Here is a 57,671-nt window from a genome sequence, read left to right on the forward strand (position 1 = left end):
CTTTCCCTCTCTTCTTTCCTTTCTCCCCTTTTCTAAGGTGCATTCGCCTTACCTTTATCTCAGGCACGTTAATTCTACCATATCCCCCTCATGTTTTGCAAGAGGGGATTTAATAATTCTAAAATTAAATTGAGACATATCCAAAAACTCACTTTTCTGAATTATCAGATATGCTCTCCCTTTTTTGTTGTTGAAACATTTCAATAATTTCATCTACTGTTGTTGCTTGTTCAGGAGATTTATCTTCTCTTATAAATCCAATAACTCGAGGAAATCTTAATGCAAAACCTAACCTATCATCATCTTTGCCACAAGTATGAACAGGACTTTTTGTTATCTCATCCGCTTGAACTTCTATGACATATTTAGGATATACCCAAACGTCTGGAATTATTTGAGAATCCACATTAATAGGCTTATCATCTACTTTTATTTCATCTAATATTTCTCTAAATCTAAGCCACTCTTCTTCCGTAGGTCCAGTACCAATTTTTGCTATAGTCTCATATTTATCTTTCTTAGGATTGTAAACGCCCACCAATAAAGCACCTATACCAAACCTAGCTCTCTGACCTCTTCCTTTAAAATAACCTAATATTATACAATCCACAGTATCAGTAAGCTGACTTTGATAAGATCTTTTAAGCTTTATCCAGTTAAAATTTCTTACTCCTGCTTGATAAGGAGCCTCTAATCTCTTTGCTACAATACCTTCTAATCCTTCAGTTATAGATTCTTCAAAGAAAGCTTGAAGCTCCTTTGGAGAACTTGTAATAATATAATTTGTTACAACAATTGTTTCCCCTGGAAGAATAATTTTTTCTAATCTTTCTCTTCTTCTAAGATAAGGAAGAGGAGTTAAATCCTCTCCATCAACATAAAGAAGATCAAAAACAAATAATTTTAAAGGAAAAAGATTCATCATTTTATCTATATCATACTTTCTTTTTCTTTGAACTGTAATTTGAAAAGGATAGAATTCATGAGTCTCAGGATTAAAAGAAATAGCTTCTCCCTCCAGTATTACATTTTCTCTAGAAACTTGATTAACTATTCCCTGAACTAGATCTGGAAACATATGGGTATTATCCTCAAGATTTCTCGAAAAAATTTTTACCTCTTTTCCTTTCTTATGAACTTGACATCTAAATCCATCAAATTTAGGTTCTACAATACATTTCCCTAATTTTTTAATTATCTCCTCTGGTGTAGACAATCTTTCAGCAAGAGCCATTCTAATAGGTCTTCCCACTTCTACTTTAATTCTTTTTAACGCCTCTATTCCCCCTTCCCAGAAAATTTTAGCACAGTATCCTAAATCAGAAGTAATATTAAATGCTCTTTCTATATGTTCTCTTAAAGATTTATCTCCTTTTTTTACATATGATAAAGCATCCATTATACTTGGCTCACCTATCCCAAGTCGTAATTTTCCAAGAACAATTCTAATTACATATTTTGCCCCTAAAGAGGTTAAGGAATTTATTAAATATGAAAGCCTATTAACTTTTGCCTCAATACTTCCTTCTCCACTTAGTAATGCTATGTCATATAAATTTTTAAAAACTTCTGAGACTTCCAAATCTTTTTCTCCTCTTGAAAGATGGAATACAACTTCTCCTAAATCTCCTATTTCCTTATATAATCTTTCAATTTCTATTAGATCTTTCATAAAAGCTAGAGAAATAGATCTTAGAGCCAATCTTTCAGAGATTCCAAATTCTAACTTTTCATAAGGAGGAGCAACTCTCCCATTAAGTAGATAAATAATCTTGTCAATCTCTTCAACTCGAGCTTTCTGGAAAAGTTCTGCTAGAATAATCATCATTTCATTTCTTTTAGTGGTGGTTTCTAATCTTTGAAAAAATATTGAAAGCTCATTGAAAAACATGTTCAATCTCCTTTCTAAGGTTAAATCTCTAAACTTAATTTTAACATACTTTTTATATTCTAAGAATTTTAGTAAAATATGGATTTAAAAATCATATGTGAGGTGAAAAAATTATGAGCAAATTTATTAAAAGCCATGGACTTGGAAACGATTATATAGTCTTTAATGAAGAGGACATTGATTTTCCTCTAAATACAAAAAATATCAAAAAAATCTGTGATAGGAATTATGGAATTGGCTCTGATGGAATTCTTATATTCAAAAAGATTTCTGATAATCAATTTAAAGTGAAAATATTTAATCCTGATGGTAGTGAGGCAGAAAAAAGTGGAAATGGTATAAGGATATTAGCAAAATTTTTATTTGAACATAAGTTTACATATCTTAAAGAATTTTTTATAGAAACTCTGGGAGGTCAAGTCAGAGTAAATTTAGAAACAGATAATAATAGAGTTAAAAATATAGAGGTAGAAATGGGTAAAGTAGAATTCTTTAATATAGATGAAGAAATAGAAATATTAAACGATAAATTAAAGGTAGTCTCTCTAAGTATTGGTAACCCCCATTGTGTTTTTTTTGTAAAAGAAATAGATGAAGAATACATAAAAAAAGTAGGCCCTCTTATAGAAAATCATCCATCTTTTCCTCAAAGAACAAATGTTCAAATGGTCAAGATTATATCGCAAGACTCTATTGAGATTAGAATTTGGGAAAGAGGAGCAGGATATACACTAGCTTCTGGGAGTAGTTCCTGTGCTGCTGCATGTGCTTCATATAGAAAAGGATTTGTTGGTGAAAAAGTAAATGTAATTATGCCAGGAGGTAAACTAGAAGTTATAATTAAACCTTCCTGGGAAGTTATCTTGAAAGGTCCTGCTCAAGAAATATTCATTGGAGAATTAAGCAAAGAATTTTTAGAAGATCTTAGATCTTTGAATTAATAAAAATATCATAAGAATTCCATAGAGGGCCAAAATACAAAGATGGTTTAAAATTTTTAACATTATCCTTTGCTAAATAAATTAAAGAAGGATTTAAAATAATTATTAGGGGTAAATTTTTTGTCCAAATTCTTTGGATATTATAAAAAATAAGTTTTTTCTCAGATATGCTTTTTGCCCCAAGCAATTTGTTGAAAAGAGCATCTATTTCTCCTTCCCATGAATAAAAGGGCTTTCTTTGAAAAGGATACCAAAAGTGTTGAGCACCCCTTGACAAATAAATATCTCTATCTTTAATAGGATCAAAATTCCATTTATATTTTAACAACATGAATTCCCAATTAAAATTTTGAAATAATCTTAAGGAAATAGAATTTTTTCTAGTAATATTAAGTTTTATTCCTATTTTTTCAAAATCCTCTTTTAGAATTTCTGCAATCTTTCTACTCTCTTCATTATCCTCAACAAGAAGATTAATTTCTAAACTATTTTTAAAGACATCCTCAAGAAATCCATCTCCATCTCTATCTTTAAATCCAAGATTTTCTAATATTTTTTTAGATTTTTCTAAGTCATAATCATATTTAAAAATATGTGGAGTATAGTAAGGGCTGATAGGATTAACAGGACTAAAAATTGAAGAAGCAAATCCAAAATAAACCTCTTTACTTATCAACTCTCTATTTATAGCATGAGCAATTGCTCTTCTAAATCTTAAATCTTGAAACCATTTTATTTTATATTTAGGAATAGATGAAATTGGATTTTGATTTATTAATAAAATATCGCTTTCTAAGCTAGGACCTAAATTATAAACTTCATATTTCTTTTCAAGTTCTTTTATTTTCTCAAAATCTTTTGGCATCAATTCAATAATGTCAAATTTTTCAGTTATCAAAGGTTTGAGATTAATAACTAACTCATTCAGATATGGAAGTCTATTTCCCTTTAGATCTTTTTTCCAATAATAAGGATTTTTCTTAAAAAGTATTTCACCGTTAGAAGAATATTTTTCTAAAATAAAAGGGCCCGTTCCAAATACTATCTTTTTTTCAAGATACTTTTTAGAAAAATCTTTCGGAATTACCAAAGGAAGAGAATTATAGAGAGGATAAAAAGAATCTGGAAAAACTATCTTTATGGTTAGATCGTCAATTTTTTCTAATTGGAAATTACCTTTCTGATCAAAGGAGAAAAAAATATCCTCTATGGAAAGAAGTGTGCCATCTCCCCATTTTATATTATTCCTTAGATAAAAGATCCATTCTCTTCCATCCCTAGAAATTCTCCAGGCTTTTGCTAACTGGGGTTCTATTTTAAAAGTTACAGGATCTACATAAATTAGAGATTCAAAAAGAAGAGTATAGATTTCTTTTGGATAAGATTTAGGGTCTAAAAGATCAAAGGAAGGAATATTTAAACCAACATATATTCTCCCACCAAATTGAGGTGATTGATTTTCTGAAAAACTTATATTAAAAATGAAAAGAAATAAACTCAAGAATAAAATAAATTTCTTAATCATAAATCAGATTATAGACTCAGGAAAAACACATTGTCAAGAAAAAGCTTCTCTTAACGTAGTCAACTGAGAAAGATGAGATTTTTCTTGTTTTATTATCTCTCTTAACAAATTCTTATTATTAGACGAAACAAATTCAGAAATTTCGTAATAGAAAAGTATCGAATCTTTTTCTAAGGAAATAGCTAAATCTAGAGCAGATTTTTCATCAAAAAAGGTTTTTTCTTTTAATATTTTATCCCAATTAATAAAAATTTTTGAAGAAATCCATAAATGTAAGTATTTATTTGCCTCCTCATCGGGATAGGCAGACAAAAATTCTTCATTTTCTATACTTTTATATATTTCCTTAAAAGTCTCAGCGTGTCTTTTTTCTTCCATTGCTAAATAATTAAATACATTTTTAATACTTTCTTTAGAGGTTTTTTCAGAAAAAAGATTATAAAACTTTTCACCTTCTTCTTCCATATGAATAGCCATCTCTAAAATATCCTTTGAAGAAAAAATCATTACCATTTTTTCATCCTCCTAATTTTTGTTTATAATTATAACAAAAACTCGTATAAAAAGAAAAAAAGGAGAAAAGTTTATGATATGTGAAATCCTTAGTGTAGGAACAGAAATCTTACTGGGAGATATTCTAAATACTAACGCTCAATATCTGGCAAAAAAATTAGCAGAGTTAGGAATATTCGTTTACTATCAGACTGTGGTTGGTGATAACCCTATAAGATTAAAAAAAGCCTTTGAAATAGCCTTTGAAAGAAGTGATATGGTTATAGTCACAGGAGGTCTTGGACCTACCAAAGACGACATAACTAAAGAAGTTGCAAGTGAATTTTTTAAAGAAGAATTAATATTACATGAAGAAACTTTAAAAAAGCTCTATGAGTTTTTTAAAATTAGAAATCTTCCTTTAACAGAGGGAAATAAAAAGCAAGCTTATATTATAAAAGGAAGTACGATTATTCCTAATGATAACGGAACTGCTCCTGGTTTAATTTATGAGAAAAATAATAAAATTTTAATCTTACTTCCTGGCCCTCCTAAAGAAATGATCCCGATGTTTGAGAAATATGTATTGCAATATTTACAGAAGTTTAAAAATGAAATCTTAGTTTCAAAAATAATAAGACTATGTGGTATTGGAGAAAGTCATATGGAAGAAAAGATTTTAGACCTTATTGAAAATCAAAGTAATCCTACCATTGCTCCTTATACAAAAGAAGGCGAGATAATTATAAGAATAACTGCAAGGGCAAAGGATAAAAAAATTGCAGAAGATCTAATCTTTCCCATAGAAAATGAAATTAAGAAAAGGTTAGGAGAATACATTTATGGTGAAGGTGATACATCTTTAGAAGAGGTTGTAGGAAAATTGCTAATCGAAAGAAATCTCACAATATCTATAGCAGAGTCCTGTACAGGTGGATTGATAGTTTCTAAGCTAGTAAATTGTCCTGGAATATCAAAGGTATTATTGGAAGGAATAATAAGTTACAGCAATGATTCAAAAATTAAAAGATTAGGTGTTAAGCCTGAAACCATTAGAAATTTTGGAGCAGTAAGTAAAGAGTGTGCTATAGAAATGGCCATAGGAGTTGCATTAAACTCTGGAGCAAAAATTGGATTATCGGTTACAGGTATCGCAGGCCCAGAAGGAGAAACACCTGAAAAGCCTATAGGACTTGTGTATGTAGGATTATATCTAATGGGAGAAACAAAATTTAAAGAATTTAGGTTTTTTGGTAATAGAGAAAAAATTAGAAATTTAGCTACTATAAATGCATTAAATTGGTTAAGAAAAGAAATTCTCTATCAATAAAAGAAGGAAGGCAAAATGCCTTCCTTCTGAACTACATAGTAATTGCAGCTACAGGACAAGAGTCTATAGCATCCTGACAACATCCTGCAGATTCGCAATTCGCACCCTCAATTACTCTTGCTTTACCCTCATCATCAATCTCAAAAACATCAGGACAAAGTGAAGCACAAACTCCACATCCAATGCATAAATCCCTATCTATTTTTGGAATACTCATATTAAGCCTCCTTTTGCCCAAAATTTTTTTAAAATAATAAAGAATTTTAGACTAAAAGTCAATTATAGATTTAAAATATTATTTATAAATCATAAACCTTAACTTACTCCTTTTTCTATTTCTTAAATTTTATGTTAGTCTCACTAAGAAACTTTTGTGATATACTTATAAAAAATACTTTATTTAGGAGGTTAATGTATGGAAAGGGATATTAAAAAGCTAATCTCGCAGATGACCCTTGAAGAAAAAGCAAAACTTTGTTCTGGACTTGACGCATGGCATACAAAACCCATTGAAAGGCTTGGAATTCCATCTATAAGAATGTCCGATGGACCTCATGGATTAAGAAAGACAGAGGGATTATTTGCTGAAAGTATACCAGCTACTTGTTTTCCTACTGCTGTAACCCTTGCAGCATCTTGGGATAGGGAACTTATTGAAAAAGTTGGAAAAGCAATAGGAGAAGAATGTCAAGCAGAAAATGTACAGATTATTCTTGGACCTGGGGTAAATATTAAAAGATCACCTCTCTGTGGAAGAAATTTTGAATATTATTCAGAAGATCCTTTTTTATCCTCTGAGATGGCAAAACATTTTATAAAAGGAGTACAAAGTGAAGGAGTTGGAACATCAATAAAACATTTTGCTGCAAATAATCAGGAACATAGGAGACTTACAGTAGATGCAATTGTAGACGAGAGAACATTGAGAGAAATATATCTTGCAAGTTTTGAAAAAGCAATAAAAGAAGCACAACCTTGGACAGTTATGTGTTCATACAATAAAGTAAATGGGACTTATGCTTCCGAAAATGAGTTTCTTTTAACAAAAGTTTTAAGAGAAGACTGGGGATTTGAAGGATTTGTAGTATCGGACTGGGGAGCAGTAAATGATAGAGTACTTGGACTTTTAGCAGGTCTTGACCTACAAATGCCTTATGATGGAGGACATGGGGATAAGAAAATCATAGAAGCTGTAAGAAGTGGAAAACTCCCTGAGGAAGTTTTAGATAAAGCAGTAGAAAGGATATTAAGAATAGTATTTAAAGCTATTGAAAATAAGAAAGAAAATGCTACTTATGACAAAGAAGCCCATCATAAATTAGCAAGAGAAGTAGCAAGAGAATGCTTTGTATTACTTAAGAACGAAAACAACATCTTACCACTCAAAAAGGAAGGAACTATAGCCCTAATAGGAGCCTTCGCTAAAAATCCAAGATTTCAAGGAGGAGGAAGCTCTCATGTAAATCCAACAAAAGTAGATAACGCAGTGGAAGAAATCACAAAGATTGTAGAGGGAAAAGCAAATATTTTATATGCAGAAGGATATAAATTAGATACCGACGAGCCAGATGAAAAACTAATTGAAGAAGCAAAAGAGATAGCAAAAAAGGCAGAAGTTGTAATAGTTTTTGCAGGACTTCCCGAAAGGTATGAATCAGAAGGATACGACAGACCCCATATGAAAATGCCAGAAAGTCATAACAGATTAATCGAAGAAGTTGCAATGGTAAATCCCAATTTAGTAGTAGTTTTGAGCAATGGATCACCCGTGGAAATGCCATGGGTAGAAAAACCAAAAGCAATTCTTGAAAGCTACTTAGGAGGACAAGCATGGGGAGGAGCAGTAGCGGATGTACTCTTTGGAGTAGTAAGTCCTTCGGGAAAACTTGCAGAAACTTTTCCAAAGAAATTAAGTGACAACCCATCCTACTTGTTCTTTCCCGGAGAGGGAGACAGAGTAGAATACAGAGAGGGTATATTTGTAGGATATAGATATTACGATAAGAAAGAGATGGAAGTACTCTTTCCCTTTGGATATGGACTTTCATATACAACCTTTGAATATTCAGACTTAAGATTAGATAAGAAAGAGATTACTGATAAAGAGGTATTAAAAGTAAAAGTTAAAGTAAAAAATACAGGAAAAGTAAAAGGTAAAGAAATAGTACAACTCTACGTAAGAGATGTGAAAAGTAGTGTTATAAGACCAGACAAGGAGTTAAAAGGCTTTACCAAAGTAGAACTTGAACCAGGAGAAGAAAAAGAAGTAGAGTTTGAACTGGATAAAAGAGCCTTTGCATATTACAACGTAGATATTAAAGATTGGTATGTAGAAACAGGAGAATTTGAGATACTAATAGGAAAATCTTCAAGAGAAATAGTATTAAAAGATACAGTACTAGTAAAATCAACTGTTGAAATTAGAAAGAAATATCATAGAAATTCTACGATTGGAGATATTATAGAAGACCCTTATGCAGAAGAGATTTTTAAACCTATATTCCAACAATTTATAGAGAGAAGTTCTCTTAAAAATGCTCCAGGAGATTTATATCAGATGTTTATAAATATGATGAAATATATGCCTTTAAGAAATCTCATATCCTTTGGTGGAGGACAACTTAGTGAAGAAATGTTAGATGAGCTTATTAAGAAAGCAAATAGAGAATAAAAAAGGGGGGAAAATTCCCCCCTTTACCTTAACCTTTTTTCCATTGAAATCTTAGATATCCACGGAATAAGAGGTTGGTTTCTTAATCTTCTATTATAAGCATATACTCCAAAAATGATAAGAATCAAAGAAACTATCTGAGAGCCTGTTAAATATAAGACATTTCTTGGATTATCTCTAAATATTTCAACTATAAAAAAGGCAAGAGAATAATAAATAAAAAATTTTGTTGCTACTTCCCCTTCAAAGGATTTATGTTTTTTGATGTATAAAAGGTAGAGAAAAACTATAATAAAACCAAAGGTATAATAAAACTCTGTCGCATGTCTATATCCATAAATATTTGGAAACTTTACACCCCAAAGAAGAGGAGTCTCATATCCATAACAACAACCATTCAGAAAACAGCCAATTCGTCCAATAGCAGAACCTATTGTTAAAGCAGGAGCAGAAATATCTAAAAACTTCCAATATGGAATTTTATACTTTCTAAGGTAAAGAAGAATAACTCCTAACGCAGTTAAAAATCCTCCAAAAAATATTAATCCGCCATCCCAAAGATAAAGTATAGAAATAGGCTTGCTTTGATAACTACTCCAATATTTTATTACATATACTATTCTTGCTCCTATTATGGAACTTATAATACTCCAAACAGAAAGATTTAAAACATGATCTGGATCAATGTTTTCTCTTTTAGCCCATCTTATAGCCAATAAAATACCAATAAGAAATCCAAGAGCAACAAAAGTCCCCCAAGAGTAGATAGTTATAGGACCAATTTTATATTTTAATATGTTAAACTGAGGAATTGTAAGAAGTTTAGGATACATTTAACCTACCTCCTTCATTTTTTTAACAAACTTAGAATTAAGAGAAAGGTACCTAAGGAAATAAAAGAATCCGCCAGATTAAAAACAGGAAATCTTCCTATAGATATAAAATCAATAACATAACCATAAAATATTCTATCATACAAATTGCCTAATATACCTGCAAGAATAAAGACTATACTATATGGAAAAATTTTTCTTTTTAAAGAGCAAAAAACAAGAAAAAAAGCAATTGTTATATTTAAAAATATTAAAATAAAATAAGGAACTTCAATACTCAGAGCCGCACCATAATTATGTAAGAGGTGAAGAGAAAATAAGGAATTCTCAGGATAGGACCTATTTAAAATTAAAGTTCTTTCCACCACCTCCTTAGATATTCTATCCAACGCAAAAAGGAGAAGAATCAAAAAAATTTTATTTTTCATAAATAATATAACAAAGCCTCCTCTCCACAATCAGGAAATTTAGGACACTTTGTACAATCAGTCCAAACTTTATAAGGCAGACTCTTTTTATCAATTCTCTTAAATCCCAATTTTTCAAAATACTCAGGTATGTATGTCAAAGATAAAACTCTTTTTAGACCCAAAAATCTTGCTTCTTTCAGGCATACATTTACTAGCTTCTCTCCCCATCTTTGTCCTCTATAATTTTCTTTGACAATTAAAGACCTTATCTCCCCTAAGTCCTCCCAAATAATATGAAGAGCACAACATCCAACAATTATACCATTAATGTCCAGTATATAAAAATCTCGAAGGTTTTCGTATAAATCACTAAGAGATCGAGGAAGGAGAAATCCCTTATCTGCAAATTCATTTATTAATTTCTGAAGTTCTGGAACATCCCAAATTTTAGCTTTTCTAATCATTTCAATCTCCTATTAGAAAATTATTAATAAATTCTTCAGGATTAAAAACTTTTAAATCTTCTATAGATTCTCCTATGGTAACAAATTTTACAGGTAGAGAAAAATTTTTTACTAAATTAAATATTACTCCACCCTTTGCAGTACCATCTAATTTCGTCAATATAAACCCAGTCAATTTTAAAGCACTATTAAAAATTTCTACTTGTCTAATCACATTTTGGCCTAAGGTTGCATCTATAACCAATAGGTTTTCTCTTGGAGGGTACCCTAAGTTCTTTTCGACTATTCTTTCAATCTTTTTCAATTCTTCAATAAGATTTGTTTTTGTATGCATTCTTCCAGCAGTATCTATAAGAACAACATTTTTTCTTCTTGCCTTTGCAGATTCCAAAGTATTATAAACTACCGATGCAGGATCTGCTCCTTCTTTTTGAGCAATAACTTCTACCCCTGCTCTTTCCCCCCATATCTTTATCTGTTCTATAGCTCCTGCTCTAAAAGTATCACTTGCAGAAATTATAGGAAAATAACCTAAGCTCTTTAAATAAAAGGCCATTTTACCAATAGAACTTGTTTTACCCGTCCCGTTAACTCCTGAAAAAATAATAACATTTATAATCTCTAGATCTAAGTTAAGAGTATTATCAAGTCCCGAAAAAAAGGAAAGAAAATATTCTCTAAGGAAAATTTTTACTTCTGAAGGCTGGGAAAACTTTTTATTTTTTATCTCTTTAATTATTTCATTGGTAAGCTCTAATCCCAAATCTCCTTGAATTAGATGAGCTTCTAATTCCTCATAAAACTCTTCATCTAACCTTGAAATCCTAAATACTTGCTGTAATTTCCTTGCAAAATCTTGGAATTTCGTGAGACTTTTCCAAAAACTCATTTTAAACTTACCTCTTTTTCCAGTTTATAGGCTATAATTTGAGAAGAGCCTTTTTCATTCATGGTTACCCCATATAAGACCTCTGAAAATTCTATTAAAGCAGGATTATGGCTTATTATTATAAATTGAATTTTTTCACTTAGATCTTTAATTTTTTTTCCTAATATCTCAGCATTATGATTATCCAAAGCAGAATCAACCTCATCCCAGAAACAAAAATTAACAGGTGCAATTTCTAAACCTGCCAAAAGTAAAGAAAGTGCAGAAATACTCTTTTCTCCTCCAGACAACATCAATAAACTTTTAAAATTTTTTCTATCCGAGGTAAGTTTTATTGATACTTCACTATCAAGAGGATTATCTAAGTTACTTAAAGACAAATCAAATTCTCCAAAAGGAAAGAATAGCTTCCAATTTTTATTAGAAATATATCTTAGTTTTTCATATGTATCTAAAAACTTTCTTTCTGCTTCTTTTCTTGTGTCTTTTATAATTTTTCTTAAAGAGAAAATAGAACCCTGAATATCCTCTAATTCCTCTGATAATTCCTTATATTTTTTTTCCTCAATTGACAGTTTCTCTTTTGCTAAGAAATTTATAGGCCCTAAATCTTCTATTTCTTTTAAAATCTCTTTTTCTCTAATTTTTAATTTATTTTCGGGAAGATTAATCTTTAAACATGGCTCTTTTTCAAATTTTTCAAAATACTCTCTTTCTAACTCATTTTTTCTTTTTATTAATTGCTTTAAGACTGTCTCCTCTACGATAATTTCTTCTCTTAACTCTTGCCATTTTTTCCTAAGGTCTTCTGCTTTTTCTTTTATACTTTTAATATCTTTTTCTTTGTCATTAATATTCTTTTTATATCTCTCTTCCTCCTCTTCTTCTTGAGTTCTCTTTTTTTCCAATGAAATCTTATCTTCTTCTAAATTTTTCAAATCCTTTTTAAGATTTTCTTCTAATACGTAGAACTCCTTCAATTTTTTCTCTAATATCTCTTTCCTTTCTTGAAGAAAACTTCTCTTTTTATTTATAAAAACATATTCTCCCATAATTTCTTCAAATTTTTTCTTTTTTATTTTTAACTCCTCTTCTAAAACTGAAATTTCCTTCTCCAATTCATCTAAAACCTTTATAGATTCTTCTCCTTCTTTCAAAAAGCTCGTAATTTTCTCTATCTTCTGATTATATTCTTTTAAAAAATTCTGATTTTTCTCAACTTTCTCTTCGATTTTTCTTAAAAGAATACTTATCTTTTCTTTCTTTTTTGTTAACTCCTTTAAAGAACTCCTAAGAGCTACCAAATCCCCCTCTAAAAAGTTTATACTTTGATTCAACTGTTTTACTCTTTCCTCCTTCTCGAGTTTTAGTTTATTTATATGCAACATATCTTGAAGATTTAACCTTGTTCCACCACTTATAGCTCCATTTCCTGAAAAAACCTCTCCTTTTATAGTAACCAATCTCCATCCTTTCTTTAAAAGATTCCTTCTTTTCAATGCAGACTCAAAATCTTCAAAAATTAAAACATTTCCTAAGATATTATAAATTAGCCCCTCATATTGTGATGAAAACTTTATCACGTTAAGAGCCCATATACCCTCTGGAATATTTAATTCTCCAATCTCTTTATGATAGAAATTAAGAGGTCTAAAAGTAGCCCACCCTAAATTTCTTGTTTTTAGATAATCTATTAATCTTTTTGCTGAATATTCATCTTTAACAATAACATCAAAAAGAGAATTTCCCAGTACATTATAAATTGCATTTAAATATTCTTTCTCCACTTGAATAACATCCGCTATTACTCCAAAAACCTCATTATCTTTTAAAGCCAAAATTTCTCTTACTCCTTTGGGATAAATATCTAATTGGCTTTCTTCCAAATCCTTTAATATTCTTCTTTCTCTTTGAAATTCAAAAGTTATTTCCTCTAAATACCTTTCCTTTGACTTAATTAATAACTCTTTCTCTCTTGTTTCCTTGAAGACTCTCTCAAGGTAGTTTCTCAAAAGATCCTTTTTTCTTTTTAAACTTTCCAGAGTTTTGTTAATTTTATTAACAGTATCCTCAAAAAGTCTTAGCTCATTTTTTAATGCTTCTTCGCTCAAGAGAGAATATTCAGAAAAAGAAGATAATTTTTGTTCGTATTTTATTTTCAATATTTCCTTTTCTCTTAATTCCTTTTCTTTAGTTCTTATTTCTTTTTCCCAATTAGATATCTCTTCTTGAAAATTATCATTCTTTAGAATTTTTAACTCCATTTCTATGTCCTTTAATTCCTTTTCAATTTCTTTAATTTCTTTCTGAATTCTTTGTCTTTCGTCATTAATATTAATAATCTTTTGACTAACAATTTCAAACTTTATTTTAACTTCCATTAATGCAGACTTAATTCTTTCATATACTTTTTTGTTTTCTTCAATTTCTTTTTCCATATTTCTTATTCTATCTTCTACTTTTGATAGTTCATCATTGATGAAAGAGAAATTATTTTTCAATTCCTCCAATTTTTTTTCTTTTATAGATATTTCTTTATTATAATCTTCAAAACTTTTCTTAATTCTTTGCCAATGATAAAAGTTTAAAGACTCCTTTATATTCTCTAATTCCTCTGATAAAGAAAGATAACGTTCTGCATTTTCTGCTTCTTTCCTTAAAACATTAAGGTTCTCTAAAATAGTCAATCTCCTATCCTCTAACTCTCTCCACTTAGCTTCTAGTATTTCTAATTTTAATTGAGTTTCCTTAACTTTTTCTTGATATCCTGCTATTCCTGCAACATCTTCTATATATTTTTTAAGATCATCTCTATTTAATACAAACGATTCTAACTCTCCCTGTCCTATAAAAACAAAGTTATGTCTTCCCAAACCATAATTTGAAAGAAAAAGTTGGAGATCTTTTAATCTTAACGGTTTATCATTAAGAAAGTATTCACTCTCTCCGTCTCTTTCTAGTCTTCTTGAAATCACAACTTCTTGATAAAAATTCTCTCCATAAGGGATGGAAAATACTATAGATATTTGAGTATATTTAGATGGAGAAAGAAACTTATTTCCTCCAAAAATCACCTCTTCAGATTTCTCTGCCCTTAAAAGTTTTATGCGTTGCTCTCCTAAAACCCATCTTACTGCATCTAATATATTACTTTTTCCTGAACCATTAGGACCTGTAATAACGATAAAATTACTATTAAAAGGAATTTTTTGTTTTTCAGAAAAAGATTTAAAATTCTGAATTTCTAATGCTTTAAGATACATTTTCCTTTAATTTTTTAAAGGCTTTTTGAGCAGCTTGCATCTCTGCTTGTTTTTTGCTAGTTCCTTCTCCCTCAGATATTTTCTCATTATCTATCCATAATTCCACAAAAAATCGCTTTCTATGCTGTGGTCCCTCTTCTTTTACTAACTTATAGACAGGCTTTTTATCAATTAATAATAGCATTCTTCTTAAAAGAGTCTTCCAATCGACCTCATATTCAGCCTTATCTAGTTCCTCTTTATATATATTTGTCAAAAATTCTCTTACAAACTCAAATCCTTTATCTAAAAAAAGTGCACCTATATATGCCTCAAAAAGATCTGCTAAAATCGAATCTTTATCTCTTCCCTGCTGAAGTTCTTCTCCTTTTCCTAAAAGAATAAATTTGTTTAGACCTAATTTTCTTGCTTTTTCTGCCAAAGTTTCTTTCTTTACAAGATAATTTTTAATTTGAGATAAAACTCCCTCATTAGCATCTTTGTAGGTTTTATATAGTATTTCACTTATGACTAGACCAATCACACTATCCCCTAGAAATTCTAATCTTTGATTACTTGCCCCAATAGAAGGATTTTCGTGATAATAAGAAGGGTGAATTAAAGCCTCTAATAATAAATAAGGATTTGAAAAAACAATTCCCGTAGCTCTCTCTAAGTCTTTCAATATCTCTTCTATATTATTTTTATAGCTTTTCATTTGAATATTTTTTAAAGACTAAAGACGCGTTTTGTCCACCAAAGCCAAAGGAATTTTTCAAGGCATATTTTATTTCTTTAATCCTTGCCTTATTAGGAACATAGTCAAGATCACACTCAGGATCTCTTTCCTCATAATTTATTGTAGGAGGAATTATTCCTTCGTAAATAGATAAAACTGTAGCAATACATTCTACAGCACCCGCAGCTCCCAAAAGATGTCCAAAAATAGATTTATTAGAACTTATTGCCAATTTATAAGCGTGTTCTCCAAAAAGCTTTTTAATTGCCAAAGTTTCTATCTTATCATTTAACTTTGTAGAAGTTCCATGTGCATTAATATAGTCAATCATATCATAAGAAATTCCTGCATCTAGAATTGCTCTCTTCATAGAGAGCATGGCACCAAATCCCTCAGGATCAGGAGCAGTTATATGATATCCATCATCTGAAGCACCAAACCCAACAATTTCTGCATAAATTCTTGCACTTCTCTTTAAAGCATGCTCTAAACTTTCTAAAATTAAAATACCTGCACCTTCGGACATAACAAAACCATCTCTTCGTGCATCGAAAGGCTTACTTGCTTTCTCTGGAGGATCATTTTGAGTAGATAGGGCTTGTATTGCACAAAAACCTGCTAAACCCATGGGAGTTATACTGGCCTCTGCTCCCCCAACTATGGCACATTCTACTTCTCCTTGAGCAATAAGTTTATATCCATACCCTATAGCATGAGAGCTTGCGGCACATGCAGTAACAGGTGCAAAATTGGGACCTTTAAATCCAAACTGTATTGCAATATTTCCAGAAGCCATATTTATAATCATCATTGGAACTACAAAAGGACTAACTTTTTTAGGCCCCTTTTCAAAAAGAACTCTAAATTGAGCTTCTAAGGTTTCTAAACCTCCAATTCCTGAAGTAACGATTACTGCAGTGTTTTCTTTTTCCTCTTCAGTAGGTTCCCAACCAGAATCTTTTAAGGCCAATAAGGTTGCTGCTAAAGAAAATTGGCAAAATCTATCTAATCTTCTTGCTTCTCTTTTATCAATAAAATCTTCAGGGTTAAAATCCTTTACTTCTCCAGCAATTTTCGTAGGATAATCATCAGTGGGGAATTTTTCAATATAGCTTATACCTGATTTACCATTTTTTAAATTTTCCCAGAATTTCTCTTTACCTATACCAATAGGAGATATTACACCCACCCCAGTAACTACGACTCTCCTTTTCATTCTTTCCCTCCTTATTAAATACTAAAAAGGGTACTGGAAAATAAAAATAAACCCAGTACCCCTTTTATAATTAAATAATTTATAATTTCTTTTCTACATATCTTACTACATCCCCTACAGTTTTAAACTTCTCAGTATCCTCATCGGGAACATCTATTCCAAATTCTTCTTCTAAGGCCATAATCAACTCTACTGCATCTAAGGAATCAGCTCCAAGATCATCTGCTATAGAAGACTCCATAGTGATAAGATTCTCATCAATTCTAAGCTGTTCTACAATAATTTTTTTAATTCTTTCGAAAATTGTAGCTTCGTCCATTTAGATTCACCTCCTTCCCTAATTATATATTTTTAATATTTTACATAGCCAAGCCTCCATCCACATTTATAACAGCTCCTGTTATATAACTTGCTTCATCCGATGCTAAAAATTTAACAACAGAAGCAACTTCTTCAGGTTTTCCAAATCTTTGCAAAGGAATTTGTTTTAAATAATTATCTTTTAACTCCTGAGGTAAATCTGCAGTCATTTCTGTCTCAATAAAACCAGGTGCAACTACATTTACAGTTATTCCTCTCCCTGCTAATTCTCTTGCAACAGATTTTGTAAAGCCAATGATTCCTGCCTTTGCTGAAGAATAGTTTGCTTGTCCTATATTACCTCTTTCTCCTACAATTGATGATATATTGATAATCCTACCGCTTCTCTGCCTTATCATAATTTTTGCCGCCTCTCGAGTACAGAGAAAAACACCTCTTAAATTTATTGCTAAAACTTTCTCCCAATCTTCCATTTTCATTCTTAAAAGCAAACTATCTTTTGTGATTCCAGCATTGTTGACCAAGATATCAAGACGCCCAAATCTTGTCAAGATATCTTCAAACATATTCTCCACATCATCTTCTTTACTAACATCTCCCTGATATAGATATACCTCTCCTCCTAATTCCAAAGCTTCTCTCATTGTCTTTTCCGCAGCTTCCTTATTATCCCTGAAATTTATTAAAACTTTTGCCTTCTCTCTTGCAAAAGCTAAAGATATAGCTTTACCAATTCCTCTACTTCCTCCCGTAACAAGCACCACTTTATCTCTAAACATTATTCCCCTCCCTGAATTTTCTCAAAATCTTGAGGTTTCTCAATACCTAAAATTTTTACTAATGGTAAAGTCTTCTTAATAAGGCCTTGTAAGACTTTTCCAGGCCCTACCTCTATAAATTCACAAACCCCAAGATTATTTAATTTAAATAAAACATCAGTCCAAAAAACCGAAGATGTAAATTGCAATAACAATATTTCTTTTGCTTCTTTGCCTTTTTTTACTTCTTCTTTCGTAGTACTACTTATCACAGGAATTTGAGGATCACAAAAGGAAATATCTTTTAAAAACTCATAAAATCTATCTTGAGCTTTCTTCATAAGAGGAGAATGGAAAGGACCACTAACGGCTAATGCTACAATCTTCTTTACCTTGTCCTTCATTTTTTCTTGCCATTTATTAAAATCATTTGTGTCTCCTGTCAAAACCATTTGATCTAAGGAGTTATAATTTGCCACCCAAAGATTTTCAAAATGTTTTAAACTTTCTAAGATTTCTTCTCTATCTCCTCCTATAACTGCCCACATTCCTCCAGAGACTTCTTTTGAAATTTCTTGCATTATTTTTCCTCTTTCATATACCAGAAGTAACCCTTTGGTAAAATCAAATATTCCTGCAGAATAGAAAGCAGAATACTCACCAAGACTATGTCCTGCAACATAGTCTGGTTTGAAATTACGGTTTTTCAAAAAATAATCTAACATCGAACTTATAGAAAATATAGCAGGTTGAGAATATCGCGTTTCTTTTATTACATCCTCAGGACCATTTTCATAAGCGTCAATGAGGTTTAAATCTAATTTTCGAATCTCAGAGATAAAAGAAAAAAATTCTTGAAAATCTAAAAAAGGGGAAAACATCCCTAAAAATTGAGATCCTTGACCTGGAAACACAAAAGCTCTCATATCAATCCCTCTTATTTCCTATATCCTTCCATCTCATAAGAGCAGTACCCCACGAAAGTCCTGCTCCAAATCCAACGAAAGCTATCAAATCACCGTCTTTTATTTTTTTATTCATTAACAATTCCTCAAGGGTTAAGGGAATAGATGCTGTTGATGTGTTTCCATATTTGTCAAGAGTAATACCTACTTTCTCCATGGGTAGACCTAATCTCTCTGCGCCTGCTTGAATTATCCTAATATTTGCCTGATGAGGTATCAACCAATCTAAATCTTTTGGAGATAAATTTGCCTTACATAATGCTTCTTCGGTACTTTCTGCAATTACTCTTACAGAAAACTTAAAAACCTCTCTTCCATTCATTTTTATGTAATGAAGCCTCTTATCAACACTTTCATGAGTAGAGGGAATTCTTGAAATTCCTGCGGGAATTTCCAAAAGATGTGCTCCTTCCCCATCTAAATGCAAATTCCAAGAAATAAGCCCATATCCTTCTCCAACCTCTTGAAGAATAACTGCACCGGCAGCATCCCCAAATAATACACAAGTGTTTCTATCCTGCCAATCCACTAATCTTGAAATAGTCTCTGTTCCTACAATTAATACGGTTTTTATATCCCCACTTTCAATAAACTTAGCTCCAGTAATTAAAGAAGACACAAATCCTGTACATGCAGACAATAGATCAAAACCTCCTGCCCTTTTAGCACCAATTTTTTGTTGAATAATAGCACAAGTTGGAGGAAAGATCATATCAGGTGATGAAGATGTAGTTATTATTAAATCAATATCATTAGGAGACATGTTTGCTCTCTTCAACGCTTTTAGAGATGCTTCTGCTCCTAAATCTGATGGGTTAACCCCATCTTCTGCAATATATCTTGTTTTTATTCCAGTTCTTGTGATAATCCATTCGTCAGAAGTATCTACCATCTTCTCCAAATCAAAATTTGTTAAAATTTTAGATGGAAGAGCAGTTCCAACACTAATAATCCCTACACCCATTACAAAATTCTCCTAAAGACTGTTAGCTTTCTTTCTTTTCCTTAATATTAATTACACTTCTTCCTTCATAGAAACCACAGAAGGGACAGACTCTATGAGGCAAAATAAACTTGTGACAATGTCCACACTCAACTAAACTTATTCCACTAATCTTATATCTTACCCATCTTCTATCTCTTCTTGAGGTTGAAAGTTTCTTTTTAGGTAAGCCCATAGTTACTTATTTCCCTCCCTTTTCTTTAAATAGATTTTTTAATGGTTCCCATCGAGGATCTATTTTTAAATCTTTTGAACACTCACAAGGACCCAAATTCAAATCATGTCCACAAATAGGACATAAACCTTTACAGTCAGGATTACAAAGGGGCTTTATAGGTAAAGAAACACGTATATTATCTTCCACAAGGGGATCTAAAAAGAGAGTTTCCTTTTCTAAAACAAACTTAAAGTCTTCCTCTTTTAGTTCTATTTCTTCCGAGGGAGTAATATTTCTTAAAATTGGTAAATCCCAAAGATATATTTCTTCTACTTCTATATTCAATTTATAAGAAAACTTTTTTAAGCATCTACTACAAGGAAGTTCAATTGTCCCTTCTATCTTTCCTTTAACCAATACTTCTCTTCCTAAGTTTGTCAATAGTAAGTTTACATGAACTGGACTATCAAATTCTAATCCCTCATAATGAGGAGAAAGATTTTCCTCTATTAAAAGTTCCTTCCCCACTTGAGAGTGGAGATCTGCAAGAAAAATATACATAATTTCACCTTCTTTGTATATTTAATTTATTGATTAATTTCACGGTCTCCCGGGCAATCATTAACTCTTCATTAGTTGGTATAATCCAAACTTGAACTTTAGAATCCTCAGTACTGATTTTTCTCTCCTCTCCCTTTACTTCATTTTTATCTATGTCTATTTTTATACCAAGATGCTCCATATTTTCACAGACCATCCTTCTTATTATTGGTGACCTTTCTCCAACTCCAGCAGTAAAAACTAAAGCATCTAAACCCCCAAGAATAGCATAATAGGCACCTATGTATTTTTTAACTCTATAAGCAAATATTTGTAAGGCAAGTTTAGCTTTTGGATCTCCTTTTTCAGCACACTCTTCTACGTCTCTAAAATCATTACTTATACCAGAAATCCCTAAAATTCCACTTTTTTTATTAAGAATATTATCCATCTCCTTAGGAGATATTTTTTCTTTATCCATAATTATTAATGGGATTGCAGGATCAATATCTCCACATCTTGTACCCATTACAAGACCTTCTAATGGAGTATATCCCATACTTGTATCAATAGACTTTCCATTTTTGATAGCTGTTATACTAGCACCATTTCCTAAATGACACGTAATTATCTTTAAATCTTCCACTGGCCTTCCCATAAGTTCTGCAACTCTTCTTGATACATATAAGTGAGATGTCCCATGAAAACCATATCTTCTTATCTTATACTTTTCATACCATTCATATGGAAGAGCGTATAAATAAGCCTCTCTTGGTATAGTTTGATGAAAAGAAGTATCAAAAACCAAAACTTGAGGAACATCTGGAAGTAAAGAAAGGCATGCATCAACACCCTGGATATGATAAGGATTATGTAAAGGCGCTAGATTTTCGCATTCTTTAAGTTTTTTATATGTATCTTCATCCACTAATGTTGATTCAAAAAAAGTTTCTCCACCATGAACTACTCTATGACCTATGGCATCTATCTCTCTTAGCGATTCTAAAACTCCATTCTCTTTATCAATTAATAAATTTAAAATTATCTCAATTGCTTTTTTATGATTAGGCAAATCTATATTTATAATTTTTTTATTATTATTAAATTGATGAACTATTCTTGAATTTTCAAGACCTATTCTTTCTGCAAGCCCCTTTGCTAAAATATTTTCATTCTCCATATTCAAAACTTGATATTTTACCGAAGAACTACCACAATTTAGTACAAGTATTTTCATTTCTTACCTCCCTTTCTTCATTGAAAAAATTCTTCAGGTAATTATACAATGGGAAGTATTCTTAAACAAGATTATTAAAATAAAGTTTACTCTTAAAATTTTCTTATATGTTCCACAGGAATATTATTTTTCCTAAAAAGTTCATTTATGGTTATTAAGTCTTCTGTTTGAAGTCGAAGAACCAAAAATCCATAATTACTATCTTCTTCAGAAGGAAAAGTTACTAAACTCAAAATATTTATCCCCTGCTCTGCCAACAGATTTACAATTCTTGCTATCTCTCCAGGTGTATTTTTTATTCTCAAAGTATATCGAAGACCTCTTTCTTGGGGACTAAACATATCTATGAAAGCCTTAAAAATATCTGTTTCTGTTATAATTCCAACTACCTCCTTTTTCTCCAAAACTGGTAGAGCACTTATCTTATTTTCTCTCATAATTACAGCTGCCTCTTCTATTGGAGCATCTGCATCTATAGTTATAGGATTAGGAGTCATGGCATCTTTAACTTTAAGTTTCTCTAATAAATAATTAAGTTCAAAAATGCTCAAAGAAGTTGCTTGAGAAGGAGAAACCGATCTTAAATCTCTTTCTGTTACAATTCCTACAAGTTTATCTTTTTCCATAACTAAGAGTCTTCTTACTTGAAATCTTTGCATTATTTTCCATGCTTCTAGAATAGAAACATTAGGAGACACAAAAATAGGATTTTTTGTCATTCTCATTCTAACAAGCATAGTGGCTAACCTCCTAAATATGCCTTTCTAACTTCTTCATTTTTTGCAATTTCTTTGGACGGACCATGCATTAAAATTTTACCTGTCTCTAATACATAGACTCTATGAGCAATAGAAAAAGCCATGTTTGCATTTTGCTCTACTAAGAGAAGAGTTTTTCCCTCTTCATTAATTCTCTTTAAAACTCTAAAAATCTCTTGAACCAACAAAGGTGCAAGTCCCATGGAGGGCTCATCTAATAAAAGCAAACGGGCATCAGACATTAAAGCTCTGCCAATAGCAAGCATTTGTTGTTCTCCACCACTTAAAGTTCCTGCTAATTGCTTAAACCTTTCCTTTAATCTTGGAAACAAAGAGTAAACAAATTCGAGATTCTCTTTTATTTTATTTTTATCCTTACACAAATATGCTCCTAATTCTAAATTTTCCAAAACCGTAAGATTAGCAAATACTCTTCTTCCTTCAGGAACATGAGCAATCCCTAAAGCAGAAACCTTATGAGGAGGTAATTTCTTAAGATTAATCTCGTAAAAGAATATATCTCCTGAAGTAGGATTTACCAACCTAGAGATAGCCTTTAAAGTAGTTGTTTTTCCTGCACCATTGGCACCAATTAGAGCAACTATTTCTTTTTCTTTTACCTCAAAATTTATTCCCTGAAGAGCTTTTATTCCCCCATAATAGACATGTAAATTATTAACTGATAACACTTTCTTCCCCCCTACCTAAGTAGGCTTCTATAACTCTTGGATTATTTCTTATCTCTTCTGGTTTTCCCTCAGCAATTTTCATTCCATAATCAAGAACAATAATTCTTTCACAAATTCCCATTACAACTTCCATATGATGTTCTATCAATATAATTGTAACGTTAAATTTATTTCTTATATAAGAAATAAGATTCATCAATTCTTTTGCCTCTTGAGGATTCATACCCGCTGCTGGTTCGTCTAAAAGTAGCAATGTAGGATTTGTTGCCATTGCTCTTGCTATTTCAAGTCTCCTTTGCTCACCGTAAGGTAGATTTTGAGCTATTTCATTTCTTCTCTCATAAAGATGGAAAAATTCAAGTATCTCCTTTGCTTTTTCCTCTTGTATTCTTTCTTCTTCAAGAAATTTATTTTTTCTTAAAATGGCATCAACAATTTTAGCATTATGAGTCTTATGCATAGCAATCCTTACATTGTCAATTACTGTTAGTTGCTTAAAAAGCCTAGGATTCTGGAAAGTTCTTGCTATTCCCAATCTTGTTATTTGATAAGGTTTTAATCTTTCAATATTTCTCCCTTTAAAAATTATTTCGCCCCTTAATGGAGAATAAAAACCTGTAATCAAATTAAAAACAGTAGTTTTTCCCGCACCATTAGGCCCAATTATTCCCAAAATTTCTTTTTCTTCCACATAAAAATCTAAATTTGCGACAGCCATTAATCCTCCAAAAGCACAGGATAAATCATTTACTTCCAATATTTTCATTTTTATTCACCCTTGTATATATCTTTCTAAAAATTGAAAAAGAAAATTCTTTTCCCCCCATTATTCCTTGGGGCCTTAAGAGCATTATTCCTATAAGTATAATAGAATATATTATTAGTCGAAGATAAGTAAAACCTCTTAATGCCTCGGGAAGTATTGTTAACATAAAAGCACCTAAAATGGAACCTGTAATACTCCCCATTCCACCTAAGACTATCATCAAAAGTATCTCAACAGATCTAAAAAAAGTAAAACTGCTAGGATGAAGCATCATTAGATAATGAGCAAATAATCCTCCTGCTATTCCCGCAAAAAATGCTCCAATTACAAAAGCTAAAACCTTATAGAATGTAGTATTTATACCCATAGTTTCTGAAGCTATTTCATCCTCTCTTATGGAAATAATAGCTCTTCCATGAGAAGAATTAATAAGATTTCTAATTAACAATAAACAAATAATAAACCAAAGAATTACCCACGAAAGATTAGTCCTTTGAGGGATTCCTGGAAAGCCTCTTGGTCCACCCACTACGTCCAGATTTAAAATAGCTACCCTTACTATCTCACTAAACCCTAAAGTTGCAATAGCAAGATAATCCCCTTTAAGTCTTAATGTAGGAATTCCTACGATAAGCCCTAAGATCGCAGAAATTAAACCTCCCAGAATAAGAAAAACAAAAAAGACAATTTCCTGAGCAACACTTAAAGGTAGAAAATTTAATAAAGATATAATTTTTTCTCCCTGATATACACTTAATGCAGAACTAAAATATCCTCCAACTGCCATAAATCCTGCATGTCCGATAGAAAATTGCCCTGCAAATCCATTTATCAAATTTAAACTTAGTGCCAATATACTATTTATACCCCAAAAAACTAAAAGCTGGTAAAAATAAGGATTTAAGCCTTTTGCTAAATTACCCAAATAAACTAAAATAATTACAATAATAAAAATTAAAATATAATTTCTTCTCATCACACCTTTTCCCTCATATATTTCCCTAAAATTCCTGAAGGTCTAATAAGGAGAATAAAAATAAGGATAATAAAAGCTACAGCATCTCTCACAGTAGAAGAAATAAAAGCAGAAACTAATACTTCTGCAATTCCCAATATAAATCCGCCTAACATAGCACCAGGAATTATCCCAATTCCTCCGAGAACTGCAGCAACAAAGGCTTTCAATCCAGGCATTATTCCCATATATGGATCTATTTTATTAAAATATAAGCCTACTAATACACCTGCTGCAGCAGCCAAAGAAGATCCAATAGCAAAGGTTAGAGCAATAATTCTATCTATATCAATTCCCATCATCAATGCAGTTTCCTTATCATAGGAAACTGCTCTCATAGCTTTTCCTACTTTTGTCTTAAGTACGATAAATTGAAGAAGAAACATAAGTATAATAGAAACCAAGATTATAATAATTTGTCGATTTGTTATAACAATATTACCTATAAAATAGATCTCTAAAGGAATTTTCTGAGGAAAAGGTCTTGGCGATGCTCCTAGCCACAAAACCATTAGATTTTCTAAAAGAAAAGATACACCTATAGCAGTAATTAGTAAAGAAATCCTTGGAGCTAATCTTAAAGGTCTATAAGCAAATCTTTCTATTATAATTCCTAAAACTGCTGCACCCCCCATAGCAAACAAAAGTCCCATTGGAAAGGAAAAATTCCAAAAACTTAGTGCAAAATATCCTAAAAAGGCTCCCATCATATAAATGTCTCCATGAGCAAAATTAATAAGACGTAATATACCATATACCATGGTATATCCTAAAGCAATTAATGCATATATACTTCCTAAAGATATTCCATTTATTATTTGCTGAACTATGTTTTCCATAAGATCTTCCTTTCTAAAAACCTTAAAAATAATAACAAAAAAAAGGGAGGGGGTAAACCCCCTCCGAAAAATAGATAAAAATCTTATGGTCTAACTGTGGCTCTATAAACTTGCTTTCCTCCCTTTATCTCAATAATAACTGCACTCTTTACTGGATTTCTATTTTGATCAAAATATATAGTACCTGTTACACCTCTAAATGGTTTATCCTTTGTAAAACTCATCAATGCATCCCTAATTTTTGATGGTTCAGCGCTTCGTGCTCTCTTAATAGCCTCAACAAGAAGCATAGCAGCATCATAAGAAAGAGCTGCCAAAGCATCGGGAGTTTCTCCAAACTTCTTCTTATAATCTCTTACAAAAGTCTGAACTTTTGAATCCTGTGATTCTGGACTATAATGATTACTAAAGTAACAACCCTCTGCAGCTTTTCCAGCTGTCTCTATAAGTTTTGGAGAATCCCAACCATCCCCACCACCAAAAGGAACAGTTATTCCTAACTCTCTTGCTTGAAGAAGAATAGGACCAATATCGGAATAATATCCAGGAAGATATACAAAATCAGGCTTTGCAGCCTTAATTTTTGTAAGCTGAGCTCTGAAATCAGAGTCTCCCTCAGAGTAAGATTCCTCAGCAACAATCTTTCCTCCTAATTTTGTATATGCTTCTTTATAGAACTGAGCAAGACCCTTGCTATAATCACTAGTAACAGCAACTAACATAGCTGATGTTTTCAACTTCAAAGTTTTATATACAAAATTTGCCATAACTGTACCCTGGAAATCATCAATAAAACAAGCTCGGAAGATATAATCTCCAACCAAGGTTACTCTTGGGTTAGTAGAGGTAGGAGTAATCATAACTATTTTCGATGCTTGACAAATAGGAGCAAGGACTAGACTCATAGAACTTGCAACTTCTCCTATAATTGCCACAACCTTGTCTCTTTCAATTAATTTTTTAGCAGCATTTGCAACCTCTTCTGCTTTATATTGGTCATCTTCTAAAATTAACTCTATTTTACTTCCTAATACTCCTCCCTTTGCATTAACCTCTTCGAAAGCCATTTTAACTCCATTTGCAGAAGAAATACCAAAAGTTGCAATAGGTCCCGTTATAGGAAATATGGCACCAATTTTTATAGGAGCTGCTGCTTGGAGAGGAAAAATTAAAAGACTAAAAAGAATACTTAAGATTAGAAGGATTTTAAAAGACTTTTGCATTATCTCACCTCCAGAATATTTTTAATAAAAAAGGGATGTCTACCTCCGTAGAACATCCCTGTTCTTATTGTCTTGAAGTATATATTTTAGATAAGAAGATGTCAAGAATTTACATAAGTCATAGATAAACTACTTTATAAAAGGGTTTTCATTACTATAAAATACGCTTTCAGGTAATGGGTAATATATTTCCGCCACTCCTAATACTTTTAATATCTCATATATATATCTCCCAACGTGTTTAAAACCCACTGCAGTATGATGAGGAAATTTCTTCTCAAGAAGTACATATCTGTAAAATCTTCCCATTTCCTTTATAGCAAAAACCCCTATACTTCCAAAGGATTTCGGATCAATATCAAGTACCTCTCCTTCCGCGATATATGAAATTAGTTTTGCATCAGGAGTAGCATGTAATCTAAATATTAAAATCTCCCCAGGTCTTATTCTTCCTTCAAGAGTACCTCTTGTTATATCTGGTTCTTTTTCAGGTTCCATTAGTCTATGCATAATTAGTTGGTATTTCATAGAATAATTTAATAGATAACATGATGGAGTATTACCACAATGAAATCCCATAAAAAGATCTGTAAATTTATAATCCTTTATTTTATCCTTTGACTCTTTAATTAAATCGTAAGGAACAGTATTGTTAATATCTAACAATGTAACAGGTAATTCGCTTACAGTATAGATAATATATTCACTTAATGCACCATATATATCTGATTCGCATGATACAGGTATCCCTCTTGTGGCTAATCTTGAATTCACATAGCAAGGAACAAATCCAAAATATCTCTCAAAAGAAGGCCAACACTTATTTGCAAAAACTCCAAATTCTGATGCTCCTAAATTCTTTTCCATGAAATCTAATAAAGCAATTTCATATTGGGCTAATTTTTTTAATAAATCTGAATATCTATTACCTACTCCAAGCTCCTTTGCCATATCCTCTGCCACTTGAGATATTCTTGTATCATTTTCAGCCTTTTTAAATACATCATATAAATCTAGTTCACTATTCTCCATTATCGATATCCCGAGATCATAGAGAGGCTTTATAGGAGCATGCATAGTATTAAAATCTTGGGGTCTTGGCCCGAAAGAAAATATCTTCAACTTTTTCAAGGCAATAATAGTTTTTGCTATAGGTATAAATTCTTTAATCATCTCTGCTATTTCTGAAGGTATTCCAACGGGATAATGAGGAATATAAACTTTCACATCTCTTAAACCTAAGTTGTAGCACAAACTAAGAAATCCACAATAAGCATCTCCTCTTCCGTTAAACAAATCCTCGCTTGTTTCCTCACCCGCTGCACAAACCATTACGGGTCCATCAAATTTTTGAGCAAGAAGAGAAGTAGGTCCTTCGGGGCCAAAATTTCCAAGATAAATTACTAGTGCATTTATATCTTTTTCTTTTATTTCTTTTAAAGCCTTTAAAACATCTTCTTCATTTTCAATTATAGTTTCAATATTTATAATGTTTAATCCCTTTTTAACACATTCCTCTACTACTTTGCCTTTTCTGTTTCGGGAAAGTTCAATAGGAAAACAGTCTCTACTTACTGCTACAATACCCAATTTAACCTCAGGAAGATTTTTCATCTTCTTATACCTCCATTCATAATTATTGTCCGTATACTTCATGAAATCTTTCAAACCATTTCTTCACTTCTAAAGAAGACAGAGGCTCTGGATTTCCCATTGTTAAAGCGAAATAACAAGTTTTTGCTATCTCCTCTACAATAACCGCATATTTCAAGGCCTCAGAAGGTGTTTTCCCAAAAGTAAATACTCCATGATTTTTAAGTAAAACTACAGGAGTAAATTTTGAATGTTTTTTTACCCACTCAGGTCTATTTTCATCATTTATTACTTCAAGAAGAGCATTACCCACATCTTCCAATGGAACAGGAGAAGCATATCTTGCAACTTTTATCTCTTCTCCAAAGTAATCTGCATGAGAGGTAAGATATATAGGAATCGGCTTTCCCAGAAGAGCAAAACTCGTAGCATAAGGAGAATGAGTATGAACTATACCACAGATGTCTTTTCTTTCTCTATATACCATTAAATGAGAAAGAGTATCTACTGAGGGTTTCAATTCTCCTTCTACAATATTTCCTTCAAGATCTACAACAACCATCTTTTCTGGTGAAAGATCCTCATATTTAACACCACTTGGTTTTATAACTACAAGATTAGTTTTCAAATCTCTTCCACTTACATTTCCACTGGTTAAAACTACAAGATTATTCTTAGGAAGTTCCATATTCATCTTATAAACTTCTTCTCTAAGCTCTCTTAAAAGCATCTTTAAAATCACCTCAAAAATTTATTCTTTTTTTAATCTAACAACATTCCAAGAAAATTTAGGCATTAGAACTTCTAAAACATTTCCATCTATACTAGAATTATTAACTTTGTGAGGAACAACTCTATCAGGATTCTCAGGGGTATTCCCAATATAAGGATCAGAAGATTCATATACTATATGATCTATAACTTTATACCCATTAAAACCCTTAAGCTGATATTCCACTAAAAGATCATTTTCAGGATCTCTATTTACAGCAAAAATGGAAATAGATTCTTCCTCTTCATTATAAGTTATCGCAGTTTCCAAAACAGAAACATCAGTATAAAGTCTTGAATCATACTTAGGAGAATCAACTTTAGGAAATAGAACTACTCCATGTCCATAGTTTGCAGTATGTAAAAAAGGATAATAAATTGTTTGTCTATATGCAATTCCACCTTTCACTGTAGTTATAGGGGCAAGAACGTTAATAAGTTGAGCCAAACATGCAATTTTCACTCTATCCGCATGTCTTAAAAGAGTCATAATCATACATCCTACAAGCAAAGCATCTGCAAAAATATAATCTTCTTCAAGAATAGGCGGTGCTACTTGCCAAGGCTCTACATTTTTATCCTTTTCAAAGGAATGATACCAAACATTCCATTCATCAAAAGATATATGAATATTCTTGTTACTACGTTTAACTGCTTTAACATAATCAATCGTAGAAATAACTGTTTTGATAAATTCATCCATATCTAAATTTTTCGCAACAAAACTTCTCAAGTCTGTATCCTTTGGTAAATTTATAAATCCTTCTCCAGGCATATTTGCATAATAATGTAAAGAGATGTAATCTACTACATCATAAGTATGTTCTAAGACTATTCTTTCCCATTCTGGAAAAGTAGGCATTTTAGGACCTGAACTACCACAAACCACAAGTTCTATATTAGAATCTATCTGTTTCATAACTTTAGCCACTTCTCTCGCAAGTCTCCCATACTCATGAGCAAGTTTATGTCCAATCTGCCATTCTCCATCCATCTCATTTCCTAAATTCCAGACTTTTATATTATGAGGTTTACTGTATCCATGTTTTTTTCGTAAATCACTATAATAAGTTCCTCCTGGAAAATTACAGTATTCAACCAAATTTCTCGCAGAATCAATACCTCGAGTTCCTAGGTTTATTGCCAACATAACTTCTGAGTCAACCCTTTTACACCATTCCACAAATTCATTTATACCTACCTCATTAGGTTCAATACTCCTCCATGCAAGTTCTAATTTCTTAGGTCTATTTTCCTTTGGACCTACTCCATCTTCCCAATTATATCCTGATACAAAATTTCCTCCAGGATATCTTATGATGGGAATTTTCAAGGCTTTTACAAGCTCAATTACATCCTTTCTAAAGCCCATTTCGTCTGCTAGAGGATGCTCTGGTTCATAAATACCTGTATAAATTGCCCTTCCTAGATGTTCAATAAAGGATCCGTAAATTCTCTTATCTATCTTAGATATAACAAAATCTTTATCTAAAATTACTTTCGCTTTTTGCATCTTTTAAAATCCTCCTTTAGTATAGATTTTACTAAAATTTATACTATAATTTTAATTTTATTGCAAGTGCCTTTTAAGAATTAAAATTTAAAATAGCAAAGAATAAAATATAAAGAATTTAAAAACTAAAAATAGGATTATTCCTGCTCAATTTCACTGATTAATTCTTTTATAAGATTTTTAACAGAAACAATTTTATTCACTCTATAAGCATTAGCTCCTGCAAAAGCAAAGCCTGATTTTAACATTCCCTTTTTTGCATTAATTAAAGCTAATGCAATACAGTAAGGTGAATTTATATAATCACAAGTCTTTATACAATGAAAGACACACTTAAAAGGCTTTTTCTCTCCTCTTTCAACAGATTCTAAGAATTCATTTTTTATAGCTCTTCCTGGAAGTCCCACAGGACTCTTTATGACTATAATATCTTCCTTTTTTGCATCCAAATAAGCTTTTTTAAATCTAAAATCCCCATCGCATTCCTCAGTAGCAACAAATCTTGTTGCCATTTGTACACCAGCTGCTCCCATTTTTAAAAATTTAACTATATCCTTCCCATCAAATATTCCTCCTGCAGGAATAACTGGTATTTCTTTATCATATTTTTCCTCTAAAACTCTTATCTCCTTCAAAACTTCTTTGAATCTTTCCTCTAGTGTAATATTTGGATCATCTAATTCTTCTTTCTTGAATCCTAAATGCCCTCCTGCCAAAGGTCCTTCTACAACAAAAGCATCGGGAACATAATTAAATTTATCTATCCAGGTTTTTGCGATAATTCTTGCAGCCCTAACTGAAGAAACAATAGGAACTAATTTTGTCCTACTTTCCTTTGTAAGATATTTAGGTAAATCCAAAGGTAAGCCTGCACCTGCAAAAATAATATCTACCTTCTCTTCTATAGAAGTTTTTACCATGTCTATAAAATTTGTTAAAGCAACCATAATATTCACACCAATTATTCCTTTTGTTTTTTCTCTTGCCTTTCTAATCTCTTTTCTTAATGCCCTGATATTTGCTTCTAAAAAATTATTTCCAAAATCATGTTCCAGCATACCAATACCTGCAGTAGCTATAACTCCAATTCCGCCTTCTTCCGCTACTGCAGATGCTAAACCTGAAAGGGAAATTCCTACAGCCATTCCTCCTTGGATTATAGGAATTCTTGCAACTAAGTCTCCAATTTTTAAACTTGGAATTTTCATAACGTAAATCTCCTTAAAAAATTTTTTTTAAATTAATGGTTCATAGGGAAGTATATTTATTTAGGTAAAGAATTTTATCTAAACTAAGTCTCTGAGGTCTTGTCTTTTCTCTTTCTATTTGATCTTCGCTTAATAATGGATTAATTTTTTCTGTTTTTTTTCCAAAAACTAGTAAAGCAATAACAGTCATATCCTTTGGAATATCAAGAATCTCTTTTACCTTTTCCTCATCATAACCTGCAATGGGATGGGCAACTAATCCTAGTTCTACTGCTCTTAAAATCATAAAACCTGTTGCTATTCCTGTGTCAAATAAGGCATATTCTCTTTCTTTTATGATGCAGTCAAAATCCTTTTTAGTAAATATCACAACAATAAGTGAGGAATTTGTAGCCCACTTATTTCCTGGAGACAAAGCAGTAAATAATTTCTCTAATATTTCCCTGTCATACACGAATATAAATCTCCAAGGTTGATTATTAAAACAAGAAGGGGAAAGACCAGCTTTTTCTCCTAAATCCTGAATTAATTCTTCAGTAACCTCAATTGGTTCTATGGATCTATAAGCTCTTCTTTCATATATTGCATCTTTTACATTCATTTTTTTCCTCCTTTATAAAAAAATTTCTTTTTTTTGTATTATATAATAGATCATGAAATTTTAATCATGGAGGTGTGTAAATGGTAAAAATTGCAATTATAGGTGCAGGAAGTGTTTCTTTTTCTTTAAAACTCATTCAAGATTTAAACTATTATAAAGATCTTTCAGGAAGCACGGTAAGCTTTATGGATATTGATGAGAAAAGGCTAAATCTTGTTTATAATTTAGCAGAAAAATACATGAAAGAAACTGGAACAAACTTAAAACTTGAAAAAACTACAGATAGAAAAAAAGCATTAGATGGCGCAGATTTTGTCATAAATACAGTTAAAATTGGTGGTTATCATAACATGGAAAAAGAAAGGGAAATAGCAGAAAGTCTTGGATATTATCGAGGAACAGATGACAAGGTTAGTGATTATTATGGAGGATTTTTTGCCTACGAACAACTGAGGTTTATAAGGGACCTGGCAAGAGATGTTGAAAAAATATGTCCTAATGCCTGGTATATGCAAGTTTCAAACCCTGTATTTGAAGGTACTAATTTGGTACTGAGAGAAACTGGATTAAAAGTTGTAGGCTTTTGTCACGGTTATTTAGAACTTTTTCATATTATAAAAATGTTAAATCTTGATCCTAAAGATGTGGAAGAACAAGTAGCAGGATTTAACCATTGCATATTTCTTACAAAATTTAAATATAAAGGTGAAAATGCTTATCCTCTTTTAGACAAATGGATAAAAGAAGAATTACCAAAACTCTGGAATTCTTATGATTATATGATTTCTCCCTGGGAATATACTCAATTTTCTCCTGCTAGTGTAGAAATGTACAAACTTTACGGTTTATTTCCTATTGGGGATACTCCAAGAAGTGTCTCTCCTTGGTGGTTTCATACTGATTTAAATGAAAAGAAAAAATGGTTTCCCGCAGGAGGACCAGATTCAGAGATTGGATGGACAATGTATCTATATGGTTTAAAATTAAGATTCCAACAAATGGAGAAATTAGCAAAAGATCCCAGCATTTCGATAACTCGGGAACTTCCTGTAGAGGAAAGTATGGAATCTATTGTACCTTTTGTAGATGCAATAGTAAACAATCATAAAAGAAGGTTAGTTATAAACGTGCCTAATAATGGAGCAATAAAAGGTATTCCTGAGGATGTAATAGTAGAAATTCCTGTATATGTGGATAAAAATGGAATTGAGAGAGAAAAAATAGAAAATATTCCTTCCCGTTTAATGCTTTATGTTCTAATTCCAAGATGGCTTAGAATGGAAAGAATATTACAAGCTTTTAGAGAAGAAGATAGAACAAGCCTTATTCTTATGATAATGGAGGATCATAGAACAAAAACTTTTGAGCAGGGAAAAAACTTAGTAGAAACTATTCTTTCTCAGCCTTGGAATGAGGATATGAATAAGCACTATAAATAATTCTATAGTATAGGGAGAGCACAAGCTCTCCCCTTAAATACTAAGATGATAATTTATAAGAAAATAAATAAAATAAAAAGAATTTTACTCTCTTCTTTACTTATCTTTTTATTATCCTCTATCTCCTATCCCTTTACCTTTGCAGTTATCGGAGATAGAACAGGAAGACCTATGAGAGGCGTATTTGAAAAAAATCTTTCAGAAATTCTAAAAACTGATGCAAAATTTATTATTCAACTTGGAGATATTTTAGAGAATAGTAGTGTAGAACAATATGAATTTATAAAGAATCTTCTTAAGAATATAAAGATTCCTATATACTTTGTTCCAGGAAACCATGATTTACTAGGAGACCCCGAGGGTAAGAAATTTCAAGAGTTTACGAGAAAACCTCTTTATTACTATTTTGATTATGAGAATGCAAGGTTTATTATTTTAAACAATTCCTCAGGAAGAATCGGAAAAGAACAAATGATATGGTTAATTGATGTTTTAGAAAATACTAAAACAAAATATAAGTTTGTTTTTATGCATCAACCAGTGATAGCTCCAAGCTTTTTCTTCATATTTCATAAAGCGGATCCTATAGAATCTATAAAACTTATGGAAATTTTTGAAAAATATCAAGTTGATTACGTTTTTTCAGGTCATATCCATATGTATTATAGAAAAGAGATAAATGGGGTAATCTATATAATCTCAGGAATTGGTGGTTCAACTCCTTATGTATCTCCAGAAGTCGATGCTGGAAAACCCCATTTTATATTAATAAATGTATCTGAGAATGGAATAACAGATAATAGGATTATTATTGAAAAATAAGAGAAGAAAAAATCTTCTTCCCTTCAAATTTTTTTTATAAACTATTAATCTTTCTCAGCCCATGCCATAGCGGTCATATAAGCTAAATTTGGCTGTCTTGTATCCAATCGGGAATGCTGAACAATAATTTTTACATCACTTTCTACCTTTATTGCAAAGGGTATATCTCGCTCTAATCTAACTCCCAAAATTTCTTCTGATTTATCTAATCGGACATGCCAAGTTCTTTTAGGAAGAACAATAATTTCCTTAGATTCTACGGGATCTTTATCTTCAAAATAAAAAGTAAATTTTACTTTTGCAGGTTTATTATTTACATTTAAAATGCATGTGGATTCATGGCTAGGAAGATTAGGATCTCCTATAGAAGGAAGATATGCATCAGGAATAAACCAAAGTTTTGCACCAACTTCTTTATTTTCCATAGGATTCTACCTCCTCCGAAAACAAGATAAAATATTTAGTCCTCTAATTCCTTTATTATAATTTTAACGTGGAAATTTCATTTTATTTATTGTATAATACATACTGACCAGTCGGTATTTAGGAGGTAATTTTATGAAAGAAATCTCTACTAAGGAAAAATTAATTATCGTAGGGGAAAACCTATTTTCAAAAAAAGGTTATGAAGGAACCAGTGTATCGGATATTTGTAAAGAGGCAGGATTCAGTAAAGGAGCATTCTTCTATTATTTTCCTACAAAGGAAGATTTTTTCCTAGAAATCCTTGATAGATGGTTACTACAACTTTCCCAAAGGTTGGAAAATTACAGATTAAATTCCCCTAAGATATTAGATGGAATCCTAAGAATGACAGAAATTTTTGAAGATGTTTTTCGAGAATCCAAAGAAAGATTGTATCTTTTTTTAGAATTTTTAAGAATTGGTATAAGAGATGAAAAAATCATAAAAAAGATTGGATTACAATTTAAAAAATTTAAAGATTATTTTTCTTTTGTCATAGAGGAAGGAATAAAAGAAGGAAGTTTTAAAGATATTGATTCCCATATGATAGCTAAATTATTGATTTCTTTTTCCTTAGGGACTATTTTTCAAGAAATATTTGACTCTTCAGAAAATTGGGAAAAATTCAGTTTAGAAGGAATTAAATTTATAATTTCAACTATTAAAAAGGAGGAAAAATAAGTATGAGAGTTCTAATAACAGGAGCTTTTGGAAATATAGGATTAAGCACTATTGAGGAAGTTATAACTCAGGGAGATATTGTAAGATGTTTTGACTTGAAAACCAAGAAAAACGAAAGTATCTTTAGGAACTTGAAAAGGAAATATAAAGATAGAATTGAAGTATATTGGGGAGATATAACAAAAGAAGATGATATTAGAAAGGCATTAGAAAACCAAGACGTTGTCATCCATCTTGCCTTTATAATACCTAAACTTTCTTCTACAGGACTTGAATCTGAAAAAGTTCCAGATATTGCATATAAGATTAATGTTATAGGGACTAAAAATCTTGTTTCTATGATGGAAATTCTTCCAAAACCTAAAAAATTAATATTTACTTCTTCTGTTCATGTTTTTGGACTTACTCAACATCTTGAACCTCCAAGAAAATCTGATGATCCTGTAAATCCCCATGAACATTATTCGAGACATAAATTAGAATGTGAAAATATTATTAAAAACTCAAATCTTACATGGAGTATATATAGACTTTCCGCATCTTTACCAATAAATTTAAAACTTGATATAGGAATGTTTGATGTTCCTCTAAACAATAGAATGGAATATGTTCATACAAAAGATGTGGGATTTGCTATAGCAAAAGGAATAAAAAGTGATAAAATCTGGAAAAAGGTCCTTCTAATAGGTGGAGGACCAAGATGTCAGTATTATTACAAAGATATAGTGGAAAAAGTATTAAAAAGTATAGGTTTAGGTATGCTTCCCGAAGAAGCCTTCTCAGATAAGCCTTTTGCTACTGATTGGATGGATACAAGGGAAAGTGAAGAGATTTTACATTATCAAAGAAGAACTCTTGAAGACTACATTGAAGATGTAAAGAAAACGTTGGGATATAAAATATTCTTTATAAGACTTTTTAGTCCCACAATAAGATATTTACTTTTGAAAAAATCGCCTTATTATAAAAAAAGATATATTCCTTTGAAGGTGCTTTTAGAAGGATATAGATTTTAAATAATTTTAAAAATTTGAGGAGGCTTTTCTATGAAGGCTATTTATTTTGAAGAAAGTATACCAAGATATATTCTTAGTAAGATATTAGGAAATATAAATTCTTCCTTTTACTATAACATTTTTTCATGTATAAGATATGGAGATATTCCTGAACCAAAACTTCCAGGAAAAAAATGGGTAAAGATAAGAACATTAATGGGAGGAATATGTGGAAGCGACATAAATCTAATTCGCCTTCACGACAGTCCTTCTACTTCTTCCTATGCGTCTTTTCCTTTTGTCATAGGGCATGAGAATTTAGGAATAATTGTTGAAAAAGGAGAAGAAGTAGAAAATTTCAACATAGGAGATAGAGTAGTAGCTGATCCTGTTTTATCCTGCAACGCAAGAGATATTTATCCTCCTTGCGAATATTGCCAAAATTGGGAATTTAGCCAATGTAGAAACTTCACAAAGGGAAATATTGCTCCAGGTCTTATTATTGGTTCCTGTAGAGATACTGGAGGAAGTTGGGGAGAATATTTTGTTGCCCACGAATTTCAGCTTTTTAAAGTTCCAGAAAACGTCAAAAATGAAACAGCAGTACAGATTCAACCCTTTTGTGATGGGCTCCATGCTGTAATGAGAAATTATCCTAAAGATAGTGATACTGTTTTAATTATTGGTGCTGGAAGTATAGGGATAAATGTAGTTTCTTCTCTCAGAGCCTTAGGAAGTAAAGCAAGAATAATTGTTTTAGCAAGATATAAATTTCAAGGAGAGCTAGCAAAACATTATGGAGCTGATGAGGTTATATATACTAAAAATCTCGACACTTACTCCTTGTATAAAAAAGTAGCAGAATTAACCAATGGAGAAGTTTTAAAAACTCTTTTGGGAAAACCTAATTTTGTGGGGGGAGGAGATGTCGTTTTCGAATGTGTTGGAACTGATGACAGTGTGGATGATGCGCTAAGACTTACAAAAGCAGGAGGAAAATTAGTTCTTGTAGGATTAATTGGAGAAACTAAAAAAGTAGATTGGACTCCTCTTTGGTTCAAAGAGTTGAAAGTCTCGGGAACAAATAGTAGTAGTGGCGAAATTTATAAAGGAGAAAGAAAAAGAGGATACGAAATTGCTTTGGAGTTTATGAAAAATGGTTTAGATTTATCTCCTCTTCTTACCCATACTTTTTCTCTAAAAGACTACAAAAAAGCTATAGAAATGAATTTTCAAAAAAGCAAATATGGATTAATAAAATCTGCTTTTATATTTGATTAACTTCAAATTTAAACTTTAATTTCCCTTCTTCTATAAATTTCACAAAATAATAAAAGGGATTTTCTAAAATTTCTTCTTCGTAAAAACAATAGATATTAGTACCATGATTAGGAACAGAAAAAACTGCTAATTTATATTCTGAGTTCTGTTGCTTTTTTTCTACAGCATAAAAAATTGCATATCTACTCATAGCATGCATTAAATCAACTCCACATCCTACAGGAGGATATTTCTCTAAATCTTGTGGGATCTCTAAAATTAAAGAAGAATCAAAATATTCTAATCCTCTATGAAGATGAATTATACCAATAATTGGCGGGATTTTAGAAGAAATTTCTTTAAAAGGTAATGTAAACTCTTCTGCCTCTACCGATGGTCCCTTTAAATCTATATTTTCTATTTTAAAAACTTCTACCTTTCCATTAGAAGTAGGAAAGATGGGAACTAAATCAGAAAAATTAAGGTTTGATTTATCCACATTATATTTTCCCGAAGCAGTTACAATAAATAAATCCAAAAAAGGTTCATATGCCATAAAAGCTCCTTCTGCCTGTCTTGAGTATGATAATATAGCAGAAATAAATCTTCCTAATCTTTCATCTCGCACAAGAGAATTTATCCTTACAGGAGGAGAAAGAAGCTGTACTTCTCCTAAATACTTACCGAGGTTTATTACTGAGTTTACTACAGGAGAATTTACCCATCTTTCATGAGAAATTACTATATCTTCTCTTCTTATATATCCACCTACCTCCTTACATGAGCCAAAAATTCTTAATCTTTTTCCTAATTCTTTTATATCTTTTAATATGGGACAGCCTCCTTCCATTGTAGAAAGAATAAAACCAAAGACTTGAAGCTCATTTTTTGAGAATTTATAGGGAATAATAATATTTTTAAAAGCGCCAATTTTAGCCATGAGCATTCTAAAAAGAGATACTTTTCGATGATAAGGTAAGTTTAATATAAAATCATTTTCATCTCTAATAAATATAACATTTATAAAATTAGGATGAGGAGATGGGGATATTTTTAAAAGATCTCTTCCTACAGAAATTCCTAGGGGAGGATAAACTTCAGGAAGTTTTTCTCTTAAAGTTTGGTAGAATACTTCATCTTCATCATTTGAAGAAATTAAAATCTCTTTAGAAATTTCCCCTAATAATACAGGATTTAAAATAACTCCAAAGGGTATATCAAAACCATTTTTAAATTCTAAAGAGTTTTCCTTATAGATATAAACTTTACTTTCATATTCATGAAAATATTCAGAAAGAGTTAAATAAAATTCTTTAAAATAATTTTTTATATAGGATATTTCATTTTCATCTACCCCTTTAGATATGATGTTAATTTCAGGATAAATAACAAGACTTGGTCTTCTATCCCACCAATTGTTTCTATTCATCTTTTCTCCTCTCCCTATGTTTTTTCAATAATTGAAGGTTTAACTTCTAACTCTTTTTCAAGATTTTTTATAAAATTCCTTATTTTAAATCTTTCTTCCCTCTCTATCTTTCCATCAGAAGTTATAATTATTTGAGATCCTTCTGAGATTTCCCTAATCATAAAAGGAGATATAATTACAGATTTTACTCTTTCTTCTTCCTTTTTATACTCTATCTTAGAAATCTTCAGAGATACTACTCCTTCTAATACACTAACAATAGTCCTTCCATCTTCCTTAACCTCAACTACCCAAGAAGTACCTCTTACTCCTGCTACTACTAAAGATGCTTGAACTTCTATTCTCTCCCCTATATTTAAGACTCTTTCTACTGATACCCATAATTTTCCTATTAACAATTTAAAAATAGAACATTCCTTTTCTTTGTCTTTTAGCAACTTCACGATATCTACCTGAGAATTAGGAAAAACTCTTAAGACTGATTTGTCCGAAAAAGTTAAAACTGCAAAGGAATTTTCTTTGACCCAAAGTCTATCTCCTTCATAGAGAGTCATACTAAGTTTTGCTGGAATAAAAGTCTCACCTTTTTCTCTTTTTACAAGTACATTTCCTTTTAGAGAAGTTATAACAGCATAACCTCTTGCCTGAGAATAAATAGGAAATATAAAAAAGAGAAAAAATAATATAATAAATAAAATTAAACTTCTTCTCATTTTTACTCCCTAATTTTTTTTTAATATTATTTTACACTATCCTGACAATTTCTCAAAGTTAATGTATAATTCAGAATAATATGATGTCTCTTTTAGTATTAGCTATAGCGCCAGGAATAGCGTTAGCATGGTATGTTTATAATAAAGATAGGTTGGAGAGAGAACCTTTAAGACTCCTTATCTTATCTTTCACTCTTGGGGTATTAGTAGTTTTTCCAGCAGGATTAATTGAGTTAATAATTGAATTTTTGACAATATTTAACAAAAAGAATTTAATTTCTCTTGCCTTGTATTGTTTTTTTGGGATAGGGTTAATAGAAGAAGGGGCAAAGTTTTTAGTAATATATAAATATATATATCCCCGAGAAGAATTTAATACTCCCTTTGATGGAATAGTATACTCCAGTATGGTGGGCTTGGGTTTTGCTACTATCGAAAATATAGGATATGTAATAATGGGAGGAATAGAAACTGCAATCTTTAGAGCCCTTTTAGCTGTTCCTGCCCATTTTCTTTTTTCGCTAATAATGGGATACTCCTTAGGATTAGCAAAATTCACTTATAATTTTCCAACGCACATTTTAAATGCTCTGCTGTATCCCTCAATTATTCATGCACTCTATGATTTTCTTATCCTTTCACAGATATGGTGGCTTACCATTCTTATAATACCCTTAGTATATATTCTTCTCAGAAAATACTGGAAACAAAGCAAAAAGCTATTATAAGGAGGCGGGAGATGATAAAAAGCATCTGGTTTGATCTTGATGGAACCCTTCTTTACAATGATATAGAAACTTTTTCTAAAGAATATTTTAAACTTTTATCTCAAAAAATTTCCTATTTAGAAAGGGAAGAATCTTTTTTAGAAAAACTTCAAAGAGCAATTTATAAGATGATGCAAAATAGAGGACCTAAAACCAATGAACAAGTTTTTTGGGATTCTCTTCTTCCTTTAACAAATTTAAAAAAAGAGGTACTTTATGAATTTTTTAATAGTTTTTATAAAGAGGATTTTCCGAAATTAAAAATCTTTACAAAACCTCATCCTTATGCCAGAAAAGTAATAGAATTAGCCTTTAATTTAGGATTGAAGGTTGTTATTGCTACAAATGCTGTCTTTCCTTTAATCGCAATTAAAGAAAGACTCTCATGGGCTGGAATAGATGATTTTCCTTATTTTCTGATAACTTCTATGGAAATCATGCATTCTTGTAAGCCCTTTTTAGAATATTATAAAGAGATATTAGAAATTGTAGATGAAGAGCCTGAGAATTGTATAATGGTAGGAAATGATATTGAAGAAGATATGGTGGCAAGAAAAATCTTAGTAAATACTTATCTTGTTAATGGAAAATTTTCAAGATCTGATCTTATAAATAAAGAAGCTCCAGATTTTATAGGTCCCTTAGAGGAATTGTTAAATCTTCTACCCTTACTATCCAAAAGATAAATTATAGTTTATAATTAGATTAAACTTCTTTGTGGAGGTGATACGGTGGCAAATAAAATTTTAATTATTATCATTGGATTAGCATGTTTTGTTTTAGGAATTTGGGGAATAGTCTCGTGGTGGAGCTATTTTATTAAAGCACTTATGGCAGCAGTTCCAGCTTTTTTAATTTTATTAGGAGTTATTTTAATAATCTTTGGATACTCAGAGTTAAAAAGCTTATTAGAAGAAAGAAAGGAAAAAAAGGAAGAAACAACTTAGAATTTTGTGGGGGAGATTTCTCTCCCCCTTTTATTTATTCAAACAATATTTTCATACTCTCTTCATGATCTAAATCCATTACATAAGGAATTCCAGTAACCTTTGCAGCTTCCTCTGTTAAAGCTACTAAATCATCCCTTGAGATATATTCTAATTTAAACTTTCTTGCTCCAGCCATAAATTGTTTCAACCCCACAGCCAATCTATCAAAATATCCATAAACTCCTAAAGCAGAAGGAGGGATCTTTTTCCATTCTTCATTTCCATATATTTTCTTAATCTCTGCAACAGCTGTAAAAATCTCTTCTATATCGTTTCCATAGTTTTTATAATCAGCAGGAATTTTTCCTGTTTTTATCATTTCTCCAATAGTTTTCCCTACCATTGCAGCAGTAAGAGTTGCTCTTCCCATAGCCACCAATTTTACATATGGTGCTCCTAAAGCTAAACCTTTGAATATATGGTCTTCCATAGTAAACCCACCTGCTATCGCTATATTAGGTACATATTTACCTTTTTCTGCAAGAAGTTTTGCATATTTATAGGCTAAAGACTCTAGATAAACAGTAGGAATTCCCCATTCATTCATCATTCTCCATGGACTCATTCCTGTCCCGCCACCTGCTCCATCAATTATTAAAAGATCTATTTTACCTTCTGATGCAGCTCTTAATGCCAATGCTAAATCCTTTGGTCTATAAGCTCCTGTTTTAAGAGAAATATATTTTGCTCCAGCTTTTCTCAGCTCTTCAACTCTTTTTAAAAACCCCTCAATGGATGCCATTCCAAGACGGGAATGTCTCTCAAACTCTTTAATTCCACCTTTTTTAGCTATATCTTGAATTACAGGATCATCAGGATCAGGATGAACAATATATCCTCTATCTTTTAATTGCTTTGCTCTTTCCAAAGAAGGAACCTTAATTTCTCCTCCAATATCCTTTGCTCCTTGTCCCCATTTGATCTCAACAAATTGAATTCCTAATTTTTCAATTACATATTCCAAGGTACCCAATCTACTATCTTCCACATTTTCTTGAACAATTATTCCTCCATATCCATCTCTCTGCCATTCTTTAAATAATCTTACTCTTCTTTCCATTTCAGGGGATTTTACAATTTTTCCATTTTTAAATTCCGCTTGAGGATCTACACCACATACATTTTCACCAATACCTACCATAGTTCCAAAAATAGCAGATCCCACAGCAACTCCTTCCCAGTTATCTCTTGCAATAAAGGTCGAACCTAACCCTGTTGTAAACCAGGGAGCTCTCAGTTTTATATCTCCAATTTTTGTTTCAATATCTACTGCTGGAAAAGTTGCTTTATCTGGATCAGGCTCTACTCCCAGAGCTCCAACACAAGTTCCATTAATGTTTAAGTGAGAGAAATCCACAGGATAATCCTTTTGAGAGCCCGAAGTTACCTTTCCAAAAGGTTGAGGATAAATAAACTCCCTTCCTCTTATTGCAGATTTTGCAATTTCACAATAACCAATACATCCATCTAGACAAGTGACACACATTCCACTAAAAGGAGAGTAATCTTTTAGACGAAGTCTTGTGTTGGTAGCTTCCGAGAAATTAGGTTTTGAAAAGGACATTCACAACCACCTCCATGAGAAATATTTAGACTCAATTTTAGATAAAACTAAATTTAAAGTCAATAGGTAATTGATTGCCGTAGATATATCATAGATATTTTAAAAATAATTTGACAAAGAGAGAATAGACTAAATAAAATATCTTCATGAGGAAAATAAAAATTGGCTTAGTATTGGGAAGTGGTGGAGCAAAAGGACTTTCTCATATAGGTGTTCTTAAGATATTAGAAAGGGAAAATATAAAAATTGACTGTATTTCAGGAAGTAGTATTGGGGCCATAATTGGAGGCTTTTATGCAAAAGGTTATTCTTCAAAAGATTTAGAAGATATAGCTTTAAGTATATCTAAAAAAGATATTTATGAATTCATAGATTTTTCTCCATCCCTTCAGGGAATTATTAAAGGAGATAAAATTTTAAATTTTTTAAGAAATTTCTTAGGAGATATTGAATTCTCTCAATTAAAAGTTCCATTCTTAGCTGTAGCTGTCGATTTAATAACAGGAGAAAAAATAGTATTTACTAAAGGAAAAGTAATTTCTGCAATAAGAGGAAGTATTTCTATCCCTGTTATATTTCAGCCTTATCCTTTTGATAATAAACTCTTAATAGATGGCGGAGTATTATCCCCCCTACCCGTAGAAGAATTAAAAGAATTTCAAAAACCTGATATAATAATAGGAATAAACCTACAAAGTCCTCCTAACTGGAGTCCAAAAGGGAGAAATATTTTCCAAGAGATTCCTATGGAACCAAAAGGTTTTTCAGAAAAAGTGATCTACAAAATAACTCAAACAGAAATATTTAAAGAAATACAAAAAAGAGTAAATCCATTATTTAATCCCTCTTTACTAGAGGTATTAATGCAAACAATTAACATAATGAATTGGGAAATAGCATTGAGAAATATTAAATTAGCAGATATAGTAATAAATCCTAGAGTAGAAAACTATAGAACCTTTGATTTTGACAAAGGAAAAGAATTAATAAAAATTGGAGAATCTTCAGCAGAAAAAGAACTTCCCAAAATAAAGGAACTTATAAAGAAAAAATCAAAAAGATTTCTATGGTTTTAATAAAATTTTACAATTTCTTCTAAAGACAACCTTGGTCTTGGTTCTGGCTCTTCCGCTGGATATCCCAAGGTCATAAGCTCAACAATTACCGCTTCTTTCGGAAGTCCTAAAACTTCCTTTGCTTTTTCTTGATCAAAGGATCCTATCCAGCAGGTTCCAAGCCCTTCTTCCACTGCTTGAAGATGGATATGGGTTAATGCAATACTGACATCCACAATATGAGCAGGAATACCACATCTCATTATCCTACTTGTATCTAAAACATAGCCTGCAATTATAACTGGAGCGGAAAGCATAAAAGGTTGATGGGGTGCACAAGCATTTACTAATTTTTCTATCATTTCCTTACTTGTTACAACTGCAAACCTGCAGGGTTGTCTATTAGCAGCAGAAGGAGCCAATCTTGCAGCTTCAAGAATTTTTAACAATTTTTCTTTTTCCACTTCCTTTGGAAGATACTTTCTTATAGCCCTTCTTTTTTGAATAGCAGTAAAAACATCCATCTTATCTTCCCTCCTTCTCTAAAAGCTTCCATCTATCTCCCATCATTCTTAATCTTCTTATCCTTTCTTCCACTGGAGGATGGGTTGATAAAAGATTTTCTCCCCAAGATTTATCCAAGGGATTTACTATATACAAAGGTGCAGTCATTGAATTTGCTCTTTTTACTGGTAAAGGATCCTTTGCTATCTTCTCAAGAGCAGATGCCAATCCTTCTGGATATCGAGTAAGCATTGCAGAACCAGCATCTGCCATATATTCTCTTTGACGAGAAAGAGCAAATCTTAAAAGGGTTGCTAAAATTGGCGATAAAATTGCAATTAATAAGGCTATCAAACCGATAATATCCCCACTTTTTCTATCCTTTTTATCTCTTTTTCCACCCCAATATAAGGATCTTTTTAGAGCATCTCCTAAAATTACTATCATTCCTACCATAACAGCAGAGATAGTCTGAAGCCTTACGTCATAATGTTTAATATGAGAAATCTCATGGGCAATTACCCCTTCCAATTCTAATCTGTCTAATTTTTCTAAAAGTCCTGTGGTTACTGCAATGGCACTATTTTGAGGATCTCTTCCTGTAGCAAAAGCATTGGGAGAAGGATCATCAATTACATAAATTTTGGGTACAGGAATCCCTCCTGCAATACTTAGCCCCTCTACAACATTTATTAAGTAAGGGTATTCTTCCTTTGTAGGCTCACGAGCACCACTAATATTAAGAATTATCTTGTCACTATTATAATAAGCATAAAAATTAGTAAAAAAAACTGCTAAAAAGGCAATAGGCACAGAAATCCAACCAAATTCAAACCAATAACCTATAGCATACACTACAATAAATAAAAGTAATGAAATTGAAAAAACAATTAGCCATGTTTTTTTCTTATTAGAATCAATTGCATCATAGAAGGTTAAAGGTTTGAGAGATTTTTTCATCCTGTAAAGCTTACTCTTACAGGTTCTCTTTCTACTGCTTCCTTCACTTCAAAGTATTCCTTAGGTTTAAAATTAAACATATTAGCAACTATATTATTGGGAAATACTTCTAAAGCTTGATTATAGATCATTACTGAATCGTTATAGAATTGTCTTGCATAAGCAATTTTTGATTCTGTTCCTGAAAGCTCTTCCTGAAGCATAAGAAAGTTTTGATTTGCTTTTAATTCCGGATAATTCTCTGCAATAGCAAAAAGGGTTTTTAAAGCTCCTGTAAGACCCTCATTAGCCTCTGCAGCTTCTCCTGGAGTTTTTGCTCCTAACATTTGAGCTCTATATTGAGCAATCTTATCAAAAAGCTCCTTCTCATGACTTGCATAGCCTTTAACAGTCTCCACCAAATTGGGAATTAGATCATACCTTCTTTTTAATTGCACATCTATTTGTGCCCAAGCGTTTTCTACCCTATTTCTTAAAACTATAAGACGATTATAAATAGATATAAAAAGGATTAAAAGAAAACCTATTATACCTAATATTATCCATCCCATTTTTTTCCTCCTAAAAGTTTTAGATTGATTATATCATAAAACTTCCCAACTTTTCAGATATCGTTCCTGCTCTTCGGTCAGTGAATCCCAAGATATTCCCATACTTCTTAGCTTTCTTTCTGCTACTTCTCTCTCAATCTCTTTAGGCACATCCAAAACAGATTTTTGAAGATTTCTACCCTCCTTACTAAGCCAAAGCATAACTAAATATTGAACTGAGAAAGATAAATCCATAATTTCCACAGGATGCCCATCCCCTCCTGCAAGATTTAGAAGTCTTCCTTCTGCAATTACATATATTTTTCTTCCATTGGGAAGAAGGTATTCTGTTATATTTTCTCTAACTTCTCTTTTATCCTTTGCAATCTTTTCCAATCCCCTCATATCTATTTCTACGTTGAAATGTCCTGCATTTCCTAAAATTGCCCCATCTTTCATAGAAAGAAAATGTTCCTCTCTTATTACCTTACAATTTCCTGTAGCAGTAATAAAAACATCTCCTAATTTGACTGCAGAATCCATAGGCATAACTTCAAAACCTTCCATGATTGCTTCTAAAGCCTTTATAGGATCCACCTCTGTAATAATAACCCTTGCTTTCATCCCTTGAAGTTTTTGAGCCAAGCCCCTTCCTACCCAACCAAAGCCTGAGATTACAAAAACCTTTCCTGCCACTAAAAGATTTGTATTCCTCATAAAGGATGCTAATGCTGATTCTCCTGTTCCATATCTATTATCAAATAAAAATTTCACTTTTGCGTTATTTACTGCGATAACAGGAAAGGGAAGACCTTTATCTTCTAACAATGCTTTAGCTCTTATAACTCCTGTAGTAGTTTCCTCTCCAACTCCTAATAATTTTTCTTTTAATTGAGAAAATTCTTTTAAAAGAGTCGTGGTAAGATCAAAACCGTCATCTATTAAAAGATCAGGATTAAATCTTAAAACCTCTCTAAGATTTTCTTTGTATTCCTCTTCTGTTTCTCCTCTCCACGCAAATACTTCTACACCTTTTTTTACCAAACTTGCTACTACATCATCCTGAGTAGATAAAGGGTTACTTCCACAGCAAACTACCTCTGCTCCGCTGTTTTTAAGGGCTAATGCTAAACAAGCAGTTTTTGCTTCTAAATGAATACACATTCCAATAGTTTTACCCAAAAAAGGTTTTGTATCTTTGTATTCTTTTTCTAAAGAATTTAAAACAGGCATATGAAGTTTTGCCCAATAAATCTTTCTTTCACCACTTTCCCATAAATTAGGATTCTTTATTTTACTCATCTTTTTAACCTCAAATTTAAAGAAATATTTATAATTTTTTTATAATCTCATCTAATTTTTCCCTAAGCTCTAAAAGCTCTCTTTTTAAAGCTTCTCTTTTCGAAACCTCGAAAATTAGTAAATCTATATTAATTTCTCCTGACTTTAATTTCTCAAAAGTTTCATTAACTAATTTACCAGCTTTAGACGCTCCTTTAATATGTTCTCTTATTGTAGCTTCTGTTCTACCAAGTTCCTCCGCTATTTCAGAAATAGTCATTCCAGCCTTTGATCTTGCAAGAGCACCTGCTGCTACAGCAAGACTATCTACCCATGTTAATCTCTCAGTAGAATTCCTTACTTCTTCCATTACCTCTTCTCTAAAAAGAGTTGCAACTAAAAGAGAAATTTCAAGTTTATGAATTTCTTCTCTACTTATAGGATTAAAACTAAGTTGCATTTCTTATCCCCCTTCCTTTAAGTCATTAATATGGACTACTATTCCCTTGTTAGTAATATCAAATGGATGTCTCTTCATAGAATGAGAAGTTCCTCTCATCTTCCAAACCACAAGACTTCTCTTTAAAATTCCATCCATCTCATCTAAATCAAGCCTTATTATTCCGTCAACACCATGCTCCACACCAGGTCCTCCAAATCCTTTCTCTGTAACTGATACTTGACTTACAAATAAAGAAGTACATCCAAGCCCAGCTAATACCTTTTTAAGTTGAAAAATAACACTTCTTGCTACAAAAGGTTTTGAAATATAAAGGGATGTAACTGAGTCAATAACAACTCTCTTTATTTGATTTTCTTTAATAGCTCTTCTTAGAATATCTGCCAACTCTCTGTCATCGGTTATATCTTTTACAATGTATCCCTCATGTTCTACACTACTTCCTATCCCTCCTGTAAAAGCATCTATAATTACAAAATTTCCATTCTTTTCATAAGAAGAAATATCCCATCCAAATTGTTCCATATTTTTCCTAATCTGAACTGGGTGTTCCTCGAGAGCGACATAAGCTCCATTTTCTCCTATAAGAAGACCATTCCATAAAAACTGCTGACAAAATATTGTTTTTCCTGTTCCTGGACCTCCAGAAAGAAGAACTATATTTCTCTCAGGAATTCCACCATGAAGAATTTCATCCATTCCGGGAATACCAGTTTTAACCTTTTTCATAATTTTATCCCCCCTCTTTTAAATTAACTACTCATCAAATCCTGAAGTTCTTGGTATAAAGTTCTTAAGACTTCTTGATGATCTCTTTCTCCATTTTCTACTATTTCCATAAGATGTTCTAATTCTCTTGTAGTTTCTTCTACTATGTAATCTTTATATTTTTGTTTTAGGAAATTATAGACCTTTTTTCCAAGGGGAGTTGCTCTTAACCTTTTATAAGAATCCTCAATAATATAACCTCTCTTAAATAGAATTTCAATAATTCTTGCATATGTTGAAGGTCTTCCAATTTCTTTTTTTCTCATTTCTTCTATAATAGTAGCTTGAGTAAATAAAGGAACCGTATGTTTTTTATAAATTTTTTTGTCAGTTATTTTGTATATTGCATCTTTAAAGGGAGAATATAGAGATAAAGGACTAAAAGAAAGCCACCCTTCCTCTTTAACAGAAATAGGTATATCTACTTCTATTTCTCTATTGTTAATCTTCATAACTACTTTTTGTTTTGTTACAATAGGATTCCTCATTTGGCTTACCATAAATCTATTAAATATGAGAGAATAAATCTTTAAATGTTTGTTAGTAATTTCTTGGGCTATTCTCTCACTAACAAAATCACTAAGTTCCTTAGAATCTATAGGTTTTACTGGCCTTATAGCTTCATGAGCCCCCTCCTCCCCCCATCCCCTACCAACGAAAAGTTCTTTTTTACCTAATTTGTCAAGATAAGTTTTTGCTACATTCTGTCCTGTTAATGAGATCCTTGTAGAATCTGTTCGATGATAAGTTATAAGTCCATGTTCAAAGAGAAATTGTAAAATTTCCATAGTTTCCTGAACCCCAATACCAAATCTACGAGAAGCTTCAGACAATATGGATGAAGTATTAAAAGGAGGAAGAGAAGTTAATTCTTCATCACTATAACCTAAAATCTTTATATATACAGAATTATCTTCTATTTCTCCTTCTACCTCTAAATTATAACCATTTTCAAATTTCAGATTAGTAAAAATCTTTTCACTTTTTAGATACTCTTTCTCTCTTTCAACAATCCATCCTAAAACAGTACTTTGAACTCTTCCTGCAGAAAGATTTATGGATCTAAAATTCTTCTGCAATTTCAAACTTAATTCAAACCCAACCCACCTATCTTCAATCCTTCTTACAATTTGAGATTTTACAAGATTCTCTGAAATATATCTTTTGTTTTTCTTAGCATACTCAAAACCATGTCTTGTTATTTCGTGCATCTCTATTCTCCTTACATTATTGTTTACAGGAAGAACATATTGAAATACATCCCATGAGATCTTTTCTCCTTCTACATCAGGATCTGTAGCAATTAAAACCTCATCAACTTCCAAAGCAATCTCTCGGAGTTTTTTTAATATCTCCTTCTTATCATCTATTTCCTTTGACTCACATTTTGGACAATTTTCATAATTCTCAGTGAATTGATGTCCACATTTTTCACATCTTTTTATAGAGTTATATACAGGAATAAAATTACCGTTATTAATTTCTACTCCATGAACTCCATTTCTAGTTTCCAAATCATACACATGTCCCTTAGTAGCAGTTATAAGCAATATTCCCTCAGAAGTAATTGATTCATGAACTAAAAGTTTTCCATATCTTCTAGTAGATGCCTTTTCTAAGAATTTTGAGATAGTATCCGCTTTAGTAGGAGATTCTACAATCATTAAAGTAGATTTTGAATCCCTTACTAGATATCCCTGATCTTCTCTTCTGCTATTTTCTACTTCTACTATAAGAGAATTCCAATTTACTTCATCTTCTTTTAACCAGTCTTCCTCTGTAAGAAACATAAGTCGAGATCTCAAGGATTCAAAAATAATGTCATCTTCCTCAAAAAGAATAGAAACTCCCTTTGTTAAATTCGATCCTAAAATTCTTGAAGTCCTACCTGAAGCCTGAATATAAGTATAAACATCAGGAAAAATTATATTATTATTATGAATCCTAACATTGGAAAAGGACTGCTGGATAATTTCTATCCATTTTTCATCGTTAATGTGATTTTTTGCGATTTCTCTTAATTTTTCTACTTCAATTTTCGAAATATTACTGAGAAAATATTTCATTTTCTGGTTATTTTCAAAATATTCCTTTAATACTCTTTCTAAAATAAAGCGAGGAGCCTTCGAAATCTCTAAAGGATACTGAAAAGAAGGAACACCCCAAAAAATAGCGTATTTAATTCTTAGTGGAAGATCTATACCTCTTACAAGCTTTCCATAGTATGAATATATACCACATAAAATCCTAAGATCTCCCCTTTTAAATCTTTCAAAACTTTCTTCAAAATTTTCCCATGTCTTTCCTATTTCAATACCCTTCTCCTCTAAAAATTTTGTTATTTCAATTCCGTCCTCTTCTTTTTCCACAAAAAGTATTATTCCCTCTTTTAATGTACTTATTATATTGAAGAGCTTCTCTTTACTTTTCTCCCTTATCCTTATGTTTGTAATATTTCTTACACTAAAAACAAATCTCCCAATATCAAAACCTAGAAGCTCTCTAAAAAGAAGAGGTTTTAATCCACGAGGTCTCGCAGTAGCAGAAGATACTATTAAAATTCCATGATTCCTTGTATGATTTTCAATTTCTCTTATTTTCCCTCTTTTTAAATTGTTAAGGGTATTATTTATTACCTCTTGAGGAATTCCAATCATTTCTAATAAAATATCTATATTTTTAGAGGATTTTAGAACTGCATCCACATCGTCCACAAACACTAAAGAAAAAAACTTTTTTGAAAGCTCTTCTCTCCTTCTTGAAAGAAATTGAGAAGACATGATTAATATATCAAAATTATCCTCGTCAAAATCCTTTTCAAATTTATCTCTTTCTTCTTTTTTCATCGATGATTGAAAAGAAAGAATCCTAACATTTTCTAATGGTTCTTTTAAAGCCAATTCCCTTAATCTCTCTTTTGCCTGATTCACGAGAGAAACAGTAGGAAAAACAAGAGCAACCTTCTTACCTTCTTTTGCAAGCCATAAAGAAGCTATAAGCCCAAAAGTTGTTTTTCCTACTCCTGTAGGAGCAATCATAGTAAAACTCTTAGAAAGGAGAAATCTTCTAGCCCAAAATCTCTGATAACCTATTAAGGGTTTGCCAAGTTTTTCTTTAAAAAATTTCTCGAAATTTTCAAGTTTAGAATAAAAAGAAGAATAATATAAAAAATCTTTTAAAGAATTATTTTCTTCTAAACTTTTGTAAATGTCTTCAGAATTTTCATCAGGAAGACAAATATTACAGGGAAGTCCCCTTTCATTTCTATAATCAGTATTTATTCCTCCACAGTTAATACATGAATGATGATACTTTGCTCCTACAGCCAAGATTCCTTTCCTCCTCTAAATAAAAATGGGGGGATTTTCTCCCCCCAAATTTTATTATTTTTCTTCTCTTATCTTTATCTTTATTCCTTCTACTTTTTCTGGTTTCGCCTTTGGAAGAGTAAGAGTTAAAACTCCATTCTTATATACAGCCTCGGCCTTATCTGGTATTATGGGTTTTGGTAGATCTATTCTTCTATATATTCTTCCATATCTTCTTTCTCTTCTATATACATTCTCTCCTTTGATTTCTTCCTCCTCTTTTGTTTCTCCTTGAAGTATTACTTGGTCTTCGGTTACACTAATATCCACATCTTCTGGCTTAAATCCAGGAAGCTCTGCTTTAAGCACTAAATTTTCTGGAGTTTCGTAAAGATCAATAGCAGGAGTAAAAGCTGTAGGTCTTTCTTCAAAACGTTCTAAGGAAGTAAATTCAGAGAATAATCTATCGATTTCTCTTTCTAATCTTCTGAGTTCTGCAAAGGGATCCCAATATCTTCTTAACATTTTACCCACCTCCTTAACGTTTTTTCTATATATATATTTTTTCTATATATATTATACCATAACATGTCAAGGGGTCAATACTTTTTATATAATTAAAATTTGTCTGAAAAAGATAGCTAGAGGAGTAAAATCATGGAAAGATTAAGAAAATACATTAAAAATAACTTACAGTTTTTTATTATCGCTACTCTATCTGCAATTCTATCTCTTTCTTTAGATATGTTTAATCCAAGAATTATTAGAGAAATAATTGATAAGGTAATTCTTGGAAATAAATTAGATTTACTCCCAAAACTTTTATCCTATTTAGTTTTTATAACTGTATCTAGGATAATTTTAGGTTATTCTAAAGAATACTTCATGGATCTAGGTGGCTCAAAACTTGCCTATGAATTAAGAAAAGATCTTTTTGATCATCTCCAAAGTTTACCTTTTTCCTTTTTTGATAAAACAAACACAGGAGAACTTATGTCGAGAATCAAGGAAGATATTGAAAACATATGGTTTACCTTTGGTTTTGGACTAGTATTTTTCATAGAACAGGTCTTCTACTTTATAATAGCAACTATTATCCTTATATCAATTAATTGGAAATTAACTTTAATTATTCTTTCTCTCATGCCTATTGTAGGATATATTGCTTATAATCTTGAAAAAGAAAACGACAATGTATACGGTGAAATTTCAGATCAAGGGGTAAAATTAAACACCACTGCTCAGGAAGATATAGCAGGAATCAGAGTTGTTAAATCCTTTGGAAGAGAAAAATATGAAATGGATAAATTTTTTGAAGAGAATAGAAAAAATTATGAATTAAATATAAAGCAAGCCAAAATATTTGCAAAATATTTTCCGTGGATGGACTTTTTTACAAACATTTCCACTGCTCTTGCGATAACCTTAGGGGGACTACTAGTAATTGGAGATCGGATGTCCATAGGCACTTTAGTCGCCTTTTCAGGATATGTCTCTATGATTGTTTGGCCTGTAAGGCTTGGAGGATGGCTAGTAAATATGCTTGCTCAATGTAGTGCATCTTTAAAGAAAATAGAAAAACTGTTTAGAGAAAAACCTGAAAAAATCTATATGGAAAGTCCTATTGAGATCAAAGAAATTAAGGGAGAAATAACTTTCAAAAATGTGTCCTTTAAGTACAAAAATAACTATGTTTTGAGAAATATAAGCTTTCATATAAATCCAGGAGAAACTTTGGGAATCATGGGGCTTACAGGAGCAGGAAAAACAACCCTTGTTAATTTACTAGGAAGATTTTACGAACCTTGGGAGGGAGAAATACTAATAGATGGAGTAGATATTAAAAAAATAAATTTAAGAATTTTAAGAGAAAACTTATCTTATGTTCCTCAAGACGTTTTTCTTTTTTCGGATACTATAAAAGAAAATCTTAAATTAGGAAGGAATGTAAAAGAAGAAAAAATAGTGCAGGTTTTAAAGGACACAAGAGCATATAATTTTGTAAGAAATCTACCCGAATATTTAGACACCATAGTAGGAGAAAGAGGATTAGGACTTTCGGGTGGACAAAAACAGAGATTAACAATTGCAAGAGCCTTAATAAAACCAGCTAAAATACTCATATTAGATGATGCTACTTCTTCCTTAGATATGGAAACAGAACTTTATGTACAAAAAGCTTTAGAAAAATACGAAGGAATAACAAAAATAATCATTACTCATAGAGTTTCTGCAGTTAAAAATGCAAAGGAAATAATAATTCTTGAAAAAGGAGAAATAGTTGAAAGAGGAACTCATGAGGAGTTATTAAGAAAAAAAGGAAGATATTATGAAATATATCAAGAGCAATATGGGAAATATATATTTATGGAGGAGGAATTAATTTAAATGCCATATAGTTTAAAAGAAGACGAAAAATTAGAAGAAAAAGTAAGTCTTGAGATATTAAAAAGACTATTTAAATATCTAAAACCCTTTAAAAAAGAAATATTTATAGCTTTTTTCTTAATATTCTTAGTAATGATAGTAGATCTTGCAAATCCGTATTTCATGAAACTTGCTATAGATGAATATATCAAAAACAAAGACTCAAAAAGATTAATATTAGTGGGAGTAATAATTTTAATACTAAACTTAATCTCTGCTTTCTCCTCAAAAAAGAGAACAGAAAGAATAGCAAAAATAACCCACGCTGTACTTTTAAATATAAGACAAGATTTATATAATCATATTCAAAAACTTTCCTTCAGTTTTTTTGACGAAAGACCTGTTGGAAAAATCTTAGCAAGAGTTATAGGAGATGTAAATTCTCTTACCAATTTCTTTAATATGAGTATAACAAACTTAATTCCTGATACTGCAGTCATTATTGCTACTTCTTTTATTATGTTCTATCTTAATCCAAAACTAGCTTTAATAGGCTTAAGTACACTACCCTTTTTAATAATAACTCTTTTTTATATCCAAGTTGTAAGTAGAAAAAGATGGCAGGTAGTAAGGAAGAAAAACTCAACTCTTAATGCCTTTACTCATGAAAATTTTTCAGGAATAAAGGTAGTTAAATACTTTACTGCTGAGAAATACAGAAAAAATTTATTTTCCGAATTAGCATGGGATGTCAGATCTGCTTTTGTAAAGGCTGTAAGAATAAATGATATGTTTTGGCCCATGGTAGAGTTTTCTTGGGGTATTGGTACTGTTATTACCTTTTATTTTGGCATAAAAATGATAAATACAGGGGATATTACTGTGGGACTTCTTATTGCTTTTACTAACTATATATCCATGTTTTGGAGACCTATCATGAACCTAAGTAATTTCTATAACAGTTTAATCATTGGTATGGCAAGCGCAGAAAGAATATTTGAAATTATGGATATTAGTCCTAATATTTTTGAAGATAAAAATGCCATAGATTTAAATATAAAAGGAGAGGTTGAATTTAGAAACGTATCCTTTTCTTATGATGGAAGAAAAAAAGTTCTAGACAACATAAGTTTTAAAGTAAAACCAGGAGAGAAAATTGCCTTAGTAGGACACACAGGAGCTGGGAAAACTACTATTGTAAATTTAATATGTAGATTTTATGATCCTCAAGAAGGAGAAATTTTAATTGATGGGGTTAATATAAAAAAGATAAAACTAAAAAGTTTAAGAGAACAGATTGCAGTAATGTTTCAAGACACTTTTCTATTTTCAGGAAGTGTTTTAGATAATATTAGATATGGAAATCTTTCTGCCGATTTTAACCAAGTAATGGAAACAGCTAAAAAAGTATATGCTCATGATTTTATCATTTCTTTAGAAAAAGGGTATGAAACCAATGTACAAGAAAGAGGAACAAGACTCTCCATAGGCCAAAGACAACTTATTTCTCTAGCAAGAACTTTAATTGCAAATCCAAAGATTTTAATTCTCGATGAAGCAACTGCAAGTATAGATACCCACACAGAAAGACTTCTTCAGAAAGGGATAGAAAGATTATTAGAGGGAAGAACAGCTTTTATTATCGCCCATAGACTTTCCACAATACAAAATGTAGACAGAATATTTGTTGTAGAAGATGGAAAAATTGTGGAAATAGGAACCCACGAAGAACTCATGAAAAAGAAGGGAATTTATTATGAAATGTTTACATCCCAATTCAAATATTGGGAAGAAAAGGAGAAAGAAATCGTCTCTTGACCTATACCTCAACCCCCATAAGTTGTAAGAGTATTACTATTTGACCTACATGATAACAATCATGGCTAATAATACCATAAAGATTCTCCTCCAATGTACCATATTCCCCAAAAGGTTTTTCTAAGTCCTCATCATTTCTATACTTAAGAAGATCAATTAATTTTTTGTGAGAGCTTTTTAATTTTTCTATAGTATTTTTCCATTCCTCTTCAGAAGGATTCTCAGGAGTTCTAAAGTCCTCCTCAGATGGCTCTCTTCCCTCTAAAAGACTTATTACGTATTCCTTTCCAGAGATTAAATGATTTACAATTTCCCAGATAGAGTTTACCTTTTCCTCCTTCCATATTGCTTCCTTTACAGAAACCTTTTCGAGAATATCTAAAACTGAATGAGACCAAAGACCTGCATTTTTTTGAAAAGCTTTATCTATATAATTAATAAGATTTTCTAATCTTGATTTATTCATAAAAAACCCCCTTTTTTAATTTATCTCTTTTCTTTTTGGATTTATTGTAGCATAATTTAAATACTATGTCATATATTGAATTACTTCTTAAGATTAAAAATGAATTAGACAAAGAAGAAGATTTTAAGGAGAGTATAGAAAGAATTAATATTCTCTTAAGGGAAAACTTAGGAATTTCCATAAAATTAGAAGTCTTAGAAAATCCTATTTGTCCTAAAGAAGATATTTCAGATAGAAATTTCTATACTGTTATTCAAACCATTTATTCATCATTTATATTTAATGCAATAAATAAAAATAAAGCCTTAGATAAGGAAGACATTGCGTTTATTAAAATTCTAGCCCTATTTATTAAAGAACAAATAGAAAAAAATGAAAGAAAAACATTAAGAGATTTTACCTTTTCTTTGCTTTCTAAAAGAAATATCAA

General features: G+C 31.3%; 57 protein-coding genes (1 of these 57 running past the window's edge). 15 read left to right on the top strand and 42 right to left on the bottom strand.

Annotated features, from left to right (window positions below; translation table 11 throughout):
* Window positions 1-148: 148 nt before the first annotated feature.
* Entirely contained in the window at window positions 149-1,891 is a 1,743-nt protein-coding gene (locus NZ841_06470) for an ATP-dependent DNA ligase (GenBank protein ID MCS7202400.1), read from the bottom strand.
* 113 nt (window positions 1,892-2,004) lie between these two features.
* On the opposite strand from NZ841_06470, the gene dapF reads away from it, so the two are divergent.
* On the top strand, window positions 2,005-2,832 hold the full coding sequence (dapF, locus tag NZ841_06475) for a diaminopimelate epimerase (protein MCS7202401.1): 828 nt from the start codon (window positions 2,005-2,007) through the stop codon (window positions 2,830-2,832).
* Here the strand turns inward: dapF and NZ841_06480 are convergent.
* A complete protein-coding gene (locus NZ841_06480; protein MCS7202402.1) occupies window positions 2,816-4,357 on the bottom strand; it encodes an ABC transporter substrate-binding protein in 1,542 nt (513 codons plus the stop codon). The two genes, dapF and NZ841_06480, sit on opposite strands and share 17 nt — an antisense overlap.
* A 33-nt stretch (window positions 4,358-4,390) precedes the next feature.
* Window positions 4,391-4,870 (bottom strand): ferritin family protein, encoded by a 480-nt coding sequence (locus NZ841_06485; GenBank protein ID MCS7202403.1) that lies wholly within the window; start codon window positions 4,868-4,870, stop codon window positions 4,391-4,393.
* Window positions 4,871-4,943: 73 nt separating this feature from the next.
* On the opposite strand from NZ841_06485, the gene NZ841_06490 reads away from it, so the two are divergent.
* Window positions 4,944-6,179: a competence/damage-inducible protein A gene (locus NZ841_06490; GenBank protein MCS7202404.1), complete on the top strand. Its 1,236-nt coding sequence runs from the start codon at window positions 4,944-4,946 to the stop codon at window positions 6,177-6,179.
* A 31-nt stretch (window positions 6,180-6,210) separates the two neighbouring features.
* Here the strand turns inward: NZ841_06490 and NZ841_06495 are convergent, their stop codons facing one another.
* A complete protein-coding gene (locus tag NZ841_06495; GenBank protein ID MCS7202405.1) occupies window positions 6,211-6,396 on the bottom strand; it encodes a ferredoxin in 186 nt (61 codons plus the stop codon).
* Between the two features lie 198 nt (window positions 6,397-6,594).
* On the opposite strand from NZ841_06495, the gene NZ841_06500 reads away from it, so the two are divergent.
* Entirely contained in the window at window positions 6,595-8,850 is a 2,256-nt protein-coding gene (locus NZ841_06500; protein ID MCS7202406.1) for a glycoside hydrolase family 3 C-terminal domain-containing protein, read from the top strand.
* A gap of 23 nt (window positions 8,851-8,873) precedes the next feature.
* Here the strand turns inward: NZ841_06500 and lgt are convergent, their stop codons facing one another.
* The 25 genes from lgt to NZ841_06625 form a co-directional block, all read right to left on the bottom strand.
* Complete coding sequence (gene lgt / locus NZ841_06505) at window positions 8,874-9,683, bottom strand: prolipoprotein diacylglyceryl transferase (GenBank protein ID MCS7202407.1); 810 nt, start codon at window positions 9,681-9,683, stop codon at window positions 8,874-8,876.
* 14 nt (window positions 9,684-9,697) lie between these two features.
* Window positions 9,698-10,111, bottom strand: a complete 414-nt coding sequence (locus NZ841_06510; GenBank protein ID MCS7202408.1) for a signal peptidase II — start codon at window positions 10,109-10,111, stop codon at window positions 9,698-9,700.
* Window positions 10,108-10,557, bottom strand: coding sequence for an N-acetyltransferase (locus NZ841_06515; GenBank protein MCS7202409.1), 450 nt, complete (start codon window positions 10,555-10,557; stop codon window positions 10,108-10,110). The genes NZ841_06510 and NZ841_06515 overlap by 4 nt, the downstream gene beginning before the upstream one ends.
* Before the next feature lies 1 nt (window position 10,558).
* The gene (gene ftsY / locus NZ841_06520) at window positions 10,559-11,446 is read right to left on the bottom strand and encodes a signal recognition particle-docking protein FtsY (protein MCS7202410.1); all 888 of its coding nucleotides are present in this window, start codon (window positions 11,444-11,446) and stop codon (window positions 10,559-10,561) included.
* On the bottom strand, window positions 11,443-14,709 hold the full coding sequence (locus NZ841_06525) for a chromosome segregation protein SMC (protein MCS7202411.1): 3,267 nt from the start codon (window positions 14,707-14,709) through the stop codon (window positions 11,443-11,445). Before NZ841_06525 ends, ftsY begins: the two co-directional genes overlap by 4 nt.
* Window positions 14,699-15,406 (bottom strand): ribonuclease III, encoded by a 708-nt coding sequence (gene rnc / locus NZ841_06530; protein MCS7202412.1) that lies wholly within the window; start codon window positions 15,404-15,406, stop codon window positions 14,699-14,701. The genes NZ841_06525 and rnc overlap by 11 nt, the downstream gene beginning before the upstream one ends.
* The gene (fabF, locus tag NZ841_06535) at window positions 15,393-16,643 is read right to left on the bottom strand and encodes a beta-ketoacyl-ACP synthase II (GenBank protein ID MCS7202413.1); all 1,251 of its coding nucleotides are present in this window, start codon (window positions 16,641-16,643) and stop codon (window positions 15,393-15,395) included. The genes rnc and fabF overlap by 14 nt, the downstream gene beginning before the upstream one ends.
* 79 nt (window positions 16,644-16,722) lie before the next feature.
* Window positions 16,723-16,962, bottom strand: coding sequence for an acyl carrier protein (gene acpP / locus NZ841_06540; GenBank protein ID MCS7202414.1), 240 nt, complete (start codon window positions 16,960-16,962; stop codon window positions 16,723-16,725).
* Between the two features lie 40 nt (window positions 16,963-17,002).
* Window positions 17,003-17,743 (bottom strand): 3-oxoacyl-[acyl-carrier-protein] reductase, encoded by a 741-nt coding sequence (fabG, locus tag NZ841_06545; GenBank protein MCS7202415.1) that lies wholly within the window; start codon window positions 17,741-17,743, stop codon window positions 17,003-17,005.
* Window positions 17,743-18,648, bottom strand: a complete 906-nt coding sequence (gene fabD, locus NZ841_06550; protein MCS7202416.1) for an ACP S-malonyltransferase — start codon at window positions 18,646-18,648, stop codon at window positions 17,743-17,745. The genes fabG and fabD overlap by 1 nt, the downstream gene beginning before the upstream one ends.
* Before the next feature lies 1 nt (window position 18,649).
* Window positions 18,650-19,651, bottom strand: a complete 1,002-nt coding sequence (locus NZ841_06555) for a ketoacyl-ACP synthase III (protein MCS7202417.1) — start codon at window positions 19,649-19,651, stop codon at window positions 18,650-18,652.
* Between the two features lie 22 nt (window positions 19,652-19,673).
* A complete protein-coding gene (gene rpmF / locus NZ841_06560) occupies window positions 19,674-19,865 on the bottom strand; it encodes a 50S ribosomal protein L32 (GenBank protein ID MCS7202418.1) in 192 nt (63 codons plus the stop codon).
* 6 nt (window positions 19,866-19,871) lie between these two features.
* Complete coding sequence (locus NZ841_06565) at window positions 19,872-20,408, bottom strand: DUF177 domain-containing protein (GenBank protein MCS7202419.1); 537 nt, start codon at window positions 20,406-20,408, stop codon at window positions 19,872-19,874.
* Between the two features lie 4 nt (window positions 20,409-20,412).
* Entirely contained in the window at window positions 20,413-21,624 is a 1,212-nt protein-coding gene (locus NZ841_06570) for an acetate kinase (GenBank protein MCS7202420.1), read from the bottom strand.
* A 92-nt stretch (window positions 21,625-21,716) separates the two neighbouring features.
* The gene (locus NZ841_06575) at window positions 21,717-22,361 is read right to left on the bottom strand and encodes a CBS and ACT domain-containing protein (protein ID MCS7202421.1); all 645 of its coding nucleotides are present in this window, start codon (window positions 22,359-22,361) and stop codon (window positions 21,717-21,719) included.
* Between the two features lie 5 nt (window positions 22,362-22,366).
* Complete coding sequence (locus NZ841_06580; GenBank protein MCS7202422.1) at window positions 22,367-23,071, bottom strand: ABC transporter ATP-binding protein; 705 nt, start codon at window positions 23,069-23,071, stop codon at window positions 22,367-22,369.
* Window positions 23,058-23,837 (bottom strand): ABC transporter ATP-binding protein, encoded by a 780-nt coding sequence (locus tag NZ841_06585; protein ID MCS7202423.1) that lies wholly within the window; start codon window positions 23,835-23,837, stop codon window positions 23,058-23,060. Before NZ841_06585 ends, NZ841_06580 begins: the two co-directional genes overlap by 14 nt.
* Window positions 23,815-24,813, bottom strand: coding sequence for a branched-chain amino acid ABC transporter permease (locus NZ841_06590; GenBank protein ID MCS7202424.1), 999 nt, complete (start codon window positions 24,811-24,813; stop codon window positions 23,815-23,817). The genes NZ841_06585 and NZ841_06590 overlap by 23 nt, the downstream gene beginning before the upstream one ends.
* Window positions 24,813-25,691: a branched-chain amino acid ABC transporter permease gene (locus NZ841_06595; GenBank protein MCS7202425.1), complete on the bottom strand. Its 879-nt coding sequence runs from the start codon at window positions 25,689-25,691 to the stop codon at window positions 24,813-24,815. The genes NZ841_06590 and NZ841_06595 overlap by 1 nt, the downstream gene beginning before the upstream one ends.
* An 83-nt stretch (window positions 25,692-25,774) precedes the next feature.
* Window positions 25,775-26,914 (bottom strand): ABC transporter substrate-binding protein, encoded by a 1,140-nt coding sequence (locus NZ841_06600; GenBank protein ID MCS7202426.1) that lies wholly within the window; start codon window positions 26,912-26,914, stop codon window positions 25,775-25,777.
* A 129-nt stretch (window positions 26,915-27,043) separates the two neighbouring features.
* Complete coding sequence (locus NZ841_06605; protein MCS7202427.1) at window positions 27,044-28,528, bottom strand: fucose isomerase; 1,485 nt, start codon at window positions 28,526-28,528, stop codon at window positions 27,044-27,046.
* A 22-nt stretch (window positions 28,529-28,550) separates the two neighbouring features.
* Window positions 28,551-29,237 (bottom strand): L-ribulose-5-phosphate 4-epimerase, encoded by a 687-nt coding sequence (locus NZ841_06610; GenBank protein ID MCS7202428.1) that lies wholly within the window; start codon window positions 29,235-29,237, stop codon window positions 28,551-28,553.
* A 21-nt stretch (window positions 29,238-29,258) separates the two neighbouring features.
* Window positions 29,259-30,791, bottom strand: a complete 1,533-nt coding sequence (locus NZ841_06615; protein ID MCS7202429.1) for an alpha-N-arabinofuranosidase — start codon at window positions 30,789-30,791, stop codon at window positions 29,259-29,261.
* Between the two features lie 137 nt (window positions 30,792-30,928).
* A complete protein-coding gene (locus NZ841_06620) occupies window positions 30,929-31,999 on the bottom strand; it encodes a nitronate monooxygenase (protein MCS7202430.1) in 1,071 nt (356 codons plus the stop codon).
* A gap of 40 nt (window positions 32,000-32,039) precedes the next feature.
* Entirely contained in the window at window positions 32,040-32,600 is a 561-nt protein-coding gene (locus NZ841_06625; protein ID MCS7202431.1) for a nitroreductase family protein, read from the bottom strand.
* Window positions 32,601-32,680: 80 nt separating this feature from the next.
* On the opposite strand from NZ841_06625, the gene NZ841_06630 reads away from it, so the two are divergent.
* Window positions 32,681-34,039, top strand: coding sequence for an alpha-glucosidase/alpha-galactosidase (locus NZ841_06630; protein ID MCS7202432.1), 1,359 nt, complete (start codon window positions 32,681-32,683; stop codon window positions 34,037-34,039).
* Between the two features lie 45 nt (window positions 34,040-34,084).
* Entirely contained in the window at window positions 34,085-34,861 is a 777-nt protein-coding gene (locus NZ841_06635; protein ID MCS7202433.1) for a metallophosphoesterase, read from the top strand.
* 44 nt (window positions 34,862-34,905) lie between these two features.
* Here NZ841_06635 and NZ841_06640 read toward each other — a convergent pair whose 3' ends face one another.
* A complete protein-coding gene (locus NZ841_06640) occupies window positions 34,906-35,286 on the bottom strand; it encodes a sensory rhodopsin transducer (GenBank protein ID MCS7202434.1) in 381 nt (126 codons plus the stop codon).
* 133 nt (window positions 35,287-35,419) lie between these two features.
* On the opposite strand from NZ841_06640, the gene NZ841_06645 reads away from it, so the two are divergent.
* From NZ841_06645 to NZ841_06655, 3 genes are read left to right on the top strand one after another with little or no spacing between them, the layout of a single operon-like run.
* Window positions 35,420-36,007 (top strand): TetR/AcrR family transcriptional regulator, encoded by a 588-nt coding sequence (locus NZ841_06645; GenBank protein MCS7202435.1) that lies wholly within the window; start codon window positions 35,420-35,422, stop codon window positions 36,005-36,007.
* Window positions 36,008-36,009: 2 nt separating this feature from the next.
* Complete coding sequence (locus NZ841_06650) at window positions 36,010-37,023, top strand: NAD(P)-dependent oxidoreductase (GenBank protein ID MCS7202436.1); 1,014 nt, start codon at window positions 36,010-36,012, stop codon at window positions 37,021-37,023.
* A 30-nt stretch (window positions 37,024-37,053) separates the two neighbouring features.
* Window positions 37,054-38,283 carry an alcohol dehydrogenase catalytic domain-containing protein gene (locus NZ841_06655; protein ID MCS7202437.1) on the top strand — a complete coding sequence of 410 codons (1,230 nt, stop codon included), beginning with the start codon at window positions 37,054-37,056 and terminating at the stop codon, window positions 38,281-38,283.
* On the opposite strand, the gene NZ841_06660 is transcribed toward NZ841_06655, so the two are convergent.
* Window positions 38,270-39,691, bottom strand: a complete 1,422-nt coding sequence (locus NZ841_06660) for a hypothetical protein (GenBank protein ID MCS7202438.1) — start codon at window positions 39,689-39,691, stop codon at window positions 38,270-38,272. The two genes, NZ841_06655 and NZ841_06660, sit on opposite strands and share 14 nt — an antisense overlap.
* Before the next feature lie 14 nt (window positions 39,692-39,705).
* Complete coding sequence (locus tag NZ841_06665; protein ID MCS7202439.1) at window positions 39,706-40,404, bottom strand: FecR family protein; 699 nt, start codon at window positions 40,402-40,404, stop codon at window positions 39,706-39,708.
* Window positions 40,405-40,487: 83 nt separating this feature from the next.
* Between NZ841_06665 and NZ841_06670 the strand changes: the two genes are divergently transcribed.
* Genes NZ841_06670 through NZ841_06680 form a run of 3 tightly spaced genes read left to right on the top strand, consistent with a single transcriptional unit; the run spans window position 40,488 to window position 42,118 of the window.
* On the top strand, window positions 40,488-41,132 hold the full coding sequence (locus tag NZ841_06670) for a PrsW family glutamic-type intramembrane protease (protein MCS7202440.1): 645 nt from the start codon (window positions 40,488-40,490) through the stop codon (window positions 41,130-41,132).
* Window positions 41,133-41,143: 11 nt separating this feature from the next.
* The gene (locus tag NZ841_06675; GenBank protein MCS7202441.1) at window positions 41,144-41,857 is read left to right on the top strand and encodes an HAD hydrolase-like protein; all 714 of its coding nucleotides are present in this window, start codon (window positions 41,144-41,146) and stop codon (window positions 41,855-41,857) included.
* A gap of 45 nt (window positions 41,858-41,902) precedes the next feature.
* Complete coding sequence (locus NZ841_06680; protein MCS7202442.1) at window positions 41,903-42,118, top strand: hypothetical protein; 216 nt, start codon at window positions 41,903-41,905, stop codon at window positions 42,116-42,118.
* Between the two features lie 34 nt (window positions 42,119-42,152).
* On the opposite strand, the gene NZ841_06685 is transcribed toward NZ841_06680, so the two are convergent.
* Window positions 42,153-43,724, bottom strand: coding sequence for an FMN-binding glutamate synthase family protein (locus NZ841_06685; protein MCS7202443.1), 1,572 nt, complete (start codon window positions 43,722-43,724; stop codon window positions 42,153-42,155).
* A gap of 146 nt (window positions 43,725-43,870) precedes the next feature.
* Between NZ841_06685 and NZ841_06690 the strand changes: the two genes are divergently transcribed.
* Window positions 43,871-44,800, top strand: coding sequence for a patatin-like phospholipase family protein (locus tag NZ841_06690; protein MCS7202444.1), 930 nt, complete (start codon window positions 43,871-43,873; stop codon window positions 44,798-44,800).
* Here the strand turns inward: NZ841_06690 and NZ841_06695 are convergent.
* The 8 genes from NZ841_06695 to NZ841_06730 are packed head-to-tail and all read right to left on the bottom strand — an operon-like array spanning window position 44,797 to window position 53,115.
* Window positions 44,797-45,303 (bottom strand): nitroreductase family protein, encoded by a 507-nt coding sequence (locus NZ841_06695; GenBank protein ID MCS7202445.1) that lies wholly within the window; start codon window positions 45,301-45,303, stop codon window positions 44,797-44,799. The two genes, NZ841_06690 and NZ841_06695, sit on opposite strands and share 4 nt — an antisense overlap.
* Window position 45,304: 1 nt before the next feature.
* Window positions 45,305-46,243, bottom strand: a complete 939-nt coding sequence (htpX, locus tag NZ841_06700; protein ID MCS7202446.1) for a zinc metalloprotease HtpX — start codon at window positions 46,241-46,243, stop codon at window positions 45,305-45,307.
* Window positions 46,240-46,794 (bottom strand): LemA family protein, encoded by a 555-nt coding sequence (locus NZ841_06705; GenBank protein ID MCS7202447.1) that lies wholly within the window; start codon window positions 46,792-46,794, stop codon window positions 46,240-46,242. The genes htpX and NZ841_06705 overlap by 4 nt, the downstream gene beginning before the upstream one ends.
* Before the next feature lie 33 nt (window positions 46,795-46,827).
* Complete coding sequence (locus NZ841_06710) at window positions 46,828-48,075, bottom strand: adenosylhomocysteinase (GenBank protein ID MCS7202448.1); 1,248 nt, start codon at window positions 48,073-48,075, stop codon at window positions 46,828-46,830.
* A gap of 28 nt (window positions 48,076-48,103) precedes the next feature.
* A complete protein-coding gene (locus NZ841_06715) occupies window positions 48,104-48,514 on the bottom strand; it encodes an HTH domain-containing protein (GenBank protein MCS7202449.1) in 411 nt (136 codons plus the stop codon).
* Between the two features lie 3 nt (window positions 48,515-48,517).
* Window positions 48,518-49,243, bottom strand: a complete 726-nt coding sequence (locus NZ841_06720) for a KaiC domain-containing protein (GenBank protein MCS7202450.1) — start codon at window positions 49,241-49,243, stop codon at window positions 48,518-48,520.
* Window positions 49,244-49,266: 23 nt separating this feature from the next.
* Window positions 49,267-52,611, bottom strand: a complete 3,345-nt coding sequence (gene rgy, locus NZ841_06725; protein MCS7202451.1) for a reverse gyrase — start codon at window positions 52,609-52,611, stop codon at window positions 49,267-49,269.
* A 54-nt stretch (window positions 52,612-52,665) separates the two neighbouring features.
* Complete coding sequence (locus NZ841_06730) at window positions 52,666-53,115, bottom strand: Hsp20/alpha crystallin family protein (GenBank protein MCS7202452.1); 450 nt, start codon at window positions 53,113-53,115, stop codon at window positions 52,666-52,668.
* Window positions 53,116-53,247: 132 nt separating this feature from the next.
* On the opposite strand from NZ841_06730, the gene NZ841_06735 reads away from it, so the two are divergent.
* Both NZ841_06735 and NZ841_06740 read left to right on the top strand, forming a co-directional pair.
* Entirely contained in the window at window positions 53,248-54,978 is a 1,731-nt protein-coding gene (locus NZ841_06735; GenBank protein ID MCS7202453.1) for an ABC transporter ATP-binding protein/permease, read from the top strand.
* Complete coding sequence (locus NZ841_06740) at window positions 54,979-56,775, top strand: ABC transporter ATP-binding protein/permease (GenBank protein MCS7202454.1); 1,797 nt, start codon at window positions 54,979-54,981, stop codon at window positions 56,773-56,775. It begins immediately after the preceding gene.
* Window position 56,776: 1 nt separating this feature from the next.
* On the opposite strand, the gene NZ841_06745 is transcribed toward NZ841_06740, so the two are convergent.
* Window positions 56,777-57,241, bottom strand: a complete 465-nt coding sequence (locus NZ841_06745) for a DinB family protein (GenBank protein MCS7202455.1) — start codon at window positions 57,239-57,241, stop codon at window positions 56,777-56,779.
* A 65-nt stretch (window positions 57,242-57,306) separates the two neighbouring features.
* Between NZ841_06745 and NZ841_06750 the strand changes: the two genes are divergently transcribed.
* Window positions 57,307-57,671 carry the start of an HD domain-containing protein gene (locus tag NZ841_06750; protein ID MCS7202456.1) on the top strand. 1,060 nt of this gene lie beyond the right edge of the window, so only the first 365 of its 1,425 coding nucleotides appear in the window; it begins with the start codon at window positions 57,307-57,309; its stop codon lies beyond the right edge, outside the window.

Source organism: Dictyoglomus sp. (assembly GCA_025060475.1).
GTDB lineage: Bacteria > Dictyoglomota > Dictyoglomia > Dictyoglomales > Dictyoglomaceae > NZ13-RE01.

Coding starts and splice junctions, on each gene's coding strand:
- NZ841_06470 (MCS7202400.1), bottom strand. CDS start 1,891: ATGTTTTTCAATGAGCTTTCAATATTTTTTCAAAGATTAGAAACCACC.
- dapF (MCS7202401.1), top strand. CDS start 2,005: ATGAGCAAATTTATTAAAAGCCATGGACTTGGAAACGATTATATAGTC.
- NZ841_06480 (MCS7202402.1), bottom strand. CDS start 4,357: ATGATTAAGAAATTTATTTTATTCTTGAGTTTATTTCTTTTCATTTTT.
- NZ841_06485 (MCS7202403.1), bottom strand. CDS start 4,870: ATGGTAATGATTTTTTCTTCAAAGGATATTTTAGAGATGGCTATTCAT.
- NZ841_06490 (MCS7202404.1), top strand. CDS start 4,944: ATGATATGTGAAATCCTTAGTGTAGGAACAGAAATCTTACTGGGAGAT.
- NZ841_06495 (MCS7202405.1), bottom strand. CDS start 6,396: ATGAGTATTCCAAAAATAGATAGGGATTTATGCATTGGATGTGGAGTT.
- NZ841_06500 (MCS7202406.1), top strand. CDS start 6,595: ATGGAAAGGGATATTAAAAAGCTAATCTCGCAGATGACCCTTGAAGAA.
- lgt (MCS7202407.1), bottom strand. CDS start 9,683: ATGTATCCTAAACTTCTTACAATTCCTCAGTTTAACATATTAAAATAT.
- NZ841_06510 (MCS7202408.1), bottom strand. CDS start 10,111: ATGAAAAATAAAATTTTTTTGATTCTTCTCCTTTTTGCGTTGGATAGA.
- NZ841_06515 (MCS7202409.1), bottom strand. CDS start 10,557: ATGATTAGAAAAGCTAAAATTTGGGATGTTCCAGAACTTCAGAAATTA.
- ftsY (MCS7202410.1), bottom strand. CDS start 11,446: ATGAGTTTTTGGAAAAGTCTCACGAAATTCCAAGATTTTGCAAGGAAA.
- NZ841_06525 (MCS7202411.1), bottom strand. CDS start 14,709: ATGTATCTTAAAGCATTAGAAATTCAGAATTTTAAATCTTTTTCTGAA.
- rnc (MCS7202412.1), bottom strand. CDS start 15,406: ATGAAAAGCTATAAAAATAATATAGAAGAGATATTGAAAGACTTAGAG.
- fabF (MCS7202413.1), bottom strand. CDS start 16,643: ATGAAAAGGAGAGTCGTAGTTACTGGGGTGGGTGTAATATCTCCTATT.
- acpP (MCS7202414.1), bottom strand. CDS start 16,962: ATGGACGAAGCTACAATTTTCGAAAGAATTAAAAAAATTATTGTAGAA.
- fabG (MCS7202415.1), bottom strand. CDS start 17,743: ATGTTTAGAGATAAAGTGGTGCTTGTTACGGGAGGAAGTAGAGGAATT.
- fabD (MCS7202416.1), bottom strand. CDS start 18,648: ATGAGAGCTTTTGTGTTTCCAGGTCAAGGATCTCAATTTTTAGGGATG.
- NZ841_06555 (MCS7202417.1), bottom strand. CDS start 19,651: ATGGGTGTAGGGATTATTAGTGTTGGAACTGCTCTTCCATCTAAAATT.
- rpmF (MCS7202418.1), bottom strand. CDS start 19,865: ATGGGCTTACCTAAAAAGAAACTTTCAACCTCAAGAAGAGATAGAAGA.
- NZ841_06565 (MCS7202419.1), bottom strand. CDS start 20,408: ATGTATATTTTTCTTGCAGATCTCCACTCTCAAGTGGGGAAGGAACTT.
- NZ841_06570 (MCS7202420.1), bottom strand. CDS start 21,624: ATGAAAATACTTGTACTAAATTGTGGTAGTTCTTCGGTAAAATATCAA.
- NZ841_06575 (MCS7202421.1), bottom strand. CDS start 22,361: ATGCTTGTTAGAATGAGAATGACAAAAAATCCTATTTTTGTGTCTCCT.
- NZ841_06585 (MCS7202423.1), bottom strand. CDS start 23,837: ATGAAAATATTGGAAGTAAATGATTTATCCTGTGCTTTTGGAGGATTA.
- NZ841_06590 (MCS7202424.1), bottom strand. CDS start 24,813: ATGAGAAGAAATTATATTTTAATTTTTATTATTGTAATTATTTTAGTT.
- NZ841_06595 (MCS7202425.1), bottom strand. CDS start 25,691: ATGGAAAACATAGTTCAGCAAATAATAAATGGAATATCTTTAGGAAGT.
- NZ841_06600 (MCS7202426.1), bottom strand. CDS start 26,914: ATGCAAAAGTCTTTTAAAATCCTTCTAATCTTAAGTATTCTTTTTAGT.
- NZ841_06605 (MCS7202427.1), bottom strand. CDS start 28,528: ATGAAAAATCTTCCTGAGGTTAAATTGGGTATTGTAGCAGTAAGTAGA.
- NZ841_06610 (MCS7202428.1), bottom strand. CDS start 29,237: ATGCTTTTAAGAGAGCTTAGAGAAGAAGTTTATAAGATGAATATGGAA.
- NZ841_06615 (MCS7202429.1), bottom strand. CDS start 30,791: ATGCAAAAAGCGAAAGTAATTTTAGATAAAGATTTTGTTATATCTAAG.
- NZ841_06620 (MCS7202430.1), bottom strand. CDS start 31,999: ATGAAAATTCCAAGTTTAAAAATTGGAGACTTAGTTGCAAGAATTCCT.
- NZ841_06625 (MCS7202431.1), bottom strand. CDS start 32,600: ATGAATGTAAAAGATGCAATATATGAAAGAAGAGCTTATAGATCCATA.
- NZ841_06630 (MCS7202432.1), top strand. CDS start 32,681: ATGGTAAAAATTGCAATTATAGGTGCAGGAAGTGTTTCTTTTTCTTTA.
- NZ841_06635 (MCS7202433.1), top strand. CDS start 34,085: ATGATAATTTATAAGAAAATAAATAAAATAAAAAGAATTTTACTCTCT.
- NZ841_06640 (MCS7202434.1), bottom strand. CDS start 35,286: ATGGAAAATAAAGAAGTTGGTGCAAAACTTTGGTTTATTCCTGATGCA.
- NZ841_06645 (MCS7202435.1), top strand. CDS start 35,420: ATGAAAGAAATCTCTACTAAGGAAAAATTAATTATCGTAGGGGAAAAC.
- NZ841_06650 (MCS7202436.1), top strand. CDS start 36,010: ATGAGAGTTCTAATAACAGGAGCTTTTGGAAATATAGGATTAAGCACT.
- NZ841_06655 (MCS7202437.1), top strand. CDS start 37,054: ATGAAGGCTATTTATTTTGAAGAAAGTATACCAAGATATATTCTTAGT.
- NZ841_06660 (MCS7202438.1), bottom strand. CDS start 39,691: ATGAATAGAAACAATTGGTGGGATAGAAGACCAAGTCTTGTTATTTAT.
- NZ841_06665 (MCS7202439.1), bottom strand. CDS start 40,404: ATGAGAAGAAGTTTAATTTTATTTATTATATTATTTTTTCTCTTTTTT.
- NZ841_06670 (MCS7202440.1), top strand. CDS start 40,488: ATGTCTCTTTTAGTATTAGCTATAGCGCCAGGAATAGCGTTAGCATGG.
- NZ841_06675 (MCS7202441.1), top strand. CDS start 41,144: ATGATAAAAAGCATCTGGTTTGATCTTGATGGAACCCTTCTTTACAAT.
- NZ841_06685 (MCS7202443.1), bottom strand. CDS start 43,724: ATGTCCTTTTCAAAACCTAATTTCTCGGAAGCTACCAACACAAGACTT.
- NZ841_06690 (MCS7202444.1), top strand. CDS start 43,871: ATGAGGAAAATAAAAATTGGCTTAGTATTGGGAAGTGGTGGAGCAAAA.
- NZ841_06695 (MCS7202445.1), bottom strand. CDS start 45,303: ATGGATGTTTTTACTGCTATTCAAAAAAGAAGGGCTATAAGAAAGTAT.
- htpX (MCS7202446.1), bottom strand. CDS start 46,243: ATGAAAAAATCTCTCAAACCTTTAACCTTCTATGATGCAATTGATTCT.
- NZ841_06705 (MCS7202447.1), bottom strand. CDS start 46,794: ATGGGATGGATAATATTAGGTATAATAGGTTTTCTTTTAATCCTTTTT.
- NZ841_06710 (MCS7202448.1), bottom strand. CDS start 48,075: ATGAGTAAAATAAAGAATCCTAATTTATGGGAAAGTGGTGAAAGAAAG.
- NZ841_06715 (MCS7202449.1), bottom strand. CDS start 48,514: ATGCAACTTAGTTTTAATCCTATAAGTAGAGAAGAAATTCATAAACTT.
- NZ841_06720 (MCS7202450.1), bottom strand. CDS start 49,243: ATGAAAAAGGTTAAAACTGGTATTCCCGGAATGGATGAAATTCTTCAT.
- NZ841_06730 (MCS7202452.1), bottom strand. CDS start 53,115: ATGTTAAGAAGATATTGGGATCCCTTTGCAGAACTCAGAAGATTAGAA.
- NZ841_06735 (MCS7202453.1), top strand. CDS start 53,248: ATGGAAAGATTAAGAAAATACATTAAAAATAACTTACAGTTTTTTATT.
- NZ841_06740 (MCS7202454.1), top strand. CDS start 54,979: ATGCCATATAGTTTAAAAGAAGACGAAAAATTAGAAGAAAAAGTAAGT.
- NZ841_06745 (MCS7202455.1), bottom strand. CDS start 57,241: ATGAATAAATCAAGATTAGAAAATCTTATTAATTATATAGATAAAGCT.